Here is a 53,970-nt window from a genome sequence, read left to right on the forward strand (position 1 = left end):
CGAAGCCGAAGCCGAAGCCGAAGCCGAGTTGCTGCTTCTGGATGGGGCAAGCAGCGAAGATCTGGCAGATTCTGTCGCCGCAGACGAGCCGGCTGAATTGCCGCCCGCGCTCACAGCCGATGCCCCTAGTGGACTGCTGGATGCGTTGACCACTGCGGCGCCAGCCGTGGCCATGGCGTCTTCGCCAATCAACCAGCTGTTGGTCGCTGAAGAAGCGAAGCCAGCGCAAGCGCTGGAGCTGGATGCCAGTCTGAATGACGATATTGATCCGCAATTGCTGCCGATCTTTATTGAAGAGTCGGAAGAATTGCTGCCGCAGATTGGCGAAGATATCCGCCAGCTGCCAAGCGCTGAAGACGCCGAGCCGCTGCTGAAAAATCTAAAACGCACGCTGCATACCGTGAAAGGTAGCGCGCGAATGAGCGGTGCAATGCGGATGGGTGAAGCAGCCCACATCATGGAATCGCGGCTCTTGGAAAGCCAGCCGAACGATCCAACGCTGCAGGCGCGCTTAGAAGCCGATTACGATACGCTGCTGGCCCTATTTGCTGAGCTGAGCAAACCGGCTAATGCTGCGGCTGAGGCCGTGGAAACCCCGGTTGCCCCAGTGATGCCAAAACTGCTGGCCGCGGCCGATCCGGAAAATAAAACCGTGATCCGGGTGAAGTCGGAACTGATTGACCAGTTGGTGAATCAGGCCGGTGAGGTGGCGATTTCGCGGACGCGGATCGAGTCGGAAATGGTGACGCTCAAATCGTCGCTGGTTGATCTGACGGAGAACGTGGCGCGTCTGCGCGGGCAGTTGCGCGAGCTGGAAATTCAGGCCGAAACTCAGATGCTGGCGCGGGAAAAAGAAGTACAAGATCAGCATCGTGAATTTGATCCACTCGAATTTGACCGCTTTAGCCGCTTGCAAGAGCTGACTCGCTTTATGGCTGAGTCGGTGAACGACGTGGCGACGGTGCAGCAGCATCTGTTGAAAAACTTGGATGAGTCTTCGGCGGCCTTGCTGGCGCAGTCGCGGATGACCAAAGAGCTGCAGCAAAGCCTGATGCGGGTACGGATGGTGCCGTTTTCCAGCGTGTCCGAGCGGTTGTATCGCTTGACCCGCCAAGCCGGTAAAGAGGTGGGCAAGAAGGTCAATCTGGAGATTAAAGGCGGCCGCGTGGATATCGACCGCGGCGTACTAGATAAAATGATTTCGCCGTTCGAGCATATGCTGCGTAACGCGATTGACCATGGCCTGGAAACCAGCGAGCAACGGCTGGCGGCGGGTAAACCCGAATTTGGTGAAATTCAGCTAGAAGTGCGCCAAGAGGGCAATGAGCTGGTGCTGCAGTTGAAAGACGATGGCCGCGGCCTCGATGTCGCGCGTATTCGGCAAAAAGGGCTGGATAAAGGTCTGATTACCGCGGAGCAGAATGTTTCGGATGCCGATGTCTGCCAACTGATTTTCGAGCCCGGCTTCTCGACGGCGGCGAATGTGACGCAGCTGTCCGGCCGCGGGATCGGGATGGATGTGGTGAAAAACGAGGTCTCCAACCTCGGCGGTAAAATCGATGTCACCACCATCGCCGGCCAAGGCACGACCTTTATCATTCATCTGCCGCTCACCCTGGCGGTTGCGCAAGTCTTGTTGGTGAAAAGTGGTGAGCGCCTGATCGCGATTCCATCGGTGATGGTGGAACAGGTGCAAGAGCTTAAGCAAGAAGCGCTGGCTGGGCTGTATAAAAACCAGGCACAAGAATGGCTGGGGCAGCGTTACCGCTTTGCTTACCTGCCGCGTTTGCTGGGCGATTTGCAGGCGGTGCCGGAGCAGAAACGCTACTCAACGGTGGTGTTGTTGCGCTCGGGGGCTGGACGCATTGCGTTGCACATCGACGAATTGGTGAAAAACCAAGAGGTGGTGGTGAAGCCAATCGGGCCGCAGCTGGCGCGGATACCGGGCGTAGTTGGGGCTAGTGTGTTGGGTACCGGTGAGATCGTGCTGATCATGAATCCGCTGGCACTGCTTGAGCAATCCAGCCAAATCGTGAGCATCGTTCAGCAGCAGGGTAGTGCCGCGCCGACGCAGGCCGCGCGTAGCAGCATGCCTGAGCAGCTGTCTACCGCTCCGGTGGTGATGGTGGTGGATGACTCTCTGACCGTGCGCAAGATTACCGGTCGCTTGTTGGCGCGTGAGGGCTTCCAGGTGGTGACAGCGAAAGACGGTGTGGACGCTTTGCAGCAACTGCATGATGTGAAACCGGCAGTGATGCTGGTGGATATTGAAATGCCGCGGATGGATGGTTTTGAGCTGACCCGGAACGTGCGCGTAGCAGAAGACACGCGTGAAATCCCCATCATCATGATTACTTCGCGTACAGCCGAGAAGCACAAGAAGTATGCCTTTGATCTGGGGGTGAATGCTTATCTGGGCAAACCGTACCAAGAGGATGAACTGCTAGGCTTGATCCGGCAGTTCTTGCAGGCCGGTAATCTGCATTAGGACTTTCCCGCTTAAGCACTCATGTGCAACAAAAAGCCCTGCTTAGCAGGGCTTTTTCCTTTATATTCAGCCACCGACTATATTAAGAGTCTGTCTCTCTGGCGATTAATCATGAGTGTGCCTGTCGTCACGCCCGAGCAACTGGAACACCTACTGACCGAAGCCTTGCGCTGGTATGTGCCGGATTGCGCTCGCACCATCACTTTGCTGGATGAAGTGGTGCAGCTTGCGCAAGCTCAGCAGCTGGTTGAGCAAGAGGCACAGGCCCAGCTGTGGCGCGCGCGCAGTTTTTGGGCGCTGGGTAATTTGCCCGCGGGGCATGCAGCGATTGCGCGCCTAGAAACGCTCTCGCGGCAGATTAAATCGCCGCGCCTCACGGCCGAATATGAGCATGCCCGCGCACGGCTGCATTTCTCGGCCAGCGAGTATGGCCCCGCGCTTAAAAGCTGGATTGCCAGCTTGCAACAGGCGATGCACTTACATGCCCATGAGTTGTACTCGCCCGCCTGCCTAGGGATAGGCAATGTGTATTTCTCGCACCAACAGCATGGTGAAGCGCTACGCTGGCATGAGCTGGCCTTGCAGTTTGCCGAGCGGGTGGATGATTCCGAATTGCTGGCCGAGTGCTACCTGCACGTCATCGCCGATTTGAATCAGCTGCATGAATATGAGCTGGTACTCAATTTATCTTACCGGGGTGAGGCCGCGCTCAGGCAAAGCCAGCATCAGGCTTGGCTCGCTGACTGGTATAGCTATCGTGGCCAAGCCTTGCTCGCCATGCAGCGTGCGCCAGAAGCGCTCACCTATATGCAGCAAGCCTGGCAGATTAATCAGCAAACCAGCTATTTATGGAGCCAATCACACAGCCTGATCAATCTGGGCGAAGTGTATCTGGCCTTGGCGGACTATGCCGCTGCGGAACACCATCTGCATCTGGCACTGGGAAGAATCGATCAGTTTGGCTCGCTGACCATGTATCTGCGCGTGTATGCCCTGCTGGCAGAGTTAGGGCAGCGGATGGATAACCCCAAGATGGCCTGGGAAAGCCGGCGCAAATACCATGAATTGGCGATTCGCAATGCGCAGCAATTAGCCAAAGATAAGCTCAATACCGCGCTCGAGCGCCGGATCCGTGAGCTTGATACCCAGCTGATGGTGCTGCAAACCCGGCAAGAAAATGTCATGTTGCGCCAGCAAACCACCGCCGATAGCGAGTTGCTCAATACCTTGCGGCATGTATCGATGCAAGACCCGCTCACCGGTATTGGCAATCGGCGCCTGCTCGATCAGGAAGGCCCAGCCTTGTTTCAACGTTGCCTTGAAGACAGCCGCCCTCTCTCGGTATTGATGCTGGATCTGGATTATTTCAAACAAATCAACGACACCTACGGCCATGCGGTCGGCGATGAAGTTCTCAAAATCAGTGCCTTGATTATGCTGGCCGGTTGCCGTGGTGGTGATTTGGTGGCGCGCTATGGTGGGGAGGAGTTCATCCTCTTGCTGCCTGGTGCGCCTGGCGCCACTGCGGTAGAAGTCGCCGAGCGAATTCGGTTGCGTATTCAGCAATATGATTGGAGTCAGGTGCAGCCTGGGCTCAAGGTCACGTGTAGCCTAGGGGTGGCCGAATGCCTGGATGAAGTCGCGCTGGATGATTTGCAGCAGCATGCCGATCAGGCGCTCTATCAGGCCAAGCATCATGGCCGTAATCGCGTGGAGTCGTACACATGACTCAAGACGAATTTGTACGCTGGCTTGCAGGCCAGCAGGCACTGATGCTGCGGGAGAAGCAGCCCAGCTTAATGGATGCTGCGATTCGGCAGGCACAGCTGCTGAATTTTGCCTATGGTCAGGCTTTGGCCCTGTTATATCGCGGCGAATATCTGATCGATCTGGGTGAGCAGCCGGCGGCGGCCTTTCGGGATTTTCGCGAGGCGGGTTTGATCGCTCGCCAGCTGCGCAACTGGGGCTTGCTCGCGCAAACCTTGCACTGGCAAGCGCAAAGCCAGTTGCTGCAGGGCGAATACATGCGGGCGCTCGATGTCTGGCTACAGGCATTGCAAACCGCGATTGAGGCGGAAGACCATCGCGCTTTTATTCGTGGCTATTCGGGCATCGCGCAGGTTTGTCTGGTGTATGGGCAGCTGGATATCTCGCTCGAATACCAGCGGCGGGCGTTGCTATTGGCCGAGCAGGTGGATGACCTTTCGCTGTTGGCCGATTGCCTCTTGGCCTTGATCGCCACCTGTTACCGGCGCAGTTTGTATGAGGAAATGCGTGGTTTGCTCGGGCGGTTGCACGATAATTTGCGCCAGCGTCCGCATCTGGAAACTCAGGCCGAATACCATATCTACACCGGGCTGATTCACCTTGATCATAATGAGCTGGGCGCCGCCGACGAGCATTTGCAACTGGCGCGGGTGTTGGCGCAGCAGCATGGCGGGCTCTGGTGCCGCGCCTATGCGGCGCTGATTCTAGGTAAGCTGTATGTGCGTCAGCAGCGGCTGTTGCCGGCCCGGCAATCGCTGGAGCTATGCTTGCAGCTGGGGGAACAAATTCGCGGCTTTGCCATGGGGCAGGAAGCCCATCAGCTGCTAGAGGGGCTGTGCGCGGAGCAGGGCGATTATGCCGGCGCTTTGCGCCACCTTGAGGCCGCGCATGCCCAGCAACTGAGCCTGTTTCAAAAGCAGGCCGAGCGTAAACTCACTCGCACCTTTCTGAAACCACTCACAAATATCGAGCTGGGCTTGCGGCTGGAGTTGAGTCGTCAGCGCTATGCTGGGTAAACTGCGCACATCCTCTTTCGGAGTCGCATGATGAACAAAATTCGCAAAACCCCGGCCGAATGGCGCGCACAACTGAGCGCAGAGAGTTTTTATGTGACCCGCGAAGCCGGCACCGAGCGGCCATTTAGTGGCGAGCTGTATCGGGTGAGCGCTGCGGGCGATTATCACTGCATTTGCTGCGATAGCCTGCTGTTTAAATCGGGTACCAAGTTTGATGCCGGCTGTGGCTGGCCAAGCTTCTGGGCCGAAGCCGAGCCCGGCGCGACCGAGCGGCATCGGGATACTAGCCATGGCATGGTGCGTGAAGAGGTACGCTGTGCGCGTTGCGATGCCCATATGGGGCATGTGTTTCCTGATGGCCCCGAGCCCACGGGCGAGCGCTATTGCATCAACTCGGTGGCGCTACAGTTTTATCAGGACGAATAATATCTGGCGTAGGTATAGCCTTTTGGGTCTTGTAAAATAAGGCCTATAAGGAGATACCCTGCTGCTTATTCGTAATCCGGCACGCCGTGGGCGCTGAGGATGTAGTCAAACTGGCTAAAATCAACCTCCGCGCTCACAAACGGGCGCAGCGCTTCCAGGCGCGACTCATCCAGCAGATAAGAGAGCTTCATCTCTGGATCAGGCTTATCTTGCTCGGCCGCAAACAGCTGAAACAAAAAGGCCACGTCCAGCTCCGGCGCCAAGGGTAAATGGCCGACAAAACCACCTTCCATGCCTTTTTCCCAGACTTCGAGTACCCGAACGATCTTCATGCTGTGGTGCCTAGCGGAATCAAAAACCCGATTATCCTTAATTCAGCGCCAATTTGCCAAGCAAGCTCAAGAGTGGCAAAGCCAGTAAGAGGCCGGTTTCCAGCAATTCGATGCCTGCCCCCAAGCAATCGCCGGTGACACCGCCCAAACGCTGAAGCAACCAATAACGATATAGCCAGATCAGTAGCGGGGCCAGCAAGAGCGCCGGCGCGAGCCAAGCGCTCAGCCCCAATAAGCTAAGCCACCACAGCCGGGCCAACCATGGGCGCTGCGCCCAGGCAAATTGCTCGGCCATGCCCGGCGCCAGCGCTGGCAGGGTTTGCCAGGTAAATACGCCGCTGCGTGCCCAGGCTGGAATCAGCAACAGCGCCCACAGTGCGCTATGGCTCACTAGCCAAGTCAGTGCAACCCATTTGACCAATAACTGCAGAACCAGCGTCACGACGCCAAAGCTGCCCAGATGCGGGTCTTTGAGCACGGCCAGAAATCTGGCCGGATCACGGTGAGCCGCGCCGAGGCCATCGGCCATATCTGCCAAGCCATCCAGATGCAGCGCACCGGTGAGCCACACCCACGCGAGCAGGATCAGCGCTGCGGCCAGCTGTGTTTCACTCTGTAGCAGCGCGGCCAAGGCCAGTAGCAAGGCGCCGAGCAAGAGGCCGACCGCCGGAAACCAGCCCACCGCCCCGGCCAGCAGGCGTGGCTCGAAGTCGCGGATGGTCGGCGTGGGCAAGCGGGTAAGAAATTGCACGGCCAGCACCGGATAGCGCCAATCAAATCCCAACCTCATCCGGCCTGCTCCACATCGGGCAAGGTGTTTGACCATTCCAGCAACAGCGGTGGATAGACTTCATCCCACCACAAGGTCACCGCGCCGCCAGGGGCGAGCCAGAACTGCTGATGGCGGCTGGCAGGCAGGCCCAGCGCAAACAGCATAATCGCCTTGATGGTGCCCTGATGCGCGATGATCACGCGATGTTCGGCTTCGCCTTGGCTGGCCCATTGGCTCAGCGCACCCAAAACGCGGCGCTGAAACGCCAGCCAGTCTTCGCCGCCCGGCAAAGGAAACTCGGCCGGATCGCGCTGCCAGTTATCCCAGTGGGTATGGTCTTCTGAAGTCCATTCTGATTTGGGTTTGCCGTCGATACTCCCTAGGTGTATTTCGCGAAAGCCTGCTTCGAGCTGCAAAGGCAGACCCAGTGCTTGTGCCGCATCGAGGGCAAAATCCGCACAGCGGGCGAGCGTTGAGCTGGCGATAGCATCAATGGGCTGGCTGGTGAGCCCGCGCCAGCGCGCCTGTAACTGTGCGAGCCCCAGCGGCGATAGCGGCGGGTTGCTGTGGCCGAAAATCGCGTTGCTGGCGCCAACGGCATCGCCGTGACGGATGAGTGTGAGGCGGAACGGCATTAACTCAGATTCGCCGCGGCGACGCCGGCTTCGGCAAAGGTGGCCATTTCGGTGTGCAAGGCCAGCGCACTTTGCAGTAGTGGAACGCAAACGGCCGCACCGCTGGCTTCGCCCAAGCGCATGCCTAGATCAACCAGCGGCTGCAAGCCCAGTGCGGCCAAGGCTAAGCGGTGGCCTTGTTCCTGCGAGGCATGGCTGGCTAGCAACCAGTCGGCTACGGCTGGATTGGCCTTCACGGCCACCAGCGCGGCGGCAGTGGTAATAAAGCCATCTACCAGGGCGGGAACGCCCAGCTCGGCGGCGGCGGTGTAAAAGCCGGCCAGCGCGGCGATTTCTAGCCCGCCTACTTCGCGCAGCCAATCCATCGCGCTATTGGCGCCGGCCGCTTTGGCACGGGCTAAAGCATCGCTCACCACGGCGATTTTGAGCTCGTGTTGCTGGGTATTGATCCCGGTGCCACGCCCCACAATCTCTGCCGGGCTATACCCGGTGAGGGCACAAATGAGTGCCGCGGCGGCGGTGGTGTTGGCAATACCCATTTCACCACCGATCAGCAAGGTTTTACCACTGCGGATCATCTCTTCGGCGCAGCCGTAGCCGCCCTGAAAGGCGGTTTGGCATTGCTGGGCGGTCATGGCGGCGCTGTGGCGCAGATTGGCCGTGCCCGCCGCGATGGGCGCGCGGAATAATTTGGCGCGCGGATTGCTCGGCACCGGGTAGGGGCTGGCTACGCCAACGTCGATAATCGCGAGACTAATCTGATGCAAATTGGCCAGCACACTGATGGCTGCGCCACCGGTCAGGAAATTCACCACCATTTGCGCTGTGACTTCGGCGGGAAAGGCTGACACGCCTTCGGCCGCCACCCCGTGGTCGGCAGCAAAAATGGCCACTGCAGGCTTGAGACGATTCGGCGTTGGCGCGGGCAAACGCGCCGCGAGCCAGATGGCGAGGTCTTCCAGTTGCCCCAGACTGCCGGCTGGTTTGGTGAGTTGGGTTTGGCGTTCGCGTGCAGCAGCCGCGAGCGTGGAATTCGGTTGAGCCATGTCAGTGTCAAGTTCGGGCAAGAAAGCCCGACTTTAGCCGCTCGCGATAGGAAGGGCAATGGTCAATTACACCACGACCGCAGCTTGCTCCTGATAAATCGCGATGCGGTCGATGCCTTGTTGCATCGCTTGTTGCAGGGCCGAATCGGCGGCGAGCAGCAGATCTTCGATGCCGGCGGTTTCTGATTGCTGCGTGGCGAGGCCCATGGTGACCGAGACGGTCAGAGCAATGCCATCAGGCAGATTAAAGCTGCTGGCTTTGACTTTTTGCCGGATCCGCTCGGCCACGATTTGCGCACCGGGCGCTGGAGTGTTGGGCAGGAGCACTACGATTTCTTCGCCGGAAAAGCGGGCGGCGAGGTCAAAATCCCGAATCGAGGCCCGGATGGCATCGGCGACGTGCTGCAAGGCTAAATCGCCGGCCTGATGGCCGAAGCGATGATTGATTTTGGCGCAGTGATCCAGATCGATCAGCAACGCCGAAGTGGCCTGGCTAGCGCGCTGCGCCCGATTGAGCTCATGCTCGGCCAGCTGCAGAAAATGCCGCCGTTGCAACAGCCCGGTAAGCTCGTCGGTCAGCCGATGGCTGGCCAGTGCATGGCGCAAACGGCGCAGCATTTGCCATTGCCAAATAATCACCGCGCAGGCGGCCAGCAAGATGGGTAGCCACATGGCCAACTCCAGCAGCAGGGTCATGATCCTTCATCCTAGCAGGCGCGCTGATTTTCGCGCGGCCGATTCATGCTGTGGGCATATGGCTTTTGTCAGCCCAGATGCGCCCAGCGGGCGGGTTTGGCAGTAAAATAGGCCCATGACTATCAAACCCAGCTCTGCACGCATTCTGATCGTGCGCATGTCGTCGATGGGCGATGTGATTCACCAATTGCCCGCCATTACCGATCTGGCCCGCGCCTACCCACATGCTCAGATCGACTGGGTGGTGGAAGAAGGTTTTGCCGAGTTGCCGCAGCTGCATCCGGCGATCCGGCGGGTGATTCCGGTGGCCTTGCGCCGCTGGCGCAAAACCCCGCTGGCGAGCCAAACGCGGACTGAGTGGCAGCAATTCAAAACCGAGCTGCGCGCTTGCCGCTACGATGTGGTGCTGGATGCGCAAGGGCTGATCAAAAGTGCGGCGATTGCGCGGCAGGCTTGTGGTCCGGTGGCTGGGTTTGACCGGCATTCGATCCGCGAGCCACTGGCTAGCCTCGCCTACTGCCGTAAATATCCGGTGAGCAAAACCCAGCATGCGATTGAGCGTAATCGTCAGCTCACTGCGGCGGCGTTAAATTACCCGCAAACGGGGGTGTTGGACTACGGCCTGCGCGTGCCGCCGCGCGAGCTCATTTGGCTACCGGCCGGGGATTATTGCGTTTGCCTCACCGCGACGAGCCGGGCGGATAAAGAATGGCCCGAGGCTAATTGGATTGTTCTGGGGCAGCGGCTGTTGGCGGCGGGAGTACGCCCCGTTTTGCCGTGGGGCAGTGCGACCGAGCGTGAGCGGGCCGAGCGCATTGCCGCGGCCTTGCCTGGGGCCATCGTGGCGCCGAAGCTCACCCTGACCGACGCGGCAGCCTTGTTGGCGAGGGCATGTATTGTGGTTGGGGTAGATACGGGCTTGGCCCATCTGGCGGCGGCGGTGGCTGTGCCTACGGTCGCCATTTTTTGCGCATCAGATCCCGCGCTGACCGGAGTACTCGCTGCTAGCTATGCCGTGAATTTGGGCCAGCGCGGAGCTGCTCCGACGGTGGATGCGGTGTGGCAAGCCGTGCTGGCTGGGTGGCAGCGCTAATGCGCGGCTGGCTGGCGGCGGGCTGTTACCGGCTGGCGCTGTATCTGGTTTTCCCACTCATCTGGCTGTACCTGCTCAAGCGCGCGCGCAAGCAGCCGGCATATCGGTTGCACTGGGCTGAGCGGCTGGGGTATTACCCACAAAGCATGATCAAGAAAGGCTTGCAGGCAGATACCCGGCCGATTTGGGTGCATGCTGTTTCCGTGGGAGAGATGCGCGCCTCACAGCCAGTGGTACAGGCACTGCACCAGCGTTACCCGGATAGCCCGATTTTACTCAGTTGCATGACCCCCACAGGGCGAGCAACTGCGCACGAATTATTCGGCCCCGCATCAGGTATCAATGCCCAGGTGGTGTTTTTACCTTATGACTATCCCTCCGCTGTGGCGCGGTTTCTGGCGGCCTTTCAGCCGCGTTTAGGCCTCATTATCGATACCGAAATCTGGCCCAATTGTATCGAGCAATGCCAGCTCGCCGGCGTGCCGCTGGTGCTGGCCAATGCGCGTCTTTCGCAAAAATCGCTGGCAGGTTATTTAAAAATGGCACCGCTATTTCGTGCGGTGATGCCCAAATTTGCGGCAGTCTTGGCGCAATCGCCCGCGGATGCTGCGCGCTTGCAGCAAATGGGCGCGGTGAATGTGCAAGTGATGGGAAATGTTAAGTTCGACAATCAAATTGACCCATTACTAATCGCGCGTGGCCAAGCGTGGAAAAACACCTTGGCGCGTAAAATTATCCTGTTGGCCTCCAGCCGCGATGGGGAAGAAGCCTTGGTGTTGCAAGGCCTGGGCCCACTTGCTGCGGATACCTTATTGATTATTGTGCCGCGCCATCCGCAGCGCTTTGATAGTGTCGCGGCCTTGCTGGATGCGCAGGGCTTGCACTATGTGCGCCGTAGCCAATGGCAAGGTGAGCCAACCAGCGCACAAGTGATTCTCGGCGATAGTATGGGGGAAATGGTGGCTTGGTATAGCGCGGCCGATGTCACCATCATGGGTGGGTCACTGCTTAAATTTGGCAGCCAGAATCTGATTGAGGCCGCCGCCTGCGCTTGCCCAGTGCTGCTGGGGCCATCCACCTTTAACTTTGCTCAAGCCTCCGCCGAGGCGATTGCCGCAGGTGCGGCTTGGCAAGGTCAAGATGCTGCTGTGGTTTGTCAGCAAGCTTTAGCCGTGCTGGCCAATGCCGAGCGACTGCAGGCGATGGGCCAGGCCGGCCTAACTTTTAGCCAGGCGCATCGTGGGGCTACACAGCGGCTACTTACCGCACTGACGCCTTACTTGGGCGCGGCGGATCAAGCGCTGCGTTAATGGGTAAAGGCCCACAGATAGAGCAAGAGCAGATCCAGCACCATGCTGGCGATAATCCAGTTCAGCGCGAGAAACACCCATTGCTGCTGCGCTGGAATGGCATGGCGCGAGGCGCGGGAAAATACAAAGCCATGAATGGCCGAGACGCTGCTATTAAATTGCCCCACGAGTAGACGTGGGTCGTCAAAGTGTTGCTGGCGCAGCTCGCGCTCGTTTTCCAGCTCGAATTCCGGATAATACTGCTGCACTAGTCGTCGCGCGCGATGAAAGAGCTCCGCATAAGCCAAGCCCAAGCAGGCCAGTATCAGCAGTAAAGCCAATAACATGCTTAGCTCCGCGTTTTCTTGGCCAAAAGCCCCAACACCTGTTTAAAGCCCGCTTCGGCGGCGGGGCCGCATTCGGCAAACACCGCATCCAGTACCACTCGCTGTGAGCCGGATAGGCGCTCTTCCAGCTCGGTACCTTTGTCGGTGAGCGCCAGGCATTTCACCCGTTTATCAATCTCGGAAGGGCTGGTTGTGATTAAGTCCTGCTCAATCAGTTGCCGTAGCGGCAAATTGAGCGCCTGTTTAGAGACGCCGAGCTTATTCAACAGCTGATTGACCGAGAGCCCACCCTGACGACCCACAAAATACAGAATCCGGTGATGCACGCGCGAAAGGCCTAAATCAGCCAAAACGGCATCGGGCTGGGCGGTAAAGCCCTTGTAGCCGTAAAACAGCAGCTCAAGTGCGCAATTGAGTTCAAATTCAGTGTGTTGCAGTGACTGATGAGCGGCGTGGTCCGGCATGTTGACGTATCTCCTGAATGCAGTAACATAGGTCATGTATATTGACCTAATTTGCCGGAGACGCCGATGTTTGCCCCACGCATTACCCGCTTACGACCATCGCTGGTGCGCGAGATTCTGGCTGCGGCCCAAAGCCCCGGCATGATTTCTTTTGCCGGCGGTTTGCCAGCGACTGAAACCTTATATGCACCAGACTGGACGCAGCTGCAGCTGTCTCCTCAACTTTTGCAGTATGGTCCTTCCGAAGGCGAGCCGCAATTACGGGCATTGGTGGCTGAGCGTGCGCGCCACATGGGCCTTGATTGCTCCGCAGAGCAAGTCTTGATTTTGAATGGCTCCCAGCAGGGAATTGATCTGGTGGCCAAGCTTTGGGTGAGCGAGGGGACGCGCATTTTGTGTGAATCGCCGACCTATCTGGCCGCCTTGCAGGTGTTTGAGCTGTTTGGCGCTGATATGCAACCTGGGACGGGGGATGCGGCCGGTCTACTGCCCGCAGCAGTCACGGCCGAGCAGGCCGAGTTTGCGTATTTAATTCCTACGTTTCAAAACCCAACCGGCTTGTGCTATCCGGCCGAGCGCCGCGCTGCGCTGGCCGCTGCATTTGATCAGGCCGGTCTGCCGGTATTTGAAGACGACCCGTATCGAGATCTAGCGTTTGATGGCACGCCACCCGCGCCACTGGTCGCCGGTTTGCGTGCCGCGCGCTGGGTGTATCAAGGCTCATTTTCCAAAACGCTGGCGCCAGGGCTGCGCTTGGGCTATCTGATTGCGCATCCGGATTTGCTCACTCCGCTTACCCGGCTGAAACAGGCGGCCGATTTGCATAGCAATCGCTTAAGCCAAGGCATTGTGACCCAGGTACTGGCCACAGGTGCGTTGCAAGCGCATTTGGAACACGTCCTGCCAGTGTATCGCGCCAAGCGCGATGCGATGCAGGCGGCGCTGCAACGCGAGCTGGCGGATGAGGCGGAGTGGGAATGCCCTGCGGGGGGCTTATTTTTCTGGCTACGCCTGCGTCGACCCATCGATGCGCTTGCGCTAATGCAGCAAGGTTTGGCGCAGGGCTTGGCCGTGATGCCGGGGCAGCCATTTTATGCACAGACCAGCGCACCAGCGGCGCTAAGGCTGAATTTCAGCCATAGCTCGCTGGCGCAAATCGAGGCCGGTGTTGCCACCTTGGCGCGCTTAATCCGGCAGGCGCCGGCGCTGGCGGTTTAAGTGGTGGCTTTAAACAGCACTTCGATGGCTTTTTCGCCATTGAAGGCAGCGCCACGGTGACCCGAGCGGCGCAGCGCTTCGGCCCATTGCTCCACAATGGGCGTGAGTTCTTCTGCGCGGCGCACGCTGGCTAATTGGCTGGCCAGTTTGTCTTCCCAGCTTTGGCCCAGAAATTCATGGCAGACCGACAGGATGATTTTGCGGGCTTCATCGATTTGCCGTTGCTGATTGCGCGGCGGTGGCGGCGCGATCGTGCTTGGGCCGGAAAAGCGAATTTCTTCCAGTGGCTTTTGTGGGGTGTCACGGCTGATAAAACCGGCATCATGCAGGTTTTTCAGATTGAGCAGCACCTCTTGCCCCGGCAACATCGCCACCAGCATGGCCGAGCTGCGCTGCCCATCAATCATGAACAATAGCTGCCGTTCTTTTTGGCTGATTTTCCCGCTGCGCGTTTGTAGTTCTTGTTGTCCGGCAGGGGTTTTGCTGTAGACCAGTGATTCCATCGCTTTCGCCTCGCAAACTCCGTCTTTTTATATAAGCAAACTGTGATGTAGCTCGCAATATTTGACTACGAGTCTGGCGAAAAACCTACACTCTGTCCCTACCGCTTATCAGCTCCCCGCGGTTGCTGCGGATGTCGTTCCTGTTGAATGCGATATGCCTATGGGGTATTGGCTCGAAGCGATTATTAGCTAAGCTGGGCGGGGTTATACCTGCCGGGGTATTGGGCTGGATTAGCTTGGCTGATTTGTCGGCATTTCGCGACGGCTGGCCCAGACATGCACGGCCAGCCCGAGCATGATGCAGGCGGTGCCGATCAGCTCATGGCTTTGCAGGATTTCTGCATTCAAGGCATGCCCCAACCACAGCGAGCTGGCTGGCGTAATCAGCGCGATGAGCGCAACACTCATTGGCCGACACTCGCGGATAAGCCAGTAATACAGACTAAAACCCAGCACCGAGCCCACTGCGGCGAGGTAAATCAAGGCCACGGCGGTTCGCCAGGGCCAATGGCTGACCCATGGCGCTCCTGCTAAACACCAAAACAGCAGCGTGGCCAGTGCCGCAATTTGCAGCGCGCCAGCGTTCACCAACCAAGGTGAGAGCCCGCTGGCAAAGCGTTTGAGCAACACGGCCGCGCCCGATTGCAAGGCCATTGCCACACAGAGCGCCAGTAAGCGCCAGCCGCCATCGGCCTGCCAATGCAGCTGGCGGGCAAAAATAATCAACAGGCCCGCCAGGCCCAGCGCAATCGCCAGCCATTCGCGGCGATCAAGCTGGCTGCCCAGCCAGCGGCTGGCGAAAATCGCGGTCGCCAGCGGCGATAAACCAAAAATAATCGCGATCAGCCCTGAAGAAACGGCCTGCGCGGCCCAGAAAGAGCAACACATCGAGCAGGCCGTGGCCAGCCCCGCGATCCAATAGGCTCGCCGGTATGGTGCTGCCAGTGGCAGACTTTGGCGGCGCCATGCCAGCCAGCCCAGCATCAACACCGCCGCCAGCACAAAACGGCTGGCCAGCGCCAGCGTAAACGGCAGCCCTTGTACGCCCCATTTGATGCCTAAGGCTGTGGTGGACCAAACCGCAATTAAAAATAGGTAAGCTGCATTGACGCTTGGCTTCACTTCTTGCGCACAACCCGTTTAATTTCGATCAACGGGTCTGCTTTGGGGGGAAGGTCGCTCAGTTGCAACAGCAGTTTGAGCTGGCGGTTTTGCCAGCTAAATAGATCGGCATGCAGATAGCCGCCGCTGCCAGCGCTGCGCGTTACCACTACCACTTCGCCGGTACCATCGCCATCGGCATCGGTGTTGAGCAGGCGTTCCACCTGACCATCGCGGGCGATGATAAGGCCGGCCTGGTAATCATCAAGCGGGAAATCCGGGTTTTGCCCGCCGTACAGGCGAATACTGTAGCTACCCATGCTGCGCGGCTCGTGCTCACCTTCGGCGACGACCACCGTGCTGTGGTTATCCGGCATCCGTAGTTGTTCTACAAAGCGGTAATCGCCAGCGTGGCTGAAGGCACTGAAAAGCAGGGCACACACTGCAGTGATAGACAAAGCTTTCATCGCGAATCTCAACGAGGTTGACCAATAAAGAGGGAGTCGCCACCACTCTGAATGCTAACAGCACCTTGGGTGGTGAGGATGAGGGTAATCAGCATCGCTAGCGTGAGCGCCGTTTCGGTGGCGGGGCCGATCCCCGGCCCCGGCGCTGGGGGTGGTGGCAGTAGCCGGCGTGCCAGCTGGCCAATCGGCTCTTGATAAGCGCTAGGGCCCTCTACGCAATTGAGGCGCAGTTGATCGGCTTCTTGGCTGGTTTCGAGTTCCGCTTGGCTTAGCGTGGCGCTGTCTTGCGTGATGCGCTGCTGCAGGGCTAGCAAGGCGCTGCGGCAGGCCGGGCTTAGCTCAGGATTCGCGCAGGCGGGCTGGCTGATGAGCAGTGCGGCGCAGACGAGACCGAGGTAGCGCATCATGGCAGCAAGCCCCAGAGCATTTTGCTGGCCAAGATAATCAGCAGCGCGGCAAAGATTTTTTTTAGCACCGGTACAGGCAAACGATGAGCCGCCGCCGCCCCGAGCCTGGCCATCGGGAAGCTCGCCAATACAATGCCAAGCAGGGCGGGTATATAGATGAAGCCCAGACTATAGCTAGGTAAGCCGGCTATACCCCAGCCACTGACGATGTAGCCGATGGCGCCAGCTACCGCGATGGGCACGCCGATGGCCGATGAAGTGGCGATGGCGGTTTTAACCGGCACATTGCAGGCATTCATAAACGGCACCGACAGCGACCCCCCGCCAATCCCCACCCAGCTGGAAAGCACTCCGATTAAGCCGCCCATCCCCAGCAAGCCCGCTTGGCCGGGCAGCTGGCGGCTGGGCTTGGTTTGCCAATTCAGCAGCATTTGCGCGGCCACAAAGTAGGCAAACGCCACAAAGATCCATTGCAATGCGCGGGTGGAAATAAGCCCGGCAATCTGTGCACCAGCAAAGGTGCCCAGCAAAATGCCCGGGGTGATGCGCCGCACCACATCCCAGCGCACCGCGCCTTTGGCGTGATGAGCACGCACGCTGGCGATGCCGGTAAACACAATGGTGGCCAAGCTGGTGCCCAGCGCCAGATGCTGCTGATGTGCCGGCAAGACGCCCACGAGCTTAAATACCGCCAGCAAAGCCGGCACAATCACCAAACCGCCGCCAACGCCCAACAGGCCGGCCAGAAAGCCGGCCAGCAAACCCACGCTGAGGCAGGCCAGAATAATCACGGTCATGCTAATAATTCCTGCACATAGGCCCACTCGGCCGCGGTGACCGGGGTGATGGACAGACGCGAGCCTTTTTGCAGCACCACCATCTCGGCCAGCGGCGGGTGCTGACGCATTTCGCTTAAAGTTAATAAGCGGGTTTTGCGGACAAAGGCCACGTCCACCTGCTGCCAGCGCGGCTGCGCCGGGGTGGATTTGGGGTCGTAGTATTTTGACTGCGGGTCAAACTGGGTCGGGTCGGGGTAGGGCGCGCTGCACACACGGGCAAAACCGGCGATGCCAGGCTCGGCGCAGGAAGAATGATAAAACAAGACACCATCACCAATCTGCTGGGTATCTCGCATAAAGTTACGTGCCTGATAGTTCCGCACGCCATACCACCCCACCGTATGTCGGGCGGCGAGATCATCGATGGAGACATCATCAGGTTCGGATTTCATGAGCCAATAGCGCATGGCTAGCTCCAATGTGGCCGCGGCAGCTGCTGAGTAAGGGCTTGGGCCAGATAAAGCTTCAATCTGCCCAGCCTGACCGGTAATGTCAAGTTGCCGCGGGCGGTATAATGCCGGCTTTCGCCTGCTGGAGCGCCAGATGCCGCAAGATATTGCCCAACAACTGCCCTGGATTGCCCGTATGCGGCGTAGCCATCAGCACTTACTGGGGCGTCCGCTGGTGGATCCGGCCTTGAGCGATGCCGAAGCCGCAGCCGTATTGCAGCAGGCGCCATTTTGCCTGCTGGCCCACGATGGCACAGCCGACCCGTGCTTTGTGTATGCCAATCAAACCGCGCTGGATTGCTTTGAATATACGGCCGCTGAGCTGATCGGGTTGCCTTCGCGCCTTTCGGCAGAAGCGCCCAATCGCGAAGAGCGCGCCGCTTTACTCGCCAGCGTGGCGCAACAGGGCTATGCCAGTGGCTACCGGGGTCTGCGGATTGCCCGCTCAGGGCGGCGCTTTTGGATTAAAGATGTCACCGTGTGGAATTTGCTGGATGAGCAAGGCCAGCCCTGCGGGCAGGCGGCGGTATATGCCACGTGGGAAGACGCGGTTTAACGCTGCAGCTTGGCCTGCGCCAGCAGCCGCGTGAGCTCGCCCGTTTGCCGCATGCGCTGCAGACCTCGGTCAAACTGCTTGACCAACCAATCGCCCTGCGGAATTTTCTTGCTGATCAGCAAATGCAGGTTTTCGCTGTGCACCGGGTTGGGGTCATACAGCAGGCTAAAGCGCGCCTGCGGTGGCAAGGTGGTGCCAATCAGATAATCACAGACCACTTCTTCGCAAGGAAAGGCGGCAATGCGTCCGGCATACAGCTTGGCCAAGCTTTGCGCATCATTATTGGCCTGATCCACCTGAAACCATTGCTGCTGTTGCAGGCTGCGCCAGCGTGGCCCGTAGAAATAACCATTGCTCATGCCCACTCGGCTATGACGCAATGACTCGGGATCGCGCCAGCTCACCGGCTGTTGGCGATGGTAAAACAGCACCGTTTGGCTGCGATAGACGGGTAGGCTGTAGTAAAAATCGGTGCGGCGCTCGGGGGTGCTGGTCCAGAGCAGCGTGCCATGAAAGCGCCCGCCCCGGGTTTCTTCCAGCGCTCGTCGCCAAGGCATGAATTCGTAATTCACGGTAATGCCCTGCAAGGCAAAGGCGCGACTGACAATTTGGCTACCATAGCCGTAACCGGGGAGTTTTTCCCCTAGGATCGGCGGCCATTCCCCATTGGCGAGGGTGATCTCGATCGCCAGCGCGGCCGGGCTTGCCAACAGTAAGGCCAGATAAATTGAAAGTTTTGCATAAGCCAATTTCATCTGGGCACTGTATTAGCTGTCGCTAATGGCGTCAATCGGGAGTGGCCTTGTCAAGCCATTGAATGCTTTAGCTTGTGATCGGTAACACCCATTAGTAAAAACCCCGCTGGACGCGGGGTTTTTAATGGCGTTATTGCGCTGGCTTAGGGCCAGACGTTTTGGCCAAATTTGTATTTCGCCAGCAAGGTGCTGGGGCGACAAATATCGCCATTGCACAGCCAAACGCTCACATAGTTGCCCGCCGCTTGGCTTGGGGCAATGGTGGCGTAGCCTTGCAGCACACCGCCAGCCGAGCTGTTGAATTGGGCTACGACGGTGCCGGCCGCGACGCTGCAGCTACCATCGGCGTTGCGGGGAATTACAGGTGGTGCAGGCGGCATGGGGGCGGGCACATACATCATTTGGGGCCCGCTCTGGCTGGCTACGACTTTGCCATCCACACGTACTTCCCAGCGCTCGATGCTGGGTGGCACCATTTCGGGGGGGCGCTGATTGCGGGTCTCCAGCTGCGCGGTGCAGCTGGCCGTGGCGATGTAGGCAAAGCTGATCGGGTAAATATACGAGCCGGCGTTTACACTCACCCGCAGTGATTGATCTGCCTGCTGCTCGATGCGGCTGCTAAATTGTGGCGGGCGCTGGCGCAGGGTGGGCGCGGCCCCTTTATCTTCCCAAGGGCTGCCAGCTTGGTCGGGTGGATTGTTTTGGGTCCACCAGCGGGCCTGATACAGCCGGCCATTAAACACTGCCTGCTCGCCGCCCTGATAGGCTTTGCTGGCGCTCCACAATTGCGGGCCAGATTGCGCGGCTTGTATTTCCCATGCACCCCAGGCTTGGCCGGGTTTCTCGTTTTGCGTCCACCATTTGGCCTTGTAGATTGCACCATCCAGGCTCACCAGATCGCCAGTGTTGTAAACCTTGCCCGCATCCCAGGTCGGGGCGGTGGGATTACTATTGCCATACACTCGGTCAGTTTCACCATCGGTCAGCGATGGGGGCTGGCCGATCTGGCCGTAGCGCTCCACTTGCGCGGGGCAGCTGCCATTGGTAATCGGAGGCTTATATGGGTAATTAGGGTCTTTATCCGGGTAGGTGACTGGTAGGCGCCCATCGAGTCCGGCCGGCAGGGCCGGTGCGGCCACAGGGGGTGGTGGTGTACAGGCCCAGCTGGCAGAGGCCAGCATGGCTGCGCTGAGATTCAGCACGAGTGCTGCAGTTTTCATGGTCTATCCATCCTTGTATGTTATTGATTTGCCAGCATTGCTTGCTGGTCTGGCGCGTGGGCGCCGTGATCAATATCCGCAATCGGATGGGTAAAGGCAAGATTGGTTTGCGGCGCTGTGATCTGGAAAACACAGCGCACTGGCTGGCAGAAAACTAAGGGGCGTGGCGCCGGGCGGCGAGGTCTTGCAGGATTTGCCAGGCTTGCTGCGCGTTTTGTTCGGTAAGGCTGTGCAGCTCACTGGCTTTATGGGTGATCTCATCAATCAGGGCCGCGTTTTCTGCCGCTTTGGCCACTTGTAGATTCAGATTATCAATATCACCCGATACCCCGGCCAGCAGATCACTCAGCCGTTTTTTCTGCGCTTCCATTTCCGCCATTTTGGCGTCGAATTTACTCTGCCGCTGCCGATCGACCAAAAACGGAATCAGCAAACCAAACACCCCCAGAAATAAACCAATCGCGCCAGTGAGTACCGACAAATGCGATTCCCACCAATCGATGGATTTGCGGCTGGTTTCAAACCAGTTTTTCTGGTTTTCCAGTTCGGCCAGCTGGTGTTGCTTGAGGGTCTCAACTTGCAGGTTGGTGAGCTGTACATCGTGCTTGATGCGCTCCAGTTCCAGTTGCTGCTCGGCAGTAAATGGCTCGGCCGCCACGCTCGGCAGCGCGAGCATGCAGTTCATTGTGAGCAGCAAGGTAGCAAAGAGAGTGCGCATGGGGTTGGTGCAATGCAAAAAGAAGAGCCGCCAGTCTAAACCAGCGCTGGCGGCCATGCCAAATGCATTAAGGGCGGTGTTAGTCCTGCAGCCATTTCGCGGCATCGAGCGCGTAATAGGTCAGGATGGCGTCGGCGCCGGCGCGTTTGAACGCGAGCAGGCTTTCCATGACCACCGCTTTTTCATCCAGCCAGCCATTTTGCGCGGCGGCTTTCAGCATCGCGTATTCGCCGGATACTTGATACACGAACGTCGGGGCGGCGAATTCGTCTTTGACGCGGCGCACGATATCCAGATAAGGCATGCCCGGTTTCACCATCACCATATCGGCGCCTTCGGCTAGATCAAGGCTGACTTCGTGCAGCGCTTCGTTGCTATTGGCCGGGTCCATTTGATAGGTGTATTTATTGCCCTTACCCAGATTACCGGCCGAGCCGACCGCGTCGCGGAATGGGCCGTAAAAGGCGCTGGCGTATTTGGCCGAGTAGGCGAGGATGCGGGTGTGAATGTGGTTGTCGCGATCAAGCGCGGCGCGAATGGCGCCCACGCGGCCGTCCATCATATCGGATGGGGCGACAATATCGGCGCCGGCGGCAGCGTGGCTGGCGGCTTGTTTGACCAGCGCGGCGATGGTTTCGTCGTTCAGCACATAGCCATGTTCATCAATAATGCCGTCTTGCCCATGCGTGGTGTACGGGTCGAGCGCCACATCGGTGATAATGCCCAGCTCGGGAAAGCGCATTTTCAATGCTTCCACCGTGCGCGGTACCAAGCCACGCTGATTCCACGCTTCGCGTGCGTCCAATGTTTTCAGTTGTGGCTCGATCACCGGAAACAAAGCCAGCGCGGGGATGCCCAGCTTGACCGCCTCTGCCGCCACATCCAGCAGTCGATCGATACTCATGCGCTGTACGCCCGGCATGGAAGGAATATCTTCGACGCGATCACGACCATCCAAGACAAAAACGGGCAGGATCAGGTCGCTGGCAGTGAGGGCGTTTTCACGCATCAGGCGGCGAGAAAAATCATCCCGGCGCATCCGGCGCAGGCGAGTGGTAGGGAAGGGGCGGTTGGTATGCATGGATCTATCCCGGGCTGGTGGGCCGCGCTTGTGGTGCGAGCCCGCATAAAATAAGGTGATGGGCGTAATTTTAGCCCGTTTGCGCTGGCTGCGGGCTGAAAAAAACCGGCGGCCAGATTGATTGCTGGCGCGCCGGGCGTGGAGTTGCACTTGCCGCTCTACGCGGCCAAGGCAAGGCTAGAGCGTATGCTCAGGGGTAGTATTGATCAGATGGGCTTGCTGGCTCTGGCTTAGCGACAGATACCGCTCATATTGCTTGAGCACATCGGCAATGATTTCTTCTTCGCGCAGGTATTCGATGGTGTAGCCACGACGACCGTCGGCAAAGAAGGTGACCGGTTCATAGGTAAGCTGTCGCTCGCTGGCCGGCAGGCCCGCATCACGCAGCGCAAAGCTGGCCATCGGCCGCGCCACTGCATGCACACCGTACACAAAATTGCGCAGATTAGCCTGCGGCACCACCAGCGACAGGCCGCCATCGTCGTGCTCTTCTAGCCGGCTGGTATAGCCTTGCGCCTGCATTTCCAATGCCACGGCCGTCAGCGCTGGGCGCACACGGCTGTGGATAAAACTGGCCACATCTTCGGCCGTGGGCTGCTGCAGAATCTGCGTCAGGCGCTGTTTCCAGTGCTGGCCATTCCAGAAGCTACTGGCTGGGGTAAATTTCTGCTGCGAATGTCGGCGATCGGCCACCAAACCGCGCCAGAGCGAAAAGGCCAGCAGCAGCATGATCAGCGCAAACGGCAGCGCGGCAATCAGCGTCATGGTCATCAAGGCTTTTTGCCCGCCGGCGCTCAGCAGCGTGGCTGCTGTCAGCCCCAGCAGGGCGGCCCAGAACAAACGCTGCCAGATTGGTGAGCGCTCGGGGTCTTTGGACGACAGCGTATCCAGCATCAGTGCGCCCGAATCTGCCGAGGTGACAAAAAACACCAAGATCAGCAGCATGGCGATGACCGCCGCCACGCTCGAGAGTGGCAGATAATCAAAGAACTGGAACAGTAGCGCATCCACATTGCCCGCCGTGGCGCTCAGCGCCCCTTGGGCAGTGTGCATATCAAACCAGATCACCGAATTCCCAAACACCGTCATCCACAGGAAAGTGAACAGACTCGGGATAATCAGTACGCCAGTAATGAATTCGCGGATGGTGCGGCCACGCGAAATGCGGGCAATAAACAGCCCGACAAACGGTGACCAGGAAATCCACCACGCCCAGTACAGGATGGTCCAACCACTGAGCCAGCCCTCACTATGCGGTGGGGTGTAGGTGAAACTACGGAAGGTAAGCTGGGGCAGTTGGCTGAAATAGTTGCCCAAATTATCGCTAAAGGCGCCGAGCAAGAACACGGTCGGGCCAGTAAACAGCACAAACAGCAGTAACAACACGGCCAAGAGCAAATTGAGCTCGGAGAGGCGGCGCACGCCTTTGCCAATACCGGTGGCCGCGGAGATCCCCGCCAGCACGATCACCGCGGCAATTAGGGACAATTGGACGGCGAGGCCACTGGTATCCCAGCCCGTTAGGCGATGCAGACCGGCGGCCAGCTGTACCGAGCCAAGGCCGACTGAGGGGGCCAGGCCAAACAGGGTACAACACAGCGCGAAAATATCGACGGTATGCCCCAGTGGGCCGTGAATGCGCTCGCGCAAGATCGGGTACAGCCCCGAGCGCAGCGAGAGCGGCAAGTTATAGCGAAAGCCAAAATAGGCCAATACCAGCCCTACTAGACCGTAAATCGCCCAGGCATGAAAACCCCAGTGTAAAAAGGTGCTGCTCATGGCTTCGCTGGCAGCGCCAAGGGTTTGTGGCTCGGCCAATGGGGGATTGACGTAGTGTTGCAGTGGCTCGCCCACGCCGTAATACATCAGCCCGATCCCCATGCCGGCGGCAAACAGCATCGCCAGCCAGCTACCAAGGCTAAACTCGGGCTCGGCATCATCGGCGCCGAGACGGATTTTGCCGTAATCACTGATCGCCAGGCCCAGCAGGAAGATAAAAAAGCCGGAGACGGCCAGTGTATAAAACCAGGAAAAATGCGCGGTAATCCAGCTTTGGGCGGCCACGAGCTGTTGCTCAACGGCTTGGGGGGCCAGCGTGGTCAGGGCAATAAGGCCCACAATCAAAATCAGGCTGGGATACAAAACCGGCAATCGGAAAGTATGCCGGGATAAGGCAGGTGGTGACATGGTGCGCTCCGGTTGGGCGCGCAAGTGCGGCGGCTAGCCGGCAGAATATTGCGCGCGGTGAACAGGGCGGCCAGCGTCGGGCTGGCCACGTCGAGCTTTACTTTACTCGCCCGGCATAGCGCAGCGCGCCGAACAATGTCACAAGCGTAAATACTGCACAAAAACCCCGGTATTAGTGGGCGCTGTAGCGGGCGAGCCCCAGTTCGCGGCTATCGATCTCGGTTTTTTGCTGATTGATGAGGTCGGTGAGTACCTTGGCTGAGCCGCAAGCCATGGTCCAGCCCAGCGTGCCGTGGCCGGTGTTGGTGTAGAGATTGTCAATCGGAGTTGGGCCAATAATCGGCGTGCCATCGGGTGTCATGGGGCGCAGGCCGGTCCAGGCGCTGGCCTGATTCAAATCTCCCGCTTGTGGAAAGAGCGAATGGGCCACCATTTTCAGCGTGTTGATCCGCCCGGGCTGAATCGTCTTATCAAAGCCCGCCAACTCGGCCATACCGCCCACGCGCAAACGCTGATCAAAGCGGGTGAGGGCGATTTTGTAGCTTTCATCCATGACGGTAGAGCGCGGCGCCTGTTCGGGGTTTTGTAGTGGCACAGTGATTGAATAGCCTTTCACCGGATACACAGGCAAATCCAGACCCACCAATTGGCCCAGCGCGCGGGCCTGGCAGCCTGCCGCCAGCACCACCGCATCACAGGCCACGGTTTCACCTAGCAGCTGTACCCCGCTAATGCGTGCGCCCTGGCGGCGAAAACCGTGCACTTCCACGGCATAGCGAAAGCGCACCCCGGCGAGGGTGGCCAGCTCGGCTAGGCGCGTGGTAAAGAGTTGGCAGTCGCCGGTTTCATCATTTGGTAGCCGCAAGGCGCCGCTCAGGCGCCCAGCCAGATGGGCCAGTGCGGGCTCTACTTCGACAATGCCGGCCGGATCAAGCAGCTGATGCGCTACGCCCATTTGCGCCAGTAATTCGGCATCGCGACGGCCATTGTCCAGCTGTTTGGGCTGGCGGAAGATCTGCAATGTGCCCAGTGTGCGTTGCTCGTAGTCGATCCCGGTTTGCGCGCGCAGCAGCTTGAGCTGATCGCGGCTGTATTCGGCCAGCGGCACCATGCGGTTTTTATTGCGGGCATATGCGTCAACGGTGCAGTTGCTCAGCATGCGCGCCAGCCATTGCCACTGAAACGGATCAGCTTGTGGCCGAATGCGCAGGGGCCCGTGGCTTTGCAGTAGCCATTTCATCGCCTTGAGCGGAATCCCTGGCGCCGCCCATGGCGCGGCATAGCCCGGGGAAATCTGCCCCGCGTTGGCAAAGCTGGTTTCCTGCGCTGGCGCTGGCAAGCGCTCTAACACCGTGACCTGATGGCCGGCCTGCTGCAAATAATAGGCGCTGGTCACGCCGACCACGCCGGCGCCGATCACAACAATCTGCATGATTTCATCTTCCTGTGGCGCTCATGCGCACTAATGAGATCAGCATAGTGATTTGCTCGGCAGGCGACGATGCGGATTATCCTTTATGTGGGGTATATGATTAAAGGCTAATAAAATTAAGCCTTGTAGGGTGATACATCAATGGGTATATCTGGTCGTTTCGGTGTGGCTGATGCAAGTGGCATTTAAATCCGGTCAGGCAGCTTGACCGATTGGCGCGCAGCGCCGTTTCAAACAGCAAATGCTGATTAAGAAAGGGAAAATGCACTATACAATGAAGCCAAAACACCGCTTTTTCTGCGACTAAAAATAATGAGGAGTTTCCTTATGCTGCGCACATTCGGCCGCTTGATCACCTTTGCTTTGCTGGCACTGGCCAGCCTCAGTTTTGCCAACGAAACCAATACCACGCGTACCATTTTGACGATCAAAGGCAAAGTCACCACGCCCCAGGCCCTATCCCTGGCTGATCTGGATAAACTGCCCCAATACAAAATGACCGTCCCCACGCCGTGGTATCCCGAGCCGCAAACCTTTGAAGGCCCCTTGCTGCGTGATGTGTTAAAGCTGGCTGGCGTGAGCAGCGGGGCGCTACGGCTGTCGGCGCTGAACGATTACACAATTGAAATACCCGCCAGCGATGCCTTTACGTATGATGTGATCGTGGCCAGCCGCTTGGGCGGTAAAACCATGTCGATACGCGAAAAAGGGCCGTTGTTCATCATGTACCCGTTTGATCAGCACGCTGATCTGCGCAAGACCGACTATTACCGGCGCTGCGCCTGGCAGCTGAAACTGATTACCGTTCAATAAAGCATGAGTCGACGTTTTCCTGTGATTTTGTTGGCCATTAGTCTGGTGCTGATGGTCAACTTCAGTTTGATCATTCATTTCGAGCAGAAACAAAAGGCCGAGCTGGTCGATTTCGACCAGCAAGGGGTGGGCAATCAGCTGTGGCAGATTTTCCAGACCCGCGCCGAATTGCAGCGCTTGCGCGAGTCAATCCGCCTGCGCGACGCCGATGATTTTGCCTTGCGCTTTGATATCGTTTACGGCCGGGTGCATAGCCTGGAATACGATGTCATCTTGCGCCAATTCACCGATCCGGTACTGAGCCAGCAAGATTTTCCCGCTGTGAAACGCTTTGTGCTGGATGCCGACCGGATCTTGCAGCAAGGGCCGCTGGGGCCTGCGCAGTGGCAGCAACTGAATCAGCTGATGGAAGAGCTGCAGGCGCCGATTGAAGATATGGCCCAGCGGGTGCGCAGCGAAGACATCAAGCGCAATGAGCTCAAACAAAAACGCCTTGCCAACCTCGGCACTTGGCGCACTGGTTTGGCTTTGTTGCAGGTCGTGCTCTTGCTGGCCTTTGCGGGGCTGGCCCTGACCGCGCTGTGGCGCAGTGAAAAGCAGCGCCTGAGCTTGCTGGATTTGAATAATTCGCTCGATGAAGCCCGCGCCAATGCGGTGGCGGCCAATGAAACCAAAAGTCGCTTTTTGGCGCATATCAGCCACGAAATCCGTACCCCGCTCACGTCGATCTTGGGCTACACCGAGCGCTTGCGGCAAAACTCGCAGCTCACTGAGCAGCAACGCTTGCAGCTCAGTCATGTAGCGCATTCGGGCCAGCATTTGCTCAGCCTGCTCAATCATGTGCTGGATTTATCCAAATCCGAAAGCGGCAAGCTAGAGCTGATTATCGAGCCGCTGGCGCTAAGCCAGCTGCGGCAGGAGCTGGTGGGGATGTTTGCGCTGATGGCGCAGGAAAAAGGGCTGCGCTTTACGCTGGATTTCGCCGCCGATTTACCGCCGGTCTTGCTGCTGGATGGTGGCAAATTGCGGCAGATTTTGATTAATTTGATCGGCAATAGTATGAAATTCACCGAGCGGGGCGAGGTGATTTTGCAAGTGCGCGGGTGGGCCGAGAAATCGGCCTATGTCTTGCAGCTGAGTGTACGAGATACTGGCTGCGGGATTGCCGAGCATGAGCTGCAGCATCTGTTTCATCCCTTTGAACAAACCGAAAGTGGCAAACAGCTGGGTGGGACGGGCTTGGGCCTCGCGCTCAGCCGTGATTATGCACGTCTGATGGGCGGCGACATCAGCGCCGCCAGTACGCTTGGGCAAGGCAGTGAATTTGTGCTGACACTACAAGCGCAGCTCGCCCCAGCCACCGTGCCGGTCAGTGCGGCGCCGGCGCCGCTGCGGCCACTGGCGCAAGGCCGACGGGTAATGGTGGTGGAAGATCAAAAGGTAAATCGCGAACTGTTGTGCGAAATACTGGAAGAGGCCGGCGCACAAACCCTGCCGATGGCCAATGGGCTGGAGGCGCTCGACGCGCTCAGCCGTGGCGAGGTGGTGGATTTGGTGCTGATGGATTACCAGATGCCGGGCCCCGATGGGCTGGAAGTCACTAGCCGTATGGCGGCGCTGGGCTATCGGCAGCCGGTGTATCTGATTAGCGCTTCGCCTGAGCATGAATTACGCCAGCATCCGGCCTTTGCCCTGTTGGCCGGTTTTCTGAGCAAACCCTATCAGGGGCAGGAAATCCTTGATTTGCTGGGGCTGAGTGCGCCGGTGTTGTTACCGGCTTCGCCGCAGGTTGATTCGGCGCTGCTTACGCAGGCCGCAGCCGAGCAGCGGCTGGGATTTAGTCGCGAGCGCTACTTGGGCCTGGCGGAAAAAGGATTCGCCCGCCTGCAAGATCTGGAGCAGGATTTCGTGCGCGCACTGCAGGGCGGCGAGATCGACGCAGCCCAACGGCATGCGCACAGCGCCAAAGGCATTGCAGCTCAGCTTGGTGCCGAGCAATTGGCACAGCAATGGGCGCTGCTGGAGCACAATCCGCAGCTACAGGCACCCACCTTGGCGGAGCTTGCCCAATTACGTAACCGCACCTGGGCTGAATTAAGTCGGGAATGATGCAAGCGTAAAAAAACCGGGGCGTGCCCCGGTTTTTTATGGTGGCTGACTCGCGCTTAGGCCAGTTCAGGCATGCTGTAGCCATCGATCTTGGCGGCGCTGACCAGCTTGGCCAAATAGTCGTGCATCACTTTGCGGCCGGCCATATCGGTCAGGAAGGCCTGCAGGCGCTCTTTCACTTCTTCGAAAGTGACCTTGTCGCCATCGCTACGCTCGTTCACCTGAATGATGTGGTAACCGAACTGGGTTTCCACCAGATGCGGGGTGATTTGACCTGCATCGGTGCTAAATACGGCTTGTTCGAATTCAGGCACCATTTGGCCACGGCCAAACTGGCCAAGGCTACCGCCTTGCTGGCCTGATGGGCAGGTTGAATGCTCTTTGGCCAGGGTTGCGAAACGTTCTGGGTTGGCTTGCACTTCCGCCAAAACGCCTTCAGCTTTTGATTTCGCCAGGCTAGCTGCCAGGCCTTCGCCCAGCGGGAACAGGATGTGGCTAGCTACGGCCGATTCACCACGGGTAAAGCTTTGTGGGTTGGCATCGTAAAAAGCTTGGCAAGCTGCTTCGTCTGCTTCAGGCACTTGCAGTTCACGATCCAGCAAAGCGCCGATGGTTTCTTCTGGAGTTGCGCCGCTGATGCCGGCTGCAGTGGCTTGCTGCAACAGCAATTCGCGCAGGATCAGCTCCTGAATTGCCGCATCACGTGCGCTGGGCGCGCCTTCGTGGTTGGCTTGTTCGCTGGCGATGAGTGCTTCGTCGATTTCAACGCCGTTTACCGTAATGGCCATGAGATGAATCCTGTAAAAAAATGAAGCGTCGCAAGCCCGCGACGCTAAAAGGGTTATACCGAGTATGGGGGCGATTGTAGCAAGATCAACCGTAGCCGACTTGCAAATCATCAAACCAGTCGATAAAGCGTTGTACGTCTTCCCCGCGATAAATGGCGCCATGCTGCGGGCACATCAGCTCGATCTCGAGCTGGCGCACGCGCTCGATCCAGCGTTTTTTGGCGGTATTGGAGCCCATCCAGCGTTTGTGAAAACCTTCGGCAAAGCGGATATGCCGGTCAAAATCTTCGACGAATAAATTGCAGTCGGCATCCGGTAGCAGCGCCGCGCCCACGTCGCCAGTAAACAGCAGTTTGCAGGCTGGATCATAAACATGAAAATTGCCAGATGAATGCAGATAGTGGGCCGGTATCAGCTGTAATTCCCGCTCGCCGAGCGTGAGATTTACGCCCGCATCGGGAATGGCCACCAGCGTATCGGCTCCACAGCCAAAGTGCGGAATAAACCCGGCCCATAAGCCGGAAACGTGGCAGCGAATGTCGGGGTTAAAGTCATGCCAGAGCCCAAGCGATGAAATCACATCCGGGTCTTGATGGGATGAAAACACCCGCCGTACGCTGCGCGGATCAATCACTTCCGACAATGCAGCAAACACGGCGGGAAACACCTCCGCCCCGCCCGGATCGCACAGCAGGCTATCTTCCCCGGTGGTGACCACATATTCATTGGTATCGATCAGAAAATCGGCCCGCGCAGGGTCGCGGGCTATGGCGTACCAGCGATGCTGCTCGCAGCTGGCGATGAGTTGGGCTTTTTTCATGCGTGCAGGTCCAGATCACGGGTGATGTGTTGCAGCGTGGTGAGGCGGCCGAGTACGGCCTCGATTTGCCGAGCGAAACTCTCGGCTAGCTCAGCCAATACGCTACGCAGCTGACCGCTATAGGCCGATTCGATACGCGCAGCGCGGGCAAGCACCAGGCCAAAAGTGCAGCTGCGGTTGGCTTCGGCGAGGCATTCTTGAAACTGGTTGGCGTGTACGCTGAGCTGTTGGCGGGCCTGTGCTCGCTGCATGGCGGGGCTGAGCAGGGCGTGTAGTGCTTCGCTGTGACTGGCGGCATCGTGCAGCCGTTGCCAGCGACGCTCGGCCTGCAGGCGCGAGGTGGCGCTGGTGAGCAGCTGTTGAGTGAGCTCATTAAGTGCCTGCATGGCGGTTTGCAATTCCAGACTGAGCTGGCGCAGCTCGCTAGACACCACGCCAAAGCCCCGCGCCGAAGTACCGGCTTTTTTGGCCAGCAAGATGGCATTGAGCCCCATTAGATTGATTTCAAAGCAATGGCGGATCACGACTTTGACCTCTTCGTGAATCAGCACCGATTGGCGCAGGCTGCTGACCCCGGCCCGGGCGATGGTCATCGCTACCACCTCTTGTCGATTAGCTGCCTTCTTTATAGCGGCAAAGCCGGCAAACCCCCAGCCATACTGTAAGTCCACCGCCAGCATTGGAGTCGAAGATGAAAAATCTGCTGATCGTGTCGCACCCGCATCTGGCCATGTCACATATTCATCGGCCACTACTGGATGAACTGGCCGAGCTGCCTGATAGCCGTGTGCATCATCTAGAAAGCATGTATCCCGATGGGGAGATTGATTTGCTGGCCGAGCAGGAGGCCTGTGAGCATGCCCAGCGGCTGGTGTGGCAGTTTCCACTCTACTGGCATAGCTGCCCGGCGCTACTCAAGCGCTGGCAGGATGATGTGCTCTGCCCCGGGTGGGCCTATGGCCGCCGGCAGCAGCTGGCCGGGAAAACACTGTGGTTGGTGGTAAGTATGGCCACGGCCAGCCGGCAATACGGCACGCTGGATGCTGCCGCGCTGGCGGCGATTTTACGGCCCTTTCAGCTCACCGCCGAAGGGCTGGGTATGCGCTGGCAGCCCCCATTAATTATGGATATCCAGCCAGATACCCCGCAGGGTGATCAGGCTGGCGCGCAGCTAGCCCAGCTGCAAGGTTTTATTGCCCGTTATCGTGAGGGCCTGACGGCGGCGTGGCTTTAGCGCCGGTGGGCGCCTGTGCTGGGGCAGGGTACCAGTTGGCGGGCGCGATGACTTTTTCTTGTTCCGGGTCCGCAATGTAATGCGGCGACATGATTTGCACCCCATAGGTGTTAAATACATCCTGAATCTTGGCATGCAGATCGCTCATGATCTCCAGCCGGCGGCGCGGCTCATCGACGGCAATGCGCAGGAAATATTCCACGTAGTAATCGGATAGCGCGGTTTGATACACCACCGGCCGCGGATTATTGCGTACCCCCTTGGTTTGCTGGGCCGCCTCAATCAGCATGGCTTCTACCTGCCGCCATGGGGTGTCATAGCCAATGGTGACGCCCACTTGGGTAATTACCCCGCCGCCCGCGGCTAAGCGAGAGAAATTCTTGACGCTTTGCCCCACCAAGACCGAATTTGGAATACTGACTTCCTCGCGCAAATTAGTGTGGATTTTGGTGGCAAAGAGCCCAATGTGGATCACCGTCCCCTCGGTGTCGCCGATTTGCACGTATTCACCTTGCTTGAGTGATTTGGCGTAAATCAGAATCAGCCCGCTGGCAAATTGCCCCACCACGCTGGAAGCCCCCAGCGACACCATCAAGCCCACCATCACCGAGAGCCCTTTAAAGGCTTCGGTATCAGCGCCGGGCAGATAGGGGTAGCACATCGCAATGGCCAGCAGCCAGACCAAAAAGGTCATGATTTTACGGGTGGTGCTGGCGGTTTCGCGGTCAAACCAGCTCAGATTAAGCTCACCGCGCTCGATCCGGCCAAACACAAAGCGCAAAAACCGCGCGGTATAGCGGGCGCAGACAATGATAAAAATCACTACCAGTAAGCCGGGCAAGGCCGATAGCACTCCGCTGGCCACCTTGCCCAGAAACTGCAAAATCGCCTGATTAAGCTGCTCGCTCCATACCCGGGTAAACGGGAACTGGCTAAATACAAACGTCAGCCAAGTGTAGGTGAGGCTCAAACCAATCAGGCTGGTGGTGAGATTGATCAGCCAGCGCAAAATGCGATTCAGCAGTGAAATCTGCACGCCGGTGGTTTGCCGCGCCAGACGCGCCAGCGGGCGGGTGATGTAGCGGCGACCATTTTTCAGCAAGATGACCCGGGCGCGGCTCAGTAGCCACAGCGTACCGGCAAATAGCAGCGTAGCCACCACGGTATACACTGCCGCCCGCAGAAGCTGCTCGGGGTCGCGTAGCTCGCGCTGTTCGCGTAGCAGCTGCTCGAGTTGCTGCTGGGCTTGTGCCGCCACACTATCCAGGGTTTCACCCGCCAGCGTGTCGATGTCTTGCTGCAGAATGAGAAAGACCTGCTCTTTGCCCAAGGCTACGCTGATGCCGGCATCGGGCGTTTGCACCGGGGTTAGGGTAATTTGCTGGGCATTGCTGTGTTCCAGAATGCGGCGGATTCGCAGCTCGGCAGCTTGCGCACGATCTTCGACCGAGTAATTTAAGAGCCCCACCCGAAACTGCACTAAGGTGCGGTTATTAATGGTGACCGCGTGGGGTTCGCTCGCCGGAACGGGCGTGGGCTCGGCGTAGCTAAAGAGGCTGAGACAGCACAAACAGATGAGTAACAATCGGCGCAGAACCAGCATCGAAAACCCTCGGCGGCAGCAAGCTGAAAGCTCGATGATAGCCCAGAATAATCTGAGCCGACTACGTGGCCAGCAGGGCGATCGCTCCTGCGTGGTGCTGGTGCCGCGCGGGCACACTAGTGGGTGGGGGTATTGAGTGCCAGATCTTATTTTTCATGGCTTGGTAGCTTATACCTTGGTAGGTAAGTTGGCCTGGCGCAGAAATGCATGGTTTTTACGTTGTAAAATGGCTGTTTGCCGTGACGATCCGCTGCGCACTGATTGCCGATGTCATGTGAACTCCATATAGTATGGAATCCTAATATTTATTGGCGGCCCGATGTGCCGGGCCCTGCAGGAAACAGGCGATGACTCTGGATGCGGTAGTACTGGCCGGTGGCCCTGCCACGCGAATGGGCGGGCAAGATAAAGGTTTGCTCGAGCTTTCTGGCCGGCCGATGGTGGCTTGGGTGCTGGAAGGCATTCAGAAGCAGACCATTCCGGTCGATCACATTTTGCTATCGGCCAATCGCAATCTGCCCGACTACGCCGGCTTTGGCCACGCGGTATTGCGCGATATGTACCCCCAGGGCGGCCCGTTGGCGGGGATTCATGCCGCACTGTTGGCCTCGCCCGCCGACTGGTTGCTGGTGCTGCCGTGTGATGTGCCCTTCCTGCCGCAAGATCTGATTTTGCAGTTTCGCGCTGCGCTCAATGCCAGTAGCGCTTTGGCCGTGGTGGCGCGGACCGCAGATGGTCAAGTGCATTGGCCTATCTGCATGCTGCATCGCAGCCTGTTGCCCAATTTGGTGGAAGCCCTTTCCACTGGCCAAAGCGCGCTGGATGAATGCCTGAAAGCCGCTGGCGCGGTGATGGTGACTTTTGCCGAAGGCCTGTTTGCCAATTTGGATACCCCAGAAGACCTGAACCAGCTGGCCGGCCGGCTGGCGGGCGCAGAAGCGCTCGCCGTGGGGGGCGGGGCATTGTCGCACTTCACCGCCAGTGGCGATGCGCATATGGTCAATGTGGTCGACAAAAGCGAAACCCGGCGTACCGCTACGGCGCAGGGCGAAATCCGGATGTTGCCGGATACCTTGCGGCTGATCGAGGCGGGCGATCATCAAAAGGGCGATGTGCTTGGCGTAGCGCGTATCGCGGCGATTATGGCTGCGAAAAAAACCAGTGATCTGATTCCGCTGTGCCATCCGCTGCCACTGCATGGTGTGACGGTGGAATTTAGCATTGATCGGGTGAAATCGTTTGTTCGCTGTACGGTGAGCTGCGATACCGTGGGGCGTACCGGGGTGGAGATGGAAGCGCTCACCTCCGTCCAAATTGGCCTGTTAACGATTTACGATATGTGCAAAGCCGTGGATAAAGGCATGGTCATTGGCAATGTGCGCCTGCTGGAAAAGCTGGGCGGCAAATCCGGTGCCTGGCCTGCTAGCGCGGCCGCCCCCAACGCCGGCGGGCTTGAGATCCCGCTTATCTGATTACCACCAGCCCAGCGTGGGCGATTTACTGAGCGCTACCCCCACGATATAGGCATAGGTCAAGATGGCTGCCCCAAAGGCCAGCGCCCGCTGGATTTGGGTTTTGCCGCGTTTTAATGCCACCATGCCCAGCCCGATATACGCCAGTAGCGCAATGATCTTGGCCAAGAGCCAAGGCGAATTACCCGGGCTTTGCCCACTGACAATTGCCAGATACAGCGCGGCGGCAAGCAGGCTGCTATCAATCAGATGGGGCGCGATGCGGTAAATGCGCAGCTGCAGCTGCGGCGATTGGCGCAGCATCAATAATCCGCGCCAGCAAAACAAAGCGCCAGAGAGCGCAGCCAAGAGCATATGCAGATGGCGCACGGGCAAATAGTATTCCATCGTCTTCCTCGCAAAATTGCATTCTACCAAGCTCGCCGGTAGCTGCGGGTGGTGTGATACATGGCAGGGTATAGTGCCTAGCGTTAGCTTGCTAAGGCTACCCCGGGCAATACCCCTAGCACCTCACCGGCGCGGTTTCTCATCGCGGGTGAAGCCAGTACAATGGAGGATTGCCTCGAAAAAATGCTGGTGCCGTAATGGAAGAACAACACGACTCGCCTACCCCGCTGCGCTTGTCTAAACGCATGGCCGAGCTGGGCCTGTGCTCACGGCGTGAGGCGGATGAATACATCGCTAAAGGCTGGGTGAAAGTCGATGGCGAAGTGGTGAATGTGCTGGGCAGCAAGGTCTTGCCCGAGCAGCACATCGAGCTCGACCCGATCGCGCGGCAGATTCAGGATAATCGCGTCACCATTTTGATTAATAAGCCGGTGGGCTATGTGTCGGGCCAGGCCGAAGATGGCTACGAGCCCGCGGTGGTGCTGGTGCAGCCGGAAAACCATTGGGCTGGTGACACCAGCGGGATTCGATTCTCGCCCGTGCATTTTCAGGGGCTGGCGCCAGCCGGGCGCTTGGATATTGATTCGGTGGGCTTATTGGTACTCACCCAAGACGGCGTGGTGGCCAAAACCCTGATCGGCGAAAATTCGCAGGTGGAAAAAGAATACCTGGTGCGCGTATCAGGCCACCTGAAAGCCGATGGCTTGCGCCTGCTAAACCACGGTTTGTCTCTGGATGGTGAGGCGCTCAAGCCGGCGCGGGTGTGGTGGCAAAACAAAGACCAGCTGCGCTTTATCCTCAAAGAGGGTAAAAAGCGCCAAATCCGCCGGATGTGTGAGCTGGTGGGCCTGCAAGTCGTTGGCCTACAGCGGATCCGGATTGGTAAAGTGGTGCTGGGCGAGCTGCCGCGCGGGCAGTGGCGCTATCTGCGTAACGACGAAACCTTTGCCTGAGCCACGCGATGAGTATGTTGCGGGCTGATGTATTACTGGTGGAGCGGGGCGTGGCCGCCTCGCGCACTCAGGCGCAAACCATGATCGCTGCCGGCCGGGTGGTGGCCGATGGCAAAGCGGTGTCTAAAGCCGCACTTAAACTGCCGGCCGATGCTGAGTTGCAGATTGCCCCTGATGAAGTCGATCGCTATGTCTCGCGCGGCGGGCTCAAACTGGCCGGGGCTTTGGCGGCGGCGCAGCTGGCGGTGACCGATTTCACGGCGCTGGATGTCGGGATTTCCACCGGCGGATTTAGCGATTGCCTGCTGCAAGCGGGCGCGCGCAAAGTGATTGGGGTCGAAGTCGGCCATGATCAGTTGCACCCGCGGCTGCTGGCGGATGCGCGCGTGGTGCAATTTGAAGGCGTGAATGCGCGCCATCTTACGCCAGAGTTGATTGCCCCGGCGCTGGATGCGCCGCTGGATCTGGTGGTGGGTGATGTCTCGTTTATTTCGCTCACGCTGGTGTTACCGGCCTTACGCCGCGTGCTGCCGGTGGGCGGCCGTTTGCTGTTTCTGGTGAAGCCGCAGTTTGAGCTTGGGCCGCAGGCCTTGGGCAAGGGCGGCATTGTGCGCGATCCGGCGCTGTATCCGCTGGTTGAAAGCAAAATCCGTGCGGCGGCTAGCGAATGTGGTTTTCAGGTGCTGGATTATTTCCCCAGCCCGATTACCGGTGGCGATGGCAATCACGAGTTTTTTATCTACGCTCTCGCCGCCTAGTAGGCGCGCCGCTGGCGCAAAAAAAAGGCCCGCACGCGGCGGGCCCTAAACTCTCTGTATGGAATGCGTGTTCAAGCGCTGAATTCCATGACTTCATTCTAAAATTGCCACCCGCCGCCGGCGGTGAACAATTTTGCCTTTTAGCTGTGTAAAACTACCAGAACGTATTGCCCTGCAGGCACTATAGCTACTGACTTGGCGGGCTATACCTGTCGGGGTATTTATTGCGACTTCGTTTACGTGGCGCAATCGCTGGTTGCGGCTGGCCAGCTGAGTTCGCGCCGGGAATAAAATACCCGCTCGCACTGGCTAAAGGGATCCACAAAGCGTAGCTCGCGCGCCAGCAATTGCAGCGGGGCGCTAAAATCATCGCCTTTGTCATCCAGTACCACCGGATACCATGGGTCATTCAAAATCGGGATCTGCAGCGCAGCCAGATGCGCGCGTAGCTGGTGCTTTTTGCCGGTGTGCGGTTCGAGCCGATATTTGGCCCAGGCGCCGCGCTGCTCCAGCAGGCTGATGCGCGTTTCGCTATTGGGCTCGCCCGGTACTTCTGCCATGGTAAAAAAGTCAGCGCTGGCTTCGCTCAGGCGCGAGCGATGTACATAGGGCAGGGTCAGGTCGGGCCGGAATGGCGCAATGGTTTCGTAGGTTTTCTGCACTTGCCGGCTTTCAAAGAGCCGCTGATAGCCGCTGCGGCTGGCGCTATCAAGGCAAAACATCATCACCCCGGCGGTTTCCCGATCGAGTCGATGCACTGGCGCGATGTCATCGCGCCCCAGTAGCTGGCGCAAGCGCACCAGTGCGGTTTCGCGCACAAAGCGCCCGGCCGGGATGGTGGACAAGAAATGCGGCTTGTCGATGACGACAATCCGCTCATCCTGATGCAGAATCTCGAGCGCAAATGGCACCGGCGTTTCCTGCGGCACATCACGGTAATACCAAAGATAGTGGCCGGGCCGATACGGCGCATCGGGCGCAATGGGCTGGCCATTATCGTCGAATATTTCGCCCGCCTGCAGGCGCTGGTCGATGATCGCCGGGTCGAGATAGGGAAAACGATCGCGCAAGAAATCGCGCGCCAGCGTCCAGTGCCCGCCGGGCAGCATTCCTGCGCAACTGGCCGCCAGGCCGTCACGCAGGGGGAGGGGAGAAACAGCTTTTTTCATAGGATGGCTCGACCGGGGCGCGGCTGCACCCACAGGTCTTAATCGGCTTTGGCCGCTGTGCTGGCGCTGCTTGCCGCGTGGGCTTCGCTTGGCAATTCGCGCTTGATCTTGAAGTCGAGCTTGGCATTAAAGAAATCCCGCGCGTCATCCACATCCACCAACAGCGCCCGGACATTCGGCTCTTTAAAGCCATCCAGAGTTTGATAGTAGTAATCAAAGCTCTCTGGGTAGGCGAATGCCGCGCGGCGCATCAAATCGTGAGCCACTGCCTGATTGCCGAGCAAGGCTTCCATCACCGCCTGATCGGTCATCTGGCCGGGGTAGGGGCGAATAGCGTTTTGTTTGCGCAGAATCGCCAGTTTCCAATCGATTTCGCTACGGCTGGCCACGATGTAATTCGACAGCGCGTGCTCGGCGTAATAATCAATCAGCGGGTTCTGGCGCATGCCCTCTAGGCGCTCGATGCGGCTAGCGTTGAGTTTCTCATCGCCGGCTGGATCCATAATCGGGTAGATCTCCAGATAAATCTTGCCACCCAAGAAACACAGCGCAAGCCCGGCGCCACCCCACAGTGCCCAGCCGAAACGAGCGGCCATGGCAGGGATCGGCCAGCGCGGGGCGCTGCTTTGGGCAAATACCAGCATCAAGGCAAACGGGCCGAGGAAGTGGAAATACCACAGCGGATATTCCACCAGGCTATGCAGCAGTGATACCGATAATAGCGCCAAGGCAAACATCACGCCCGGCTCGGCCCAGCGGCGCACCGTACTCCACAGCACGCCGGCTAGGCCCAACACAATAACCCCGGTGCCCAGCAGGCCGGTTTCAGCCATGAGATTCAGCACTGAATTGTGCGCGTGGGTAAACAGCACGCTTTCCGACACAATCGCAAACTCAGGACGCACTTGCAGCGCATTGCTGTGCACCGCATAGCTGCCCCAGCCCGTACCCAGCACCGGGTATTGCTGGAATACCAGCCAGGCTTTTTGCCATTCCACCAGGCGGCGCGAACCATTCGAATCGAGGCGATCCAGACCGGTGGGGACTTCATTCTTGGCTTTAAGCAGCGCTTGCAGTAGCTCATTGACCATTGGCGCGGCAAATTGCATCAGGATAATCAACCCCGCCGCAATACTCAGCGCCCGACCAAATTGGCGCAGGCTATCCTGCCCGCGCCACCACACCAGCAAGCCCAGCGCCAGCCATGCCCCTGCGTACAGCAGCGGCGAACGTGAGCCACAAAAAGCCAGCGAAAGCGCCAGCCACAGGCTGACCAGCCAGAAGACCGGCTTGGGCAGCTCGTCCTTTTGCGTCACCAGATAGGCGGCGCTGGCCAAGCCCCAGGCCAGATAATGGCCATACATATTTTTCTGGCCGATATTGCCGAAGATCAGTCGCGGGCCTTCCTGAATCAGCTGCACAATCTGTGGTACGGCAATGCCAGAGTTGAAAATCGCCCCGGCCAATAAGCCCCAGGCAAACATATTCAACAATGGGGTGACGCCAAACACCGCAATCGCCCGCGCCAACGACCAACCCGCCCCCGCCGCGCCTAGGGCGTATACCAACGGGTAAACTCGCTCGGTTGCGTAGCCATGCGGCAAGAACACCGCTTGCAAGCCAATCACGCCACAGAAGCCCAGCCACATCAGGCTGCTCCACGGTGGGGCGCAGCGTGTGTCACGCTCGGAGGGGACCAGCACACCCGCGAGTGTAATCAGAATGCAGAAAAAGAAGGCCGCCAGCTCGGAAGGGAAGACCGGATTCGGGTCCCAGCGATAGGGGATGCCGCAAGGCACCGCCGCCAGCAGGAAGAGCAGGCTTTGATAAAGACGTAGTTGGAAGGTCATACAGCAGAATCCGTTAGGCTGCTGCTTGTTCGTCCTTCACTGGTTGATACAGCCAAGTGGCAACCAGTAGCCCGGCTTCGTACAGCAACCAGAGCGGAATGGCGAGCAAGCATTGCGACAAGACATCGGGTGGCGTAACTACCGCCGCGATCACAAAGGCGCCGACAATGACATAAGGGCGCACTTCACGCAACTTGGCGACGGTGACAAAACCCATCCGCACCAAGACAATCACCGCGATCGGTACTTCAAAAGTCACGCCAAAAGCCAGAAACATGCCCAGTGCAAAATCGAGGTATTCGCCCGAATCCGGCAACCACTGCATGCTATCTGGGATCACCGAGGCAATAAATTTGAAGACCACGCCAAAGACTAGGAAATAGGCAAAGGCCATGCCGGCGAGAAACAGCAGCGTGGAGGCAATCACCAGCGGCAGAATCAGTTTCTTTTCGTGCACATACAGGCCCGGCGCGATAAAGGCCCAGATCTGATACAAGGTATGCGGCAGTGTGGCGACGAAAGCCACCAGCGCCGCAATCTTGATCTGCACCAGAAACGGTGTGGCAATCCCGGTGGTAATCAGCTTTTGCCCATTGAGTACCGCGGTGAGTGGGCCGACCAGCAGATCATAGAGCTTGGCCGAGAAAGCAAATGCGATCACAAAGCCCACAATAAAGACCAGAATACTGCGCACCAAACGGTTGCGCAGCTCAATCAAATGGCCAATCAGAGGTTGCAGATTGTCGTTCAGGTCATTCATGGTTAACGGCGATCCGCGCCAGTGGGGGTGGGCTCGTTCAGGTCGGCAAATAGGTCAAGCTGGTTGTCCGGGGTGCTGGCGTCTGCTTCCCGAGCACTCGTCTTGCCGGCCGGTGTGAGAGGTTCCGCCGAGCTTGTTGGCGCTGTACTGGCAGCTGTGGCCGTTGCCGCGGCAGCGACCGGGGCTACCGATGTCTCGGCGGTGGCGTGCTGGGCAGGTGCTTGCGCTGGCTGATCTTGCAAGGCCGAGCTGGCGTGTTCTAGCGTTTGCGCTACTTCGCTTTGGGCCGGCTGCATAATCGCGCTGATTTGCTGCTGTTCAGCTTCGATTTCGCGCTGGATTTGCGCTAGTTCACTGGCCTGCATTTCACGCTGCAGGTCGGATTTGACGTTGGTTACAAACCGCTGCAGACGGCCAAACAGCATCCCGGCTGTGCGGGCGACTTTCGGCAGTTTTTCGGGGCCAACTACGACCAGCGTAACGGCCCCGATGACCAGCAATTCACCAAAACTAACATCAAACACGATTATTTCTTATCGTTTTCGCTAACGTCGATCACGCGTTGCGCTTCTGGTTTGGCCGGCTCTTCTTCGCCTTTCATGCCGTCTTTAAAGCCCTTGATGGCCGAACCGAGGTCTTTGCCGACATTGCCAAGCTTTTTGGTGCCAAAAACCAGGATCACGATCGCCAGAACGACCAGCCAATGCCAGATGCTAAATGAACCCATGATAAATCTCTCTAGGGGTATATCAATGCAAGCCTTTTAAAATATGGCCTACAGGTGATTACGGTTGTGGGGTACCCAGAATGTGCAGGTGCAGGTGGAAAACCTCCTGCCCACCAGCCAACCCGGTGTTAATCGCTGTTTTGTACCCGGCACCCAGGCCGTGCTCGCGCGCAATTACTGGCGTTAGCGCCAGCATTTTGCCAAGCAGCGCTTCATCTTCCCGGCTGGTGCTCAGCATGGATTCGATATGGCGCTTGGGAATCAACAAAATATGCACCGGTGCGGCCGGGCGGATATCTTTAAACGCCAAGACCTCATCGTCTTCGTATACTTTGTTGGCGGGGATGTCGCCGCGCACGATTTTGCAGAAAATACAGTCGGTCATGGTTTTACTCAGTCAACACGGGCACGCGAAGCTTTTTCTTCAATACCGGAAATGCCTTCCCGGCGGGCGAGCTCAGCCAGCACATCTTCATGGCTTAAGCCTTCATGCGCCAGCAGCACCATGGTGTGAAACCACAGATCAGCCACTTCACGCACGAGGTGCAGCTTATCGCCATCCTTGGCCGCCATGATGGTTTCTACAGCTTCTTCGCCCACCTTTTTCAGAATGGCTTCTTGTCCCTTGTTGTAGAGTTTGGCCACATACGAGGACGACGGATCAGCATGCCGGCGCTCGGCCAGCGTTTGCGATAGACGTTCCAGAATTTCAGCAGAAATCATATGCTGCTCCAAACAAAACAGGGTTGATTATATTGCGTCAGGATGACAAATCGATGTCAAACAGATGTGAACTTTTGGCTATTGTACCCCGCTCGCTGCTGCGGGGGTACCGTGTGCTTAAGGGTGGCTGTGGCCGTAAATGGCATGGGGGTCTTTGAGCACCGGATCGACCACAGTCCATTCGCCATCCACCAGGGTGCGAAAAAAGCAGCTCTCGCGCCCGGTATGGCAGGCAATGCCGCCCTCTTGCTGGATTTGGTAAATCAGCACATCGCCATCACAATCGAGCTGAATGGCTGAAACATGCTGAAAATGCCCTGATTCTTCGCCTTTGTGCCAGAGCTTCTGGCGCGAACGCGTCCAGTAGTGCGCCGTGCCTTTCTCGGCCGTGAGTGCGACGGCTTCGCGATTGGCAAAGGCAAACATCAGTACGCGGCCGCTGACCTGATCTTGCGCGATTACCGGTACTAGCCCGGCCGCATCGTATTTAATTTCGTCGAGCCAGCTCATTGCACCACCACCTTGTCGGCGGTGAAATCCGCCACCGGGGTGTAATACACCACCCATTGCCGAGTTTCATTGGCTTGGATTGCGCCCAGCGCGCCTTCCATGCGGATGGGTTCGCTCACGCGGCCATTGGCATCCACCACAATCGGTGGGCGTTTGAAATCATGGCCAGCTGCGGCCTTCACTGTTAAAAACAGGGTGAGCTCGTTTTTCAGTCCGTGGCGCATATTGTCAACGCTGACCGAAATATTGGCCGGGGTTTGCAGGCTTAAATCACAAGCCAGTAGATTGCTGCTCAGGCACGCAGCAGCGCAAAATAGTGCAAGGCGAGTCAACATCAGGGTGTTCCTCTGCGATTAAAGGCGCATTTCAATGCCGGCAGCCTGCATGGCTTCTTTGGCTTGGCGCACCGTGTATTCACCAAAGTGGAAAATACTGGCCGCCAGCACAGCATCGGCGTGACCGATTTTCACCCCATCCACCAGATGCTGTAAATTACCTACCCCACCTGAGGCGATGACCGGGATATCCACTGCATCAGACACGGCTTGCGTTAAAGGCAGATTAAAGCCGATTTTGGTGCCGTCGCGATCCATGCTGGTGAGCAGAATTTCGCCCGCGCCCAGCTGCTGCATTTTCAGCGCCCACTCTACCGCATCCAGCCCGGTTGGGCGGCGGCCACCGTGGGTGAACACTTCCCAGCGGCTATTGGTGGCGTCGGTGGCTTTGGCATCAATGGCCACCACAATAGCCTGACTGCCAAAGCGGCTCGCGGCCTGCTCAACCACTTCGGGGTTAGAGACTGCGGTGGTGTTAATGCTGACTTTATCTGCACCGGCATTCAGTAAGCGGCGCACGTCATCGGCTTTGCGCACGCCACCACCAACAGTGAGTGGAATAAACACCTGCGAAGCCACAGCTTCGATCACATGCAAAATCAGATCGCGATCGTCGCTCGAGGCGGTTATGTCCAGAAAAGTGAGTTCATCCGCGCCTTGCTCGTTGTAGCGCCGGGCAATCTCGACCGGATCGCCGGCGTCGCGTAACTCAAGGAAATTCACCCCTTTTACGACGCGACCCGCGGTCACATCCAGACAGGGAATAATACGTTTAGCTAGTGGCATATCAGGTTCCGCGTGGCGAGGGCCACGGTCATTCTTGCTGCTGCGTTTTCCAGCTGGTCCAGAGCGCTAGTGCCGTTTCGGCGTATTGGCTGCGGCCACCGGCGAATTCCGGGGTGAACCACTGGGTAAACACATTGAAGATTAGCTGCTGAACATCGTCGACATTCATGCATTGGGGCAGGCTACGAATAATGCTGCCCGCTTCGGGGGCGTAGCCTTCCGGCTCGCCCACCAGGCGGATTAGCATGGGGTCGTATTCAAATAAAATGCGGCAGACTTCATCAAACCAATCTGGATTGGTGTCGCGTAAGAGCTGGCCAATCTGCCGCTCTTCGGTGGCCCAATCCAGCCATTCCGGTTTGTTGTCGTCGGCCGCAGTGTCGCTCATGGTTTAGCCACGCAGCTCGTCCACCAATTCCTGCGCCTTGGCAAAGTCGATGGTGCCTTCGTAGATGGCGCGGCCGGTGATCACGCCTTCGATCCCTTCGGAGGCCACTTCACAAAGCTTGCGCACATCATCCAGATTGGTGAGACCACCTGAGGCAATCACCGGAATCGTCAGCGCTTGTGCCAGTTTTACCGTGGCTTCGATGTTCACGCCCGAGAGCATGCCATCACGGCCGATATCGGTGTAAATCACGCTTTCTACGCCATAGCCTTCAAAGCGTTTGGCGAGGTCGATGACGTCGTGGTCGGTGACTTTGGCCCAGCCATCGGTCGCTACCTTGCCGTCTTTGGCGTCCAGCCCCACGATGATGTGGCCAGGGAAGGCATCGCAAGCTTCGTGCAAAAAGCCTGGTTGCTTAATGGCCGCGGTGCCGATGATCACATAGTCGATACCGGCATCCAGATACATCTCAATGGTTTCGAGCGAACGAATACCGCCACCCAGCTGGACGGGTACTTCACCATCCACTGCCTGCAGAATGCGTTTTACGGCATCCAGATTTTTCGGCTTGCCGGCGAACGCGCCATTCAGATCAACCAGATGCATGCGGCGCGCACCCTGATCCAGCCAATGCGAGACAAAGCTCGCCGGATCATCGGAGAACACGGTGGCATCATCCATCTCGCCTTGGCGCAAACGGACACATTGGCCATCTTTCAGATCAATTGCAGGAATAATCAGCATGATTTCAAAAGCAGGTAGTGAAGGGGGTTAAGTTAAAATGACAACTTCCAGTTTACGAAATTTTTCAGCAATTGCAGCCCAGCCGAGTGGCTCTTTTCCGGGTGACACTGAATCGCAAAGATATTGTCGCGCGCTACACAGACTGCAAAGCGATCTGGGTAAGCTGATTCAATCACAGTTTCGGCATCCGTCGTCGGCGCAAAGTGATAACTGTGTACAAAATAAAACCGTTCGCCATCGTTAATGCCGTGCCACAGCGGGTGTTCGCGGCGAATAAACATTTCATTCCAGCCCATGTGCGGCACTTTAAGTTTTTGGCCTTGGGCGTCATGCATGTTTTCAGGTTTGAATTTCACCACGCGGCCTTTGAATAGACCGAGGCAATCCATATTGCCTTCTTCGCTGTGCTCAAACAAGAGTTGGGCGCCAACGCAAATGCCCAAAAATGGCCGGCTGGCGGCTGCATCGAGCACTGCTTGCTTTAGACCGCTGGCGTTTAGTTCGCGAAGGCAGTCGGGCATGGCACCCTGACCAGGAAACACGACTTTATCGGCACTAGCGACGACCGCCGGGTCGGCAGTCAGTACGATGTGCGCCTGTTGCTCGGCGACAAGCTCAAAGGCTTTGGTGACCGAATGCAAATTGCCCATGCCGTAGTCGACAATGGCGATCAGAGGTTTACTTGCACTCATCATTAGCCCACCAAAGTGCCTTTGGTGGATGGGGTAATCCCGGCCATCCGCTCATCCCATTCCACTGCCATCCGTAGCGCGCGGCCTAGCGCTTTGAAGATGGTTTCGGCCTGATGATGGGCGTTATCGCCTTTCAGATTGTCGATGTGCAGCGTTGCGGCGGCATGATTTACAAAGCCACGGAAAAACTCACCAAACAGCTGAGTATCAAACTGGCCAATGGTGTCGCGGGTGTACTTGCAGTGATATTCCAGCCCTGGGCGGCCAGAGAGATCGATCACCACTCGGCTCAGTGCTTCATCCAGCGGGACATAGCTGTGGCCGTAGCGGCGGATGCCTTTTTTATCGCCAAGTGCTTTGGCGAACGCCTGCCCCAGTGCAATGCCGACGTCTTCAACGGTGTGGTGCGCATCGATGTGCAGATCGCCCACCGCCTTGATGTCCAGATCAAACAGGCCGTGGCGGGCCACCTGATCTAGCATGTGTTCGAAAAAGGGTACGCCCGTATCAAATTTACCCACCCCGGTGCCGTCCAGGTTTAGGGTGATGGTGATCTGGGTTTCCAGCGTATTGCGGGTGACAGTTACTTGGCGCATCAAAATTCTCGTTAACAGCTCAGCCGATGGCGGTCAATTCGGTATTTTCCAACAGTTTGGACGTGGCGGGAAGCATTTTGACCGGCAAATCCCTAATTGCGTGGGGAAAAGTGCCTGCCAGATTGCCAGTTGCGCTTAACTTTCGCTAACTGCTGGGGCTTGGCTCGAAGTTTGTCAGCTTTAAGTCAATTGCCGGCGATGATTAGTACGCTACTGCGCTCTTGGTCTGAGCGGCAAATACTGCAGGAGTTCCGCAAGGGCGATTATCGAACATTGCCCAGTCTGGGCATTGCCATGTGGTGGGTCGATGCAGGATGAAAATGCGCAGCCACCGCTGCGGCAGACTCGAAATTTCAATGAAGGAAGGTTGAGCATGCATAAAATTTGGATGGTGATTGGGCTGCTGGCGGCTGAACTGGTGCTGGCGCAAACCCCGCCCCGCTTGCGTACGCCGGTGGTGGAAAATCAGGGGCAGGTGTCTGCCGCGCAGCTGGAAGGGCAGGCGCAGCGTTTTCCGCAAACGTTTTTTCTGGAAGGGCCGGGTGATCGGCAAGTGGTGGCTTTAACCTTTGATGATGGCCCTAGCCTTGATACGCCGGCGCTGCTGGATACGCTGAAGAAAGAAGGCGTGAAGGCGACCTTTTTCTGGCAAGGCCAGAATGTACTGGCGCATCCCGAGATTGTCCGCCGCGCTGTCGCCGAAGGACACACGGTGGCGAACCATAGTTTCAGCCACCCGAATCTGAGCAAAATGGAAGAAGGCGGCTTCTGGTGGGATTTGCAGCTGGCGAAAACCCAGTCTGCATTTCAGCAGGTAGTGGGTTTTCAACCGGCGCTGATGCGCCCGCCCTATGGTTTTTTGAACGATGGCCAGATCAAGGCGCTGCAAGCGCGCAGCGTGCACGCCATTTTGTGGTCGGTGGATAGTGCCGATTGGTATCACACCTGGAAAATCAGCAACGAGAGCCTCGCCAGCGCCCAAATTCATGAGGTGGTAGCCCAATATCTGCACCCCGAAGCCATTGTGCTGCTGCATGACTCGGGCGGGCGTACCCGCCGCCCCACTGTGGCGGCGGTGCAAACACTGATTCCCGCCATCCGGGCTAAGGGTTATCAATTTGTGACGGTTGATCAGCTGTTAAAAGTGCCAGCTAAGCTCACAAGCGCCCAGCAAGCGGCGAACCAGCCCAGCTTAGACGCCACTTTGCAGCAGTTTCTGGTCTTATTCAATGAGCCGGATGCCGCTATCCGCGCTGCGGGTTGGGGCAAAATTCTGAGTGATGATTATCTGCATGTGAGCGCCGAGGGGGTGTTGCGTGGAGTGCCGGCATACGCCGGCTTGGTTACCCAGTTGCGCACCCAAATCGCGGGCTTAAAACTTGAGCTTACTACGCCGGTACAGCAGCTGGGCGAGCAAGCGCTGTTTGGCTGGCGCGTGATGGATGCTGCGGGCACAACGGTAGCGAAGGGGGTGAATGTGTTGCAATTAGCCGCCGATGGGCGCATTAAGCAAAATACCGTTTATAACGACCGCCAGTTGCAGTAAGGTCGTGCTGATTTAGCCCGCAACGCGCAGATTCGCGTTGTGCTACAACGAAATTCGCCCGAGGATTTCGCATGCCACTGCAACGCCGGCAGGCCGAATTGGCCGCCATCGCCACTCAGATTTTTACTGCGCCCGCAGAAGCACGCAGCGCCTGTCTTGCGCTACTGGCTGAGGCACGCCTGCATTTTGATGTGCCGGTGTTTATCGAGGCTGCGCGGCAGCTGTCGCTGATTGAGGATCAGCTGGGCGATTTTGCCGGGGCGATTGCGGTGCTGCTGGAAGCGCAGGCGCTGGCGGTGGAGTTTCGTGCCTATCAGCAGATGCCCTTGATTTTGGAGCAGCTAGGCTGTTGCCATTATTCGCTCGGGCATTATCCGGCGGCGCTACAGTATTTCCGGCAGGCGGTGCTGCTGTGTGGGCGGCAGGCCGAGCTGCAAAAAACTCGCGCACTGGCGCTGATTGGTATTGGGCGGGTCTGCGATGCGGCGGGTGAGCACCGGCATGCCGTGCGCATGCATCAGGCCGCGTGCCAATTGCTGCAAGACAGTGGTGATGCCTATCTGATCACCATGGCGAAAATCAATTGGGCGGTGAATCTGCTGCAGCTGGATGAGCGCGCCGCCGCGCAGACGCTCTTGCAGCAAACCTGGCACGAAAGCGCGGCGGCGGGCTTGCCGCATCATGTGGCTGAATGCCAGTACCGGTTGGCGCAATTGGCGCGGCGGGAGCAGGATAGCGCGCAGGCTGAGCTCTTGCTGGAGGAGGCGCTGGGCACGCTCACCACTACACCTTATCACTGGTTAGAAGTGAATGTGCTGGCCGAATGGGCCGAGCTGGTGGCTGAGCAGGCCGCCTTGCCGCAGGCGCTCACGATTTTGCAACGTGGCTTGCAGCTGGCGCGCGAAGATCGCTTTTTGCATCTGGAGCTGCGCCTGCTGACACAGGCCGCCCGCTACGCCCAGCAGCTCGGGCTAAAACTGCAGCGCGAAGAATATGAGCGCCAGGCCGGGTTTCTGCATATCCAGCTGCACGACCACAGCGTGCCCTTGCCGCAGCTGGATTTATCCGGCCTGGAGGCGCTCGCAGTAGATTGATGCTGGGGTATGGGCTTGTAGATCTTGTTTGATATGCTCTGCAGCCCAATACCCCATTATTTCATCCGCAGTTCAGCCGCGTTGGCGTGCGCGGTCAGGCCTTCGCCGTGCGCCAAAACGCTGGCGATTGCGCCCAGCTTTTGCGCGCCCACTTCTGATACTTTGATCAGACTTGAGCGTTTCTGGAAGTCATACACGCCCAGCGGGCTAGAGAAACGCGCGCTGCGGGCGGTTGGCAAGACGTGGTTCGGGCCAGCGCAGTAGTCACCCAGCGATTCGGAAGTAAATTGCCCCATAAAAATCGCGCCCGCATGGCGGATTTGCGGCAGCAGCGCCTCTGGCTCGGCCACGGATAATTCCATGTGCTCGGGGGCGATGTAGTTGCAAATTTCGCAGGCTTCGGCGAGGTCTTTCACCACAATCAGCGCGCCGCGATTGGCCAGTGAGGCGCGGATGATGTCTTGCCGTGGCTGGGTTGGCAGCAGTTTTTCAATGCTGGCCGCGACTTGGGCCACATACTCGGCGCTAGGGCACAGCAAGATCGACTGGGCGATTTCATCGTGCTCGGCTTGGCTGAATAGATCCATCGCCACCCAATCCGGGTTGGTCGTGCCATCGGCCAGTACCAAAATCTCGGATGGGCCAGCCACCATATCGATGCCGACAATCCCGAACACCGCGCGCTTGGCCGCAGCCACATAGGCATTACCCGGGCCGGTAATTTTATCGACTTGCGGTACAGTTTGCGTGCCGTAGGCCAAGGCGCCAACAGCTTGTGCGCCACCTACGGTGAAGGCGCGCGATACGCCGGCCACATACGCGGCCGCCAGTACCAGATCATTGCGCTCGCCTTTGGGGGTAGGCACCACCATGATGATTTCGGCGACGCCAGCAACGTGTGCTGGAATTGCGTTCATTAATACTGAAGATGGATACGCCGCTTTGCCACCGGGTACGTAAATGCCGACGCGATCCAGCGCCGTGACTTGCTGGCCTAGTAGCGTACCGTCTTCGTCCTCGTAGCTCCACGAGCTCATTTTTTGCTTTTCGTGGTAGCTGCGCACGCGGGCCGCGGCGGCTTGCAGGGCTTCGGCTTGGGCGGCGGGCAGGCGCTCGAAGGCGGCTTTGAGCTCGGCCTGCGTGAGTTCCAGCTCGGCCATGCCGCTGGCGTTGGTGCCGTCAAAGCGATTGGTGTATTCCACCACCGCGGCATCACCACGGCTTTTTACATCGGCCAGAATCGCGGCCACGCGCTGATCCACTTGCGGGTCTTGCGATGTTTCAAAGGCCAGCAGGGCGGTGAGTTCGGCTTGGAAATTGGCAGACGTGGAATCTAGACGGCGAATCATGGCAACGACCCAAAACAATGAGGAATTTCCCCATTATACCTTGAAGCCGTGGTGGCGTTCGCCAGCCGGCAAAAATGCCGGCCAAGGCTGATCTGACGCAAGTGGGCGCACACCCAGGCAGCTACCCCGGTGGGTATCTGCCTGCAGGCTAATTTGCTGTTAGCTTTGTGACTGATACTGCTGACTAAGTTGCAGCGCCTGCCAGGTTTTGTAGCCGCCGTTCAGGCTCTGCACCTGAAAACCCTGCTGCTGCAGATGGCGCTGGGCGATATAGCCGCGCAAACCCACCATGCAATACACCACTACCGGCCGCTGCCGATCTAGCGTGCGGCTCAGCTCGCGTAGCTGGCTGAGTGGCAAGTTGCGCGCGCCGGCGATCTGGCCGGTGGCGATTTCTTCCGGCTCGCGCACATCGATCAGCTGCGGTGCTGTGCCGCTGGCCAGTTGTGCCGCCAGTGCTTCCGGCTCGATCAACTGGAGCAGGCCGTGTTGCAGATTTTGTGCGGCCATCCCCAGTAGGTTCACCGGATCTTTGGCGGCGCCATAAGGCGGCGCGTAGCTGAGCTCCATTTCGGCCAGATCATCAACCGTGAGCCCCGCTTGCAGCGCCACGGCCAGCACATCAATGCGTTTATCCACGCCTTTTTCGCCCACGGCTTGGGCCCCCAGCAGCCGGCCGGTGGCAGGCTCGAATAGCACTTTCAGGCTGATCATGCTCGCGCCGGGGTAATAGCTGGCGTGATCATTGCCATGCAGATACAGCTTGCGATAGGCAATGCCGGCTGCGGCGAGGCTGCGCTCATTCAGGCCGGTGCTGGCCGCAGTCTGATTAAACACTTTGCAAATCGCAGTGCCCTGGCTGCCGCGATAAGCTTTGCCGTGGCCAAAAATCGCATCCGCCGCGATGCGTCCTTGCCGGTTGGCGGGGCCCGCCAGCGGCAACAACACGGCTTGCTGATGAATGGTGTGCTGCACCTCAACCGCGTCGCCCACCGCATAAATCGCAGGGTCGCTGGTCTGCTGCTGCGTATTCACGACAATCCCGCCGCTACGGCCGATGGTGAGTCCTGCGGCTTGTGCGAGGCCAGTTTCCGGCTTAACCCCGATGGCGAGCACCACCAGATCGGTCTGCAGCGAGCGGCCAGAGGCCAGCTGCAGGCTAAGTTGTTCGCCCGCATGTACGGCTGCCAGGCTCTCGCCCAGCAATAGTTCCACCCCATGTTGCGTCAGGGTTTGGGCCAAGGGCGCGGCCATTTCGGCATCCAGCGGGGTCAGCACCTGCGGCGCCCGCTCGATCAGGCTGACCGCCAGGCCGCGGTGGCGCAGCGCTTCGACCGTTTCCAGCCCGATAAAACCAGCACCGACCACCGTCACGTGCTTCACCTCACTGGTCATCGCCTGCATTAGCCGATCGAGATCGGGCACGGTGCGCAGCGTAAACACTCGCGGGTTATCCAGCCCTGGCAGTGGCGGGCGAATCGGGGCTGCACCCGGTGCAAGGATCAGTGCGTCATAGCTTTCTTCGTAGGTTTCAGCTGTTTGCCGGTTGTGAACGCGCACGGTTTTTGCCGCACGGTTAATGCTGAGTACCTCGCTATTCACGCGCACATCTAGGCCAAAACGCGCGGTGAGGCTTTCGGGCGTATGCAGCAATAATGATTCGCGCTCGGCAATCTCGCCGCCCAAGTGATAGGGCAGGCCGCAATTGGCAAACGACACGTAGGGACCACGCTCGAACACGACGATGTCGGCGTGATCATTCAGCCGCCGCGCCCGCGCCGCCGCCGAGGCGCCACCTGCCACCCCACCAATAATGACCAGCTTCTTGACCTGATTCATGGCTTTGCTCCGTTAAATTTAAATAAAGTATATTATGTTAAAAAGTATAATGTAAAGCCGAAAAGTACCAGGGCTTGATGCAGGTCATGCGGTTAGCTGATGCCGGCAGGCATGGGGGGGGCTTAGTGTTGTGCCGGCGGTTCGGCTGGGGCGGCGGGTTGGGCGACAACGCGGCTGAAAATCAGCGTGATGAAAATGCCGAAGTGAGTTGAGCCAATAAATGATTCAGCGATAAATAGCAGCTTGCCATCGCGGTTGCAGGGCAGGAAATCACCAAAACCCACGGTGGCAAAGATGGTAGCCGAGAAATACAGCGAGTCGAGAAAATCCGGGTTATTGCTGCAACCGGCGCTGGTGCCGTAAACGTCAAACATCTGCCAGCCAGTGGCAAAGGTATAAATCAGCAACAGATTGCTAAGGATAAACAGCCAGACGGCTTGCTCGGGCTCGATGCCATGCCGCAGGCGCAAGCCTTTGGCGATGCTCAGCACATAGGAAAAGTAATTGAGATACACCAGCGCGATAAACCCGTGCAGGGCGGTGCTGGTATTCTCGACATAACCGAGCTTAAGTAGCCACGGCCAGGCGAACATGCACAACAACAGATACAGCGGTAAACGCTGCTGCTTGAGGTGCCGCCGTGGCATGGCTGAATTAGGCGTGGCGGGCCGCGACGGTGGCGGCAAAGGCGTCCAGCATAGGCTGAATACGGGCGTGTTTGAGTTTGAGCGAAGCCTGATTCACCACCAAGCGGCTGGAAATCTCGCGAATATGCTCCACCGCCACCAGATTATTGGCTTTTAGCGTGCCACCGGTCGATACCAGATCGACAATCGCATCGGCCAAGCCCACCAGCGGGGCTAATTCCATTGAGCCATACAGCTTGATCAGGTCAACGTGCATGCCTTTGCTGGCAAAGTGCTCTTTGGCTTGCTCGGTGTATTTGGTGGCAATGCGCATGCGTGCGCCCTGCTTAACCGCGCCTTCGTAATCAAAACCATTTTGCACCGCGACCATCAGCCGGCATTTGGCGATTTCAAGATCCAGTGGCTGATACAGACCCTGACCGCCATGCTCCAGCAGCACATCTTTACCCGCCACACCCAAATCAGCCGCGCCGTATTGCACATAGGTTGGCACATCCGAGGCGCGCACGATGATTAGCTGCACATCGGGCTGGTTGGTGCCAATAATCAGTTTGCGGGTGCTTTCCGGCGCTTCGGCCGGCTCAATGCCAGCGGCAGCCAGCAAAGGCAGGGTTTCTTCGAAAATCCGGCCTTTGGAAAGGGCGATGGTAATCATGGGGTATCCGTCCCTAGGTCTTGTAGGTGTTGCGTCCTAGCGCAATACCCTTATTTGAAAAGTGCAATCTTGGCCGGGTATTTGGCCGGCCAGCCATTAATCGCCCGCGCGGCCTGCCACATGCTAAATAGCGCCGCGCCCACGCCAACCCACCACACAAAAATCGGGGCGTGTAAGAGAGTGGTAGCCAGAAAGGCAAGCGCATAAAAGCAGGCCATCAGCATCTGGAAATTCACCGATTCACGCGCATGCTGCTCGACAAATTCCGAGTGCACACGGGCAAATTGCAAGATGATAAAGGGCAGGCCCAGCGAAATCAGCGGCATGGCCAGCACCGGTAGCCAAAACACCGCTGCCAGATGGGCGATCACCGCAAAAAACTTTTCATGCTCTTTGGGCGGTTCAACTTTGCCGTCGCTGTCTTCGCTGGCGGGCTTGGGATTAATGGTGAGCATACCGCTTATTTGATCCGTTCGATTTTAACGCCGACACCCGCCAACTTGCGCTCGATGTGCTCATAGCCGCGATCGAGGTGATAGACGCGATCCACAATGGTTTCGCCTTCGGCAATCATGCCGGCCAGAACCAGCGACGCCGAGGCGCGCAGGTCGGTCGCCATTACCGTGGCGCCCGAGAGTTTTTCCACCCCGGTCACAATCGCGCTGTGGCCATCCACCTTGATTTTGGCGCCCATCCGCGCCAGCTCAGGCACGTGCATAAAGCGGTTTTCAAAGATGGTTTCGGTAATTACACCGGTGCCTTCGGCAATGGCGTTCAAGAGTGTAAATTGCGCCTGCATATCGGTCGGGAAGGCCGGGTATTCCAGGGTGCGGATATCCACGGCTTTCGGGCGCTGTTTCATATCCAGCGAAATCCAGGTATCACCGGTTTCGATGTAAGCGCCAGCTTCGGTGAGTTTATCCAGCACGGCGCCAAGGATGTCGGCACGGGTGTTCTTCAGCAGCACTTTGCCTTGTGAAGCGGCAGCGGCCACTAGGAAAGTACCGGTTTCGATGCGGTCGGCTACGATGGCGTGTTCGGCGCCATGCAGTTTTTCCACGCCAACAATCGTGATGGTGTCAGTACCGTGGCCGGTGATTTTCGCGCCCATTTTGATCAGGCACTCGGCCAGATCCACGACTTCTGGCTCGCGCGCGGCGTTTTCCAGAATAGTAGTGCCTTCGGCCAATACTGCCGCCATCAGCAAGTTTTCGGTGCCGGTGACGGTGATCATGTCCGAACGGAAACGGCAGCCTTTCAGTTTACCGGTGGCTTTGACATAGCCGTGCTCGATGACGATCTCGGCGCCCATCGCTTGC

61 protein-coding genes (1 of these 61 only partly in view) are annotated in these 53,970 nt (G+C 58.2%); 17 read left to right on the forward strand and 44 right to left on the reverse strand.

Going from position 1 to position 53,970, the window contains the following annotated elements; translation table 11 throughout:
* The 4 genes from L991_RS00870 to msrB all read left to right on the forward strand — a co-directional run.
* The coding region (locus L991_RS00870) for a response regulator (protein WP_156128937.1) at positions 1 to 2,488 on the forward strand (2,488 nt) is incomplete at its 5' end.
* 111 nt (positions 2,489 to 2,599) lie between these two features.
* Entirely contained in the window at positions 2,600 to 4,216 is a 1,617-nt protein-coding gene (locus L991_RS16205) for a diguanylate cyclase (protein WP_052190464.1), read from the forward strand.
* Positions 4,213 to 5,271, forward strand: a complete 1,059-nt coding sequence (locus L991_RS00880; protein WP_047391158.1) for a hypothetical protein — start codon at positions 4,213 to 4,215, stop codon at positions 5,269 to 5,271. Before L991_RS16205 ends, L991_RS00880 begins: the two co-directional genes overlap by 4 nt.
* Positions 5,272 to 5,298: 27 nt before the next feature.
* A complete protein-coding gene (msrB, locus tag L991_RS00885; protein ID WP_047391161.1) occupies positions 5,299 to 5,697 on the forward strand; it encodes a peptide-methionine (R)-S-oxide reductase MsrB in 399 nt (132 codons plus the stop codon).
* Positions 5,698 to 5,762: 65 nt separating this feature from the next.
* Here msrB and L991_RS00890 read toward each other — a convergent pair whose 3' ends face one another.
* From L991_RS00890 to L991_RS00910, 5 genes are all read right to left on the reverse strand, one after another.
* Entirely contained in the window at positions 5,763 to 6,029 is a 267-nt protein-coding gene (locus tag L991_RS00890; protein WP_028450395.1) for a hypothetical protein, read from the reverse strand.
* A 37-nt stretch (positions 6,030 to 6,066) separates the two neighbouring features.
* Entirely contained in the window at positions 6,067 to 6,819 is a 753-nt protein-coding gene (gene cobS / locus L991_RS00895; protein WP_047391164.1) for an adenosylcobinamide-GDP ribazoletransferase, read from the reverse strand.
* Positions 6,816 to 7,436, reverse strand: a complete 621-nt coding sequence (locus tag L991_RS00900; RefSeq protein ID WP_047391167.1) for a histidine phosphatase family protein — start codon at positions 7,434 to 7,436, stop codon at positions 6,816 to 6,818. Before L991_RS00900 ends, cobS begins: the two co-directional genes overlap by 4 nt.
* Positions 7,436 to 8,482: a nicotinate-nucleotide--dimethylbenzimidazole phosphoribosyltransferase gene (gene cobT / locus L991_RS00905; RefSeq protein WP_047391169.1), complete on the reverse strand. Its 1,047-nt coding sequence runs from the start codon at positions 8,480 to 8,482 to the stop codon at positions 7,436 to 7,438. Before cobT ends, L991_RS00900 begins: the two co-directional genes overlap by 1 nt.
* Before the next feature lie 66 nt (positions 8,483 to 8,548).
* A complete protein-coding gene (locus tag L991_RS00910; RefSeq protein ID WP_052190465.1) occupies positions 8,549 to 9,178 on the reverse strand; it encodes a GGDEF domain-containing protein in 630 nt (209 codons plus the stop codon).
* Positions 9,179 to 9,293: 115 nt separating this feature from the next.
* On the opposite strand from L991_RS00910, the gene waaC reads away from it, so the two are divergent.
* Together waaC and L991_RS00920 are read left to right on the forward strand one after the other, a co-directional pair.
* Positions 9,294 to 10,271, forward strand: coding sequence for a lipopolysaccharide heptosyltransferase I (gene waaC / locus L991_RS00915; RefSeq protein ID WP_047391171.1), 978 nt, complete (start codon positions 9,294 to 9,296; stop codon positions 10,269 to 10,271).
* Positions 10,238 to 11,581 (forward strand): 3-deoxy-D-manno-octulosonic acid transferase, encoded by a 1,344-nt coding sequence (locus tag L991_RS00920; protein WP_231550458.1) that lies wholly within the window; start codon positions 10,238 to 10,240, stop codon positions 11,579 to 11,581. The genes waaC and L991_RS00920 overlap by 34 nt, the downstream gene beginning before the upstream one ends.
* On the opposite strand, the gene L991_RS00925 is transcribed toward L991_RS00920, so the two are convergent.
* Positions 11,578 to 11,907, reverse strand: a complete 330-nt coding sequence (locus L991_RS00925) for a hypothetical protein (RefSeq protein ID WP_047391173.1) — start codon at positions 11,905 to 11,907, stop codon at positions 11,578 to 11,580. The genes L991_RS00920 and L991_RS00925 overlap by 4 nt on opposite strands.
* 2 nt (positions 11,908 to 11,909) lie before the next feature.
* On the reverse strand, positions 11,910 to 12,371 hold the full coding sequence (locus L991_RS00930) for a MarR family winged helix-turn-helix transcriptional regulator (RefSeq protein WP_047391176.1): 462 nt from the start codon (positions 12,369 to 12,371) through the stop codon (positions 11,910 to 11,912).
* Positions 12,372 to 12,437: 66 nt separating this feature from the next.
* Here L991_RS00930 and L991_RS00935 point away from each other — a divergent pair, with 66 nt between their 5' ends.
* Complete coding sequence (locus L991_RS00935; protein WP_047391179.1) at positions 12,438 to 13,589, forward strand: PLP-dependent aminotransferase family protein; 1,152 nt, start codon at positions 12,438 to 12,440, stop codon at positions 13,587 to 13,589.
* Here L991_RS00935 and L991_RS16210 read toward each other — a convergent pair.
* From L991_RS16210 to L991_RS00965, 6 genes are all read right to left on the reverse strand, one after another.
* A complete protein-coding gene (locus L991_RS16210; protein WP_028450386.1) occupies positions 13,586 to 14,092 on the reverse strand; it encodes a hypothetical protein in 507 nt (168 codons plus the stop codon). The two genes, L991_RS00935 and L991_RS16210, sit on opposite strands and share 4 nt — an antisense overlap.
* 231 nt (positions 14,093 to 14,323) lie before the next feature.
* Positions 14,324 to 15,214, reverse strand: coding sequence for a DMT family transporter (locus tag L991_RS00945; protein WP_052190467.1), 891 nt, complete (start codon positions 15,212 to 15,214; stop codon positions 14,324 to 14,326).
* A complete protein-coding gene (locus L991_RS00950) occupies positions 15,211 to 15,660 on the reverse strand; it encodes a PliI family lysozyme inhibitor of I-type lysozyme (RefSeq protein ID WP_052190468.1) in 450 nt (149 codons plus the stop codon). Before L991_RS00950 ends, L991_RS00945 begins: the two co-directional genes overlap by 4 nt.
* A gap of 8 nt (positions 15,661 to 15,668) precedes the next feature.
* Positions 15,669 to 16,067 (reverse strand): hypothetical protein, encoded by a 399-nt coding sequence (locus tag L991_RS00955; RefSeq protein WP_047391181.1) that lies wholly within the window; start codon positions 16,065 to 16,067, stop codon positions 15,669 to 15,671.
* Complete coding sequence (locus tag L991_RS00960; RefSeq protein ID WP_047391184.1) at positions 16,064 to 16,864, reverse strand: sulfite exporter TauE/SafE family protein; 801 nt, start codon at positions 16,862 to 16,864, stop codon at positions 16,064 to 16,066. Before L991_RS00960 ends, L991_RS00955 begins: the two co-directional genes overlap by 4 nt.
* Positions 16,861 to 17,313: an EVE domain-containing protein gene (locus L991_RS00965; protein ID WP_047391187.1), complete on the reverse strand. Its 453-nt coding sequence runs from the start codon at positions 17,311 to 17,313 to the stop codon at positions 16,861 to 16,863. Before L991_RS00965 ends, L991_RS00960 begins: the two co-directional genes overlap by 4 nt.
* 136 nt (positions 17,314 to 17,449) lie before the next feature.
* Here L991_RS00965 and L991_RS00970 point away from each other — a divergent pair, with 136 nt between their 5' ends.
* Positions 17,450 to 17,911 carry an MEKHLA domain-containing protein gene (locus L991_RS00970; protein ID WP_051259073.1) on the forward strand — a complete coding sequence of 154 codons (462 nt, stop codon included), beginning with the start codon at positions 17,450 to 17,452 and terminating at the stop codon, positions 17,909 to 17,911.
* Here the strand turns inward: L991_RS00970 and L991_RS00975 are convergent.
* Both L991_RS00975 and L991_RS00980 read right to left on the reverse strand, forming a co-directional pair.
* On the reverse strand, positions 17,908 to 18,666 hold the full coding sequence (locus tag L991_RS00975; RefSeq protein WP_047391190.1) for an ABC transporter substrate-binding protein: 759 nt from the start codon (positions 18,664 to 18,666) through the stop codon (positions 17,908 to 17,910). The genes L991_RS00970 and L991_RS00975 overlap by 4 nt on opposite strands.
* Positions 18,667 to 18,809: 143 nt before the next feature.
* Complete coding sequence (locus tag L991_RS00980) at positions 18,810 to 19,886, reverse strand: carbohydrate-binding protein (protein ID WP_047391192.1); 1,077 nt, start codon at positions 19,884 to 19,886, stop codon at positions 18,810 to 18,812.
* A gap of 17 nt (positions 19,887 to 19,903) precedes the next feature.
* Here L991_RS00980 and L991_RS17130 point away from each other — a divergent pair, with 17 nt between their 5' ends.
* Positions 19,904 to 20,044 carry a hypothetical protein gene (locus L991_RS17130; RefSeq protein ID WP_156128938.1) on the forward strand — a complete coding sequence of 47 codons (141 nt, stop codon included), beginning with the start codon at positions 19,904 to 19,906 and terminating at the stop codon, positions 20,042 to 20,044.
* Here L991_RS17130 and L991_RS00985 read toward each other — a convergent pair.
* The 4 genes from L991_RS00985 to L991_RS01000 form a co-directional block, all read right to left on the reverse strand.
* A complete protein-coding gene (locus L991_RS00985; protein WP_156128939.1) occupies positions 20,041 to 20,604 on the reverse strand; it encodes a hypothetical protein in 564 nt (187 codons plus the stop codon). The two genes, L991_RS17130 and L991_RS00985, sit on opposite strands and share 4 nt — an antisense overlap.
* Before the next feature lie 79 nt (positions 20,605 to 20,683).
* On the reverse strand, positions 20,684 to 21,685 hold the full coding sequence (gene hemB / locus L991_RS00990; protein ID WP_028450378.1) for a porphobilinogen synthase: 1,002 nt from the start codon (positions 21,683 to 21,685) through the stop codon (positions 20,684 to 20,686).
* Positions 21,686 to 21,862: 177 nt separating this feature from the next.
* The gene (locus L991_RS00995; RefSeq protein WP_047391197.1) at positions 21,863 to 23,872 is read right to left on the reverse strand and encodes a BCCT family transporter; all 2,010 of its coding nucleotides are present in this window, start codon (positions 23,870 to 23,872) and stop codon (positions 21,863 to 21,865) included.
* A 172-nt stretch (positions 23,873 to 24,044) separates the two neighbouring features.
* Positions 24,045 to 25,304 carry a D-amino acid dehydrogenase gene (locus tag L991_RS01000; RefSeq protein ID WP_047391200.1) on the reverse strand — a complete coding sequence of 420 codons (1,260 nt, stop codon included), beginning with the start codon at positions 25,302 to 25,304 and terminating at the stop codon, positions 24,045 to 24,047.
* Between the two features lie 327 nt (positions 25,305 to 25,631).
* Here L991_RS01000 and L991_RS01005 point away from each other — a divergent pair, with 327 nt between their 5' ends.
* Together L991_RS01005 and L991_RS01010 are read left to right on the forward strand one after the other, a co-directional pair.
* Complete coding sequence (locus L991_RS01005; RefSeq protein ID WP_047391202.1) at positions 25,632 to 26,117, forward strand: molybdopterin-dependent oxidoreductase; 486 nt, start codon at positions 25,632 to 25,634, stop codon at positions 26,115 to 26,117.
* 3 nt (positions 26,118 to 26,120) lie between these two features.
* Positions 26,121 to 28,226: an ATP-binding protein gene (locus tag L991_RS01010; RefSeq protein WP_047391204.1), complete on the forward strand. Its 2,106-nt coding sequence runs from the start codon at positions 26,121 to 26,123 to the stop codon at positions 28,224 to 28,226.
* Positions 28,227 to 28,282: 56 nt separating this feature from the next.
* On the opposite strand, the gene L991_RS01015 is transcribed toward L991_RS01010, so the two are convergent.
* From L991_RS01015 to L991_RS01025, 3 genes are all read right to left on the reverse strand, one after another.
* Positions 28,283 to 29,014, reverse strand: coding sequence for a peptidylprolyl isomerase (locus L991_RS01015; protein WP_028450373.1), 732 nt, complete (start codon positions 29,012 to 29,014; stop codon positions 28,283 to 28,285).
* An 85-nt stretch (positions 29,015 to 29,099) separates the two neighbouring features.
* Positions 29,100 to 29,834 carry an MBL fold metallo-hydrolase gene (locus tag L991_RS01020; protein WP_028450372.1) on the reverse strand — a complete coding sequence of 245 codons (735 nt, stop codon included), beginning with the start codon at positions 29,832 to 29,834 and terminating at the stop codon, positions 29,100 to 29,102.
* Positions 29,831 to 30,427, reverse strand: a complete 597-nt coding sequence (locus tag L991_RS01025; RefSeq protein WP_156128940.1) for a hypothetical protein — start codon at positions 30,425 to 30,427, stop codon at positions 29,831 to 29,833. The genes L991_RS01020 and L991_RS01025 overlap by 4 nt, the downstream gene beginning before the upstream one ends.
* Positions 30,428 to 30,525: 98 nt before the next feature.
* Here L991_RS01025 and L991_RS01030 point away from each other — a divergent pair, with 98 nt between their 5' ends.
* On the forward strand, positions 30,526 to 31,068 hold the full coding sequence (locus L991_RS01030; protein ID WP_052190469.1) for an NAD(P)H-dependent oxidoreductase: 543 nt from the start codon (positions 30,526 to 30,528) through the stop codon (positions 31,066 to 31,068).
* On the opposite strand, the gene L991_RS01035 is transcribed toward L991_RS01030, so the two are convergent.
* Entirely contained in the window at positions 31,025 to 32,671 is a 1,647-nt protein-coding gene (locus L991_RS01035; RefSeq protein ID WP_052190470.1) for a mechanosensitive ion channel family protein, read from the reverse strand. The two genes, L991_RS01030 and L991_RS01035, sit on opposite strands and share 44 nt — an antisense overlap.
* A gap of 347 nt (positions 32,672 to 33,018) precedes the next feature.
* Between L991_RS01035 and moaC the strand changes: the two genes are divergently transcribed.
* The gene (moaC, locus tag L991_RS17955; protein WP_081986386.1) at positions 33,019 to 34,143 is read left to right on the forward strand and encodes a cyclic pyranopterin monophosphate synthase MoaC; all 1,125 of its coding nucleotides are present in this window, start codon (positions 33,019 to 33,021) and stop codon (positions 34,141 to 34,143) included.
* On the opposite strand, the gene L991_RS01045 is transcribed toward moaC, so the two are convergent.
* Positions 34,144 to 34,530 (reverse strand): SirB2 family protein, encoded by a 387-nt coding sequence (locus L991_RS01045; RefSeq protein ID WP_047391210.1) that lies wholly within the window; start codon positions 34,528 to 34,530, stop codon positions 34,144 to 34,146.
* 197 nt (positions 34,531 to 34,727) lie between these two features.
* On the opposite strand from L991_RS01045, the gene L991_RS01050 reads away from it, so the two are divergent.
* Positions 34,728 to 35,483, forward strand: coding sequence for a pseudouridine synthase (locus tag L991_RS01050; RefSeq protein ID WP_047391211.1), 756 nt, complete (start codon positions 34,728 to 34,730; stop codon positions 35,481 to 35,483).
* 8 nt (positions 35,484 to 35,491) lie between these two features.
* Entirely contained in the window at positions 35,492 to 36,241 is a 750-nt protein-coding gene (locus L991_RS01055) for a TlyA family RNA methyltransferase (RefSeq protein ID WP_231550459.1), read from the forward strand.
* 236 nt (positions 36,242 to 36,477) lie between these two features.
* Here the strand turns inward: L991_RS01055 and L991_RS01060 are convergent, their stop codons facing one another.
* The 14 genes from L991_RS01060 to hisB form a co-directional block, all read right to left on the reverse strand.
* Positions 36,478 to 37,410, reverse strand: coding sequence for a pseudouridine synthase (locus L991_RS01060; protein WP_047391217.1), 933 nt, complete (start codon positions 37,408 to 37,410; stop codon positions 36,478 to 36,480).
* Positions 37,411 to 37,448: 38 nt separating this feature from the next.
* Positions 37,449 to 39,260 (reverse strand): PglL family O-oligosaccharyltransferase, encoded by a 1,812-nt coding sequence (locus L991_RS01065; protein WP_047391219.1) that lies wholly within the window; start codon positions 39,258 to 39,260, stop codon positions 37,449 to 37,451.
* 13 nt (positions 39,261 to 39,273) lie between these two features.
* Positions 39,274 to 40,020 (reverse strand): twin-arginine translocase subunit TatC, encoded by a 747-nt coding sequence (tatC, locus tag L991_RS01070; RefSeq protein ID WP_047391223.1) that lies wholly within the window; start codon positions 40,018 to 40,020, stop codon positions 39,274 to 39,276.
* Between the two features lie 2 nt (positions 40,021 to 40,022).
* Complete coding sequence (tatB, locus tag L991_RS01075; protein ID WP_047391226.1) at positions 40,023 to 40,544, reverse strand: Sec-independent protein translocase protein TatB; 522 nt, start codon at positions 40,542 to 40,544, stop codon at positions 40,023 to 40,025.
* 2 nt (positions 40,545 to 40,546) lie between these two features.
* Positions 40,547 to 40,747 (reverse strand): Sec-independent protein translocase subunit TatA, encoded by a 201-nt coding sequence (gene tatA, locus L991_RS01080; protein ID WP_028450364.1) that lies wholly within the window; start codon positions 40,745 to 40,747, stop codon positions 40,547 to 40,549.
* 58 nt (positions 40,748 to 40,805) lie between these two features.
* Positions 40,806 to 41,132, reverse strand: a complete 327-nt coding sequence (locus L991_RS01085) for a histidine triad nucleotide-binding protein (protein ID WP_047391230.1) — start codon at positions 41,130 to 41,132, stop codon at positions 40,806 to 40,808.
* Positions 41,133 to 41,140: 8 nt separating this feature from the next.
* The gene (locus L991_RS17420) at positions 41,141 to 41,467 is read right to left on the reverse strand and encodes a phosphoribosyl-ATP diphosphatase (RefSeq protein ID WP_197053759.1); all 327 of its coding nucleotides are present in this window, start codon (positions 41,465 to 41,467) and stop codon (positions 41,141 to 41,143) included.
* 120 nt (positions 41,468 to 41,587) lie between these two features.
* Entirely contained in the window at positions 41,588 to 41,980 is a 393-nt protein-coding gene (gene hisI / locus L991_RS17425; protein ID WP_028450361.1) for a phosphoribosyl-AMP cyclohydrolase, read from the reverse strand.
* Positions 41,977 to 42,315, reverse strand: a complete 339-nt coding sequence (locus tag L991_RS01100; protein ID WP_028450360.1) for a hypothetical protein — start codon at positions 42,313 to 42,315, stop codon at positions 41,977 to 41,979. The genes hisI and L991_RS01100 overlap by 4 nt, the downstream gene beginning before the upstream one ends.
* An 18-nt stretch (positions 42,316 to 42,333) precedes the next feature.
* On the reverse strand, positions 42,334 to 43,101 hold the full coding sequence (gene hisF, locus L991_RS01105; protein WP_028450359.1) for an imidazole glycerol phosphate synthase subunit HisF: 768 nt from the start codon (positions 43,099 to 43,101) through the stop codon (positions 42,334 to 42,336).
* Positions 43,102 to 43,129: 28 nt separating this feature from the next.
* Positions 43,130 to 43,489, reverse strand: coding sequence for a hypothetical protein (locus L991_RS01110; RefSeq protein ID WP_047391235.1), 360 nt, complete (start codon positions 43,487 to 43,489; stop codon positions 43,130 to 43,132).
* 3 nt (positions 43,490 to 43,492) lie between these two features.
* On the reverse strand, positions 43,493 to 44,233 hold the full coding sequence (gene hisA / locus L991_RS01115; RefSeq protein WP_047391238.1) for a 1-(5-phosphoribosyl)-5-[(5-phosphoribosylamino)methylideneamino]imidazole-4-carboxamide isomerase: 741 nt from the start codon (positions 44,231 to 44,233) through the stop codon (positions 43,493 to 43,495).
* Between the two features lie 32 nt (positions 44,234 to 44,265).
* A complete protein-coding gene (gene hisH / locus L991_RS01120) occupies positions 44,266 to 44,925 on the reverse strand; it encodes an imidazole glycerol phosphate synthase subunit HisH (RefSeq protein WP_047391323.1) in 660 nt (219 codons plus the stop codon).
* 2 nt (positions 44,926 to 44,927) lie between these two features.
* Complete coding sequence (gene hisB / locus L991_RS01125; protein ID WP_028450355.1) at positions 44,928 to 45,521, reverse strand: imidazoleglycerol-phosphate dehydratase HisB; 594 nt, start codon at positions 45,519 to 45,521, stop codon at positions 44,928 to 44,930.
* Positions 45,522 to 45,894: 373 nt separating this feature from the next.
* On the opposite strand from hisB, the gene L991_RS16215 reads away from it, so the two are divergent.
* Entirely contained in the window at positions 45,895 to 47,067 is a 1,173-nt protein-coding gene (locus L991_RS16215) for a polysaccharide deacetylase family protein (RefSeq protein ID WP_052190471.1), read from the forward strand.
* Between the two features lie 71 nt (positions 47,068 to 47,138).
* Positions 47,139 to 48,161: a tetratricopeptide repeat protein gene (locus L991_RS01135; protein ID WP_047391240.1), complete on the forward strand. Its 1,023-nt coding sequence runs from the start codon at positions 47,139 to 47,141 to the stop codon at positions 48,159 to 48,161.
* A 56-nt stretch (positions 48,162 to 48,217) separates the two neighbouring features.
* Here L991_RS01135 and hisD read toward each other — a convergent pair whose 3' ends face one another.
* The 6 genes from hisD to murA all read right to left on the reverse strand — a co-directional run.
* Positions 48,218 to 49,510 carry a histidinol dehydrogenase gene (gene hisD / locus L991_RS01140; RefSeq protein WP_374749634.1) on the reverse strand — a complete coding sequence of 431 codons (1,293 nt, stop codon included), beginning with the start codon at positions 49,508 to 49,510 and terminating at the stop codon, positions 48,218 to 48,220.
* Between the two features lie 159 nt (positions 49,511 to 49,669).
* Positions 49,670 to 51,349: an FAD-dependent oxidoreductase gene (locus tag L991_RS01145; protein ID WP_047391243.1), complete on the reverse strand. Its 1,680-nt coding sequence runs from the start codon at positions 51,347 to 51,349 to the stop codon at positions 49,670 to 49,672.
* A gap of 122 nt (positions 51,350 to 51,471) precedes the next feature.
* A complete protein-coding gene (locus L991_RS01150; protein WP_047391246.1) occupies positions 51,472 to 51,996 on the reverse strand; it encodes a potassium channel family protein in 525 nt (174 codons plus the stop codon).
* Between the two features lie 7 nt (positions 51,997 to 52,003).
* The gene (gene hisG / locus L991_RS01155; protein WP_028450350.1) at positions 52,004 to 52,651 is read right to left on the reverse strand and encodes an ATP phosphoribosyltransferase; all 648 of its coding nucleotides are present in this window, start codon (positions 52,649 to 52,651) and stop codon (positions 52,004 to 52,006) included.
* A gap of 50 nt (positions 52,652 to 52,701) precedes the next feature.
* A complete protein-coding gene (locus tag L991_RS01160) occupies positions 52,702 to 53,106 on the reverse strand; it encodes a DUF4870 domain-containing protein (protein WP_028450349.1) in 405 nt (134 codons plus the stop codon).
* Positions 53,107 to 53,111: 5 nt separating this feature from the next.
* Positions 53,112 to 53,970, reverse strand: the 3' portion of a protein-coding gene (gene murA / locus L991_RS01165) for a UDP-N-acetylglucosamine 1-carboxyvinyltransferase (protein ID WP_047391249.1). 392 nt of this gene lie beyond the right edge of the window; only the last 859 of its 1,251 coding nucleotides appear in the window; its start codon lies off the right edge, out of view — the gene reads right to left on this strand; it ends in the stop codon at positions 53,112 to 53,114.

The organism is Chitinibacter sp. ZOR0017, assembly GCF_000799095.1.
Lineage (GTDB): Bacteria > Pseudomonadota > Gammaproteobacteria > Burkholderiales > Chitinibacteraceae > Chitinibacter > Chitinibacter tainanensis.

What these genes read in the sequence shown, in the direction of transcription:
- L991_RS16205 (WP_052190464.1), top strand. Translation starts at nt 2,600, where the DNA reads ATGAGTGTGCCTGTCGTCACGCCCGAGCAACTGGAACACCTACTGACC.
- L991_RS00880 (WP_047391158.1), top strand. Translation starts at nt 4,213, where the DNA reads ATGACTCAAGACGAATTTGTACGCTGGCTTGCAGGCCAGCAGGCACTG.
- msrB (WP_047391161.1), top strand. Translation starts at nt 5,299, where the DNA reads ATGATGAACAAAATTCGCAAAACCCCGGCCGAATGGCGCGCACAACTG.
- L991_RS00890 (WP_028450395.1), bottom strand. Translation starts at nt 6,029, where the DNA reads ATGAAGATCGTTCGGGTACTCGAAGTCTGGGAAAAAGGCATGGAAGGT.
- cobS (WP_047391164.1), bottom strand. Translation starts at nt 6,819, where the DNA reads ATGAGGTTGGGATTTGATTGGCGCTATCCGGTGCTGGCCGTGCAATTT.
- L991_RS00900 (WP_047391167.1), bottom strand. Translation starts at nt 7,436, where the DNA reads ATGCCGTTCCGCCTCACACTCATCCGTCACGGCGATGCCGTTGGCGCC.
- cobT (WP_047391169.1), bottom strand. Translation starts at nt 8,482, where the DNA reads ATGGCTCAACCGAATTCCACGCTCGCGGCTGCTGCACGCGAACGCCAA.
- L991_RS00910 (WP_052190465.1), bottom strand. Translation starts at nt 9,178, where the DNA reads ATGACCCTGCTGCTGGAGTTGGCCATGTGGCTACCCATCTTGCTGGCC.
- waaC (WP_047391171.1), top strand. Translation starts at nt 9,294, where the DNA reads ATGACTATCAAACCCAGCTCTGCACGCATTCTGATCGTGCGCATGTCG.
- L991_RS00925 (WP_047391173.1), bottom strand. Translation starts at nt 11,907, where the DNA reads ATGTTATTGGCTTTACTGCTGATACTGGCCTGCTTGGGCTTGGCTTAT.
- L991_RS00930 (WP_047391176.1), bottom strand. Translation starts at nt 12,371, where the DNA reads ATGCCGGACCACGCCGCTCATCAGTCACTGCAACACACTGAATTTGAA.
- L991_RS00935 (WP_047391179.1), top strand. Translation starts at nt 12,438, where the DNA reads ATGTTTGCCCCACGCATTACCCGCTTACGACCATCGCTGGTGCGCGAG.
- L991_RS16210 (WP_028450386.1), bottom strand. Translation starts at nt 14,092, where the DNA reads ATGGAATCACTGGTCTACAGCAAAACCCCTGCCGGACAACAAGAACTA.
- L991_RS00950 (WP_052190468.1), bottom strand. Translation starts at nt 15,660, where the DNA reads ATGAAAGCTTTGTCTATCACTGCAGTGTGTGCCCTGCTTTTCAGTGCC.
- L991_RS00955 (WP_047391181.1), bottom strand. Translation starts at nt 16,067, where the DNA reads ATGATGCGCTACCTCGGTCTCGTCTGCGCCGCACTGCTCATCAGCCAG.
- L991_RS00960 (WP_047391184.1), bottom strand. Translation starts at nt 16,864, where the DNA reads ATGACCGTGATTATTCTGGCCTGCCTCAGCGTGGGTTTGCTGGCCGGC.
- L991_RS00965 (WP_047391187.1), bottom strand. Translation starts at nt 17,313, where the DNA reads ATGCGCTATTGGCTCATGAAATCCGAACCTGATGATGTCTCCATCGAT.
- L991_RS00970 (WP_051259073.1), top strand. Translation starts at nt 17,450, where the DNA reads ATGCCGCAAGATATTGCCCAACAACTGCCCTGGATTGCCCGTATGCGG.
- L991_RS00975 (WP_047391190.1), bottom strand. Translation starts at nt 18,666, where the DNA reads ATGAAATTGGCTTATGCAAAACTTTCAATTTATCTGGCCTTACTGTTG.
- L991_RS00980 (WP_047391192.1), bottom strand. Translation starts at nt 19,886, where the DNA reads ATGAAAACTGCAGCACTCGTGCTGAATCTCAGCGCAGCCATGCTGGCC.
- L991_RS17130 (WP_156128938.1), top strand. Translation starts at nt 19,904, where the DNA reads ATGTTATTGATTTGCCAGCATTGCTTGCTGGTCTGGCGCGTGGGCGCC.
- L991_RS00985 (WP_156128939.1), bottom strand. Translation starts at nt 20,604, where the DNA reads ATGCGCACTCTCTTTGCTACCTTGCTGCTCACAATGAACTGCATGCTC.
- hemB (WP_028450378.1), bottom strand. Translation starts at nt 21,685, where the DNA reads ATGCATACCAACCGCCCCTTCCCTACCACTCGCCTGCGCCGGATGCGC.
- L991_RS00995 (WP_047391197.1), bottom strand. Translation starts at nt 23,872, where the DNA reads ATGTCACCACCTGCCTTATCCCGGCATACTTTCCGATTGCCGGTTTTG.
- L991_RS01000 (WP_047391200.1), bottom strand. Translation starts at nt 25,304, where the DNA reads ATGCAGATTGTTGTGATCGGCGCCGGCGTGGTCGGCGTGACCAGCGCC.
- L991_RS01005 (WP_047391202.1), top strand. Translation starts at nt 25,632, where the DNA reads ATGCTGCGCACATTCGGCCGCTTGATCACCTTTGCTTTGCTGGCACTG.
- L991_RS01010 (WP_047391204.1), top strand. Translation starts at nt 26,121, where the DNA reads ATGAGTCGACGTTTTCCTGTGATTTTGTTGGCCATTAGTCTGGTGCTG.
- L991_RS01015 (WP_028450373.1), bottom strand. Translation starts at nt 29,014, where the DNA reads ATGGCCATTACGGTAAACGGCGTTGAAATCGACGAAGCACTCATCGCC.
- L991_RS01020 (WP_028450372.1), bottom strand. Translation starts at nt 29,834, where the DNA reads ATGAAAAAAGCCCAACTCATCGCCAGCTGCGAGCAGCATCGCTGGTAC.
- L991_RS01025 (WP_156128940.1), bottom strand. Translation starts at nt 30,427, where the DNA reads ATGACCATCGCCCGGGCCGGGGTCAGCAGCCTGCGCCAATCGGTGCTG.
- L991_RS01030 (WP_052190469.1), top strand. Translation starts at nt 30,526, where the DNA reads ATGAAAAATCTGCTGATCGTGTCGCACCCGCATCTGGCCATGTCACAT.
- L991_RS01035 (WP_052190470.1), bottom strand. Translation starts at nt 32,671, where the DNA reads ATGCTGGTTCTGCGCCGATTGTTACTCATCTGTTTGTGCTGTCTCAGC.
- moaC (WP_081986386.1), top strand. Translation starts at nt 33,019, where the DNA reads ATGACTCTGGATGCGGTAGTACTGGCCGGTGGCCCTGCCACGCGAATG.
- L991_RS01045 (WP_047391210.1), bottom strand. Translation starts at nt 34,530, where the DNA reads ATGGAATACTATTTGCCCGTGCGCCATCTGCATATGCTCTTGGCTGCG.
- L991_RS01050 (WP_047391211.1), top strand. Translation starts at nt 34,728, where the DNA reads ATGGAAGAACAACACGACTCGCCTACCCCGCTGCGCTTGTCTAAACGC.
- L991_RS01055 (WP_231550459.1), top strand. Translation starts at nt 35,492, where the DNA reads ATGAGTATGTTGCGGGCTGATGTATTACTGGTGGAGCGGGGCGTGGCC.
- L991_RS01060 (WP_047391217.1), bottom strand. Translation starts at nt 37,410, where the DNA reads ATGAAAAAAGCTGTTTCTCCCCTCCCCCTGCGTGACGGCCTGGCGGCC.
- L991_RS01065 (WP_047391219.1), bottom strand. Translation starts at nt 39,260, where the DNA reads ATGACCTTCCAACTACGTCTTTATCAAAGCCTGCTCTTCCTGCTGGCG.
- tatC (WP_047391223.1), bottom strand. Translation starts at nt 40,020, where the DNA reads ATGAATGACCTGAACGACAATCTGCAACCTCTGATTGGCCATTTGATT.
- tatA (WP_028450364.1), bottom strand. Translation starts at nt 40,747, where the DNA reads ATGGGTTCATTTAGCATCTGGCATTGGCTGGTCGTTCTGGCGATCGTG.
- L991_RS01085 (WP_047391230.1), bottom strand. Translation starts at nt 41,132, where the DNA reads ATGACCGACTGTATTTTCTGCAAAATCGTGCGCGGCGACATCCCCGCC.
- hisI (WP_028450361.1), bottom strand. Translation starts at nt 41,980, where the DNA reads ATGAGCTGGCTCGACGAAATTAAATACGATGCGGCCGGGCTAGTACCG.
- L991_RS01100 (WP_028450360.1), bottom strand. Translation starts at nt 42,315, where the DNA reads ATGTTGACTCGCCTTGCACTATTTTGCGCTGCTGCGTGCCTGAGCAGC.
- hisF (WP_028450359.1), bottom strand. Translation starts at nt 43,101, where the DNA reads ATGCCACTAGCTAAACGTATTATTCCCTGTCTGGATGTGACCGCGGGT.
- L991_RS01110 (WP_047391235.1), bottom strand. Translation starts at nt 43,489, where the DNA reads ATGAGCGACACTGCGGCCGACGACAACAAACCGGAATGGCTGGATTGG.
- hisA (WP_047391238.1), bottom strand. Translation starts at nt 44,233, where the DNA reads ATGCTGATTATTCCTGCAATTGATCTGAAAGATGGCCAATGTGTCCGT.
- hisH (WP_047391323.1), bottom strand. Translation starts at nt 44,925, where the DNA reads ATGAGTGCAAGTAAACCTCTGATCGCCATTGTCGACTACGGCATGGGC.
- hisB (WP_028450355.1), bottom strand. Translation starts at nt 45,521, where the DNA reads ATGCGCCAAGTAACTGTCACCCGCAATACGCTGGAAACCCAGATCACC.
- L991_RS16215 (WP_052190471.1), top strand. Translation starts at nt 45,895, where the DNA reads ATGCATAAAATTTGGATGGTGATTGGGCTGCTGGCGGCTGAACTGGTG.
- L991_RS01135 (WP_047391240.1), top strand. Translation starts at nt 47,139, where the DNA reads ATGCCACTGCAACGCCGGCAGGCCGAATTGGCCGCCATCGCCACTCAG.
- hisD (WP_374749634.1), bottom strand. Translation starts at nt 49,510, where the DNA reads ATGATTCGCCGTCTAGATTCCACGTCTGCCAATTTCCAAGCCGAACTC.
- L991_RS01145 (WP_047391243.1), bottom strand. Translation starts at nt 51,349, where the DNA reads ATGAATCAGGTCAAGAAGCTGGTCATTATTGGTGGGGTGGCAGGTGGC.
- L991_RS01150 (WP_047391246.1), bottom strand. Translation starts at nt 51,996, where the DNA reads ATGCCACGGCGGCACCTCAAGCAGCAGCGTTTACCGCTGTATCTGTTG.
- hisG (WP_028450350.1), bottom strand. Translation starts at nt 52,651, where the DNA reads ATGATTACCATCGCCCTTTCCAAAGGCCGGATTTTCGAAGAAACCCTG.
- L991_RS01160 (WP_028450349.1), bottom strand. Translation starts at nt 53,106, where the DNA reads ATGCTCACCATTAATCCCAAGCCCGCCAGCGAAGACAGCGACGGCAAA.